52 protein-coding genes (1 of these 52 running past the window's edge) are annotated in these 52,625 nt (G+C 36.1%); 44 read left to right on the top strand and 8 right to left on the bottom strand.

Annotated elements, in window-relative coordinates:
• Nucleotides 1-423: 423 nt before the first annotated feature.
• Nucleotides 424-1,986, bottom strand: coding sequence for a RagB/SusD family nutrient uptake outer membrane protein (locus tag GON26_RS06035; RefSeq protein WP_160373829.1), 1,563 nt, complete (start codon nucleotides 1,984-1,986; stop codon nucleotides 424-426).
• Nucleotides 1,987-2,016: 30 nt separating this feature from the next.
• Nucleotides 2,017-4,989: a SusC/RagA family TonB-linked outer membrane protein gene (locus GON26_RS06030; protein WP_160373828.1), complete on the bottom strand. Its 2,973-nt coding sequence runs from the start codon at nucleotides 4,987-4,989 to the stop codon at nucleotides 2,017-2,019.
• Between the two features lie 628 nt (nucleotides 4,990-5,617).
• On the opposite strand from GON26_RS06030, the gene GON26_RS06025 reads away from it, so the two are divergent.
• Nucleotides 5,618-6,307: an NUDIX hydrolase gene (locus tag GON26_RS06025; protein WP_160373827.1), complete on the top strand. Its 690-nt coding sequence runs from the start codon at nucleotides 5,618-5,620 to the stop codon at nucleotides 6,305-6,307.
• A gap of 216 nt (nucleotides 6,308-6,523) precedes the next feature.
• Here GON26_RS06025 and fsa read toward each other — a convergent pair whose 3' ends face one another.
• From fsa to GON26_RS06010, 3 genes are all read right to left on the bottom strand, one after another.
• Nucleotides 6,524-7,180 (bottom strand): fructose-6-phosphate aldolase, encoded by a 657-nt coding sequence (gene fsa / locus GON26_RS06020; protein WP_160373826.1) that lies wholly within the window; start codon nucleotides 7,178-7,180, stop codon nucleotides 6,524-6,526.
• A 7-nt stretch (nucleotides 7,181-7,187) separates the two neighbouring features.
• Nucleotides 7,188-9,242, bottom strand: a complete 2,055-nt coding sequence (locus GON26_RS06015; protein ID WP_160373825.1) for a transketolase family protein — start codon at nucleotides 9,240-9,242, stop codon at nucleotides 7,188-7,190.
• A gap of 278 nt (nucleotides 9,243-9,520) precedes the next feature.
• Nucleotides 9,521-10,519, bottom strand: coding sequence for a GntR family transcriptional regulator (locus GON26_RS06010; RefSeq protein WP_160373824.1), 999 nt, complete (start codon nucleotides 10,517-10,519; stop codon nucleotides 9,521-9,523).
• 103 nt (nucleotides 10,520-10,622) lie between these two features.
• On the opposite strand from GON26_RS06010, the gene GON26_RS06005 reads away from it, so the two are divergent.
• From GON26_RS06005 to GON26_RS05970, 8 genes are all read left to right on the top strand, one after another.
• The gene (locus GON26_RS06005) at nucleotides 10,623-11,675 is read left to right on the top strand and encodes an aldose epimerase family protein (RefSeq protein ID WP_160373823.1); all 1,053 of its coding nucleotides are present in this window, start codon (nucleotides 10,623-10,625) and stop codon (nucleotides 11,673-11,675) included.
• A gap of 24 nt (nucleotides 11,676-11,699) precedes the next feature.
• Nucleotides 11,700-12,866 (top strand): galactokinase, encoded by a 1,167-nt coding sequence (gene galK / locus GON26_RS06000; RefSeq protein WP_160373822.1) that lies wholly within the window; start codon nucleotides 11,700-11,702, stop codon nucleotides 12,864-12,866.
• A 6-nt stretch (nucleotides 12,867-12,872) separates the two neighbouring features.
• Nucleotides 12,873-13,928: a UDP-glucose--hexose-1-phosphate uridylyltransferase gene (locus tag GON26_RS05995; protein WP_160373821.1), complete on the top strand. Its 1,056-nt coding sequence runs from the start codon at nucleotides 12,873-12,875 to the stop codon at nucleotides 13,926-13,928.
• 36 nt (nucleotides 13,929-13,964) lie between these two features.
• Nucleotides 13,965-15,650: a sodium/sugar symporter gene (locus tag GON26_RS05990; protein WP_160373820.1), complete on the top strand. Its 1,686-nt coding sequence runs from the start codon at nucleotides 13,965-13,967 to the stop codon at nucleotides 15,648-15,650.
• A 111-nt stretch (nucleotides 15,651-15,761) separates the two neighbouring features.
• Complete coding sequence (locus GON26_RS05985; RefSeq protein ID WP_160373819.1) at nucleotides 15,762-16,544, top strand: L-fucose dehydrogenase; 783 nt, start codon at nucleotides 15,762-15,764, stop codon at nucleotides 16,542-16,544.
• A gap of 191 nt (nucleotides 16,545-16,735) precedes the next feature.
• On the top strand, nucleotides 16,736-17,551 hold the full coding sequence (locus GON26_RS05980) for a hypothetical protein (RefSeq protein WP_160373818.1): 816 nt from the start codon (nucleotides 16,736-16,738) through the stop codon (nucleotides 17,549-17,551).
• Nucleotides 17,552-17,575: 24 nt separating this feature from the next.
• Nucleotides 17,576-17,953, top strand: coding sequence for a hypothetical protein (locus GON26_RS05975; RefSeq protein ID WP_160373817.1), 378 nt, complete (start codon nucleotides 17,576-17,578; stop codon nucleotides 17,951-17,953).
• A 2-nt stretch (nucleotides 17,954-17,955) separates the two neighbouring features.
• Nucleotides 17,956-19,209 carry a hypothetical protein gene (locus GON26_RS05970; protein WP_160373816.1) on the top strand — a complete coding sequence of 418 codons (1,254 nt, stop codon included), beginning with the start codon at nucleotides 17,956-17,958 and terminating at the stop codon, nucleotides 19,207-19,209.
• A 34-nt stretch (nucleotides 19,210-19,243) separates the two neighbouring features.
• On the opposite strand, the gene GON26_RS05965 is transcribed toward GON26_RS05970, so the two are convergent.
• The gene (locus GON26_RS05965; RefSeq protein ID WP_160373815.1) at nucleotides 19,244-20,110 is read right to left on the bottom strand and encodes an AraC family transcriptional regulator; all 867 of its coding nucleotides are present in this window, start codon (nucleotides 20,108-20,110) and stop codon (nucleotides 19,244-19,246) included.
• A gap of 110 nt (nucleotides 20,111-20,220) precedes the next feature.
• On the opposite strand from GON26_RS05965, the gene fucP reads away from it, so the two are divergent.
• From fucP to GON26_RS05915, 10 genes are all read left to right on the top strand, one after another.
• Nucleotides 20,221-21,504 carry an L-fucose:H+ symporter permease gene (fucP, locus tag GON26_RS05960; protein ID WP_160373814.1) on the top strand — a complete coding sequence of 428 codons (1,284 nt, stop codon included), beginning with the start codon at nucleotides 20,221-20,223 and terminating at the stop codon, nucleotides 21,502-21,504.
• Nucleotides 21,505-21,513: 9 nt separating this feature from the next.
• Nucleotides 21,514-23,169: a UxaA family hydrolase gene (locus GON26_RS05955; protein WP_160373813.1), complete on the top strand. Its 1,656-nt coding sequence runs from the start codon at nucleotides 21,514-21,516 to the stop codon at nucleotides 23,167-23,169.
• 34 nt (nucleotides 23,170-23,203) lie between these two features.
• The gene (locus tag GON26_RS05950) at nucleotides 23,204-23,968 is read left to right on the top strand and encodes an SDR family NAD(P)-dependent oxidoreductase (protein WP_160373812.1); all 765 of its coding nucleotides are present in this window, start codon (nucleotides 23,204-23,206) and stop codon (nucleotides 23,966-23,968) included.
• A 3-nt stretch (nucleotides 23,969-23,971) separates the two neighbouring features.
• Complete coding sequence (locus tag GON26_RS05945) at nucleotides 23,972-24,709, top strand: (Fe-S)-binding protein (protein WP_160373811.1); 738 nt, start codon at nucleotides 23,972-23,974, stop codon at nucleotides 24,707-24,709.
• 3 nt (nucleotides 24,710-24,712) lie between these two features.
• The gene (locus GON26_RS05940) at nucleotides 24,713-26,077 is read left to right on the top strand and encodes a LutB/LldF family L-lactate oxidation iron-sulfur protein (RefSeq protein ID WP_160373810.1); all 1,365 of its coding nucleotides are present in this window, start codon (nucleotides 24,713-24,715) and stop codon (nucleotides 26,075-26,077) included.
• An 18-nt stretch (nucleotides 26,078-26,095) separates the two neighbouring features.
• The gene (locus GON26_RS05935) at nucleotides 26,096-26,680 is read left to right on the top strand and encodes a LutC/YkgG family protein (RefSeq protein ID WP_160373809.1); all 585 of its coding nucleotides are present in this window, start codon (nucleotides 26,096-26,098) and stop codon (nucleotides 26,678-26,680) included.
• An 18-nt stretch (nucleotides 26,681-26,698) separates the two neighbouring features.
• Complete coding sequence (locus tag GON26_RS05930; protein WP_160373808.1) at nucleotides 26,699-27,550, top strand: fumarylacetoacetate hydrolase family protein; 852 nt, start codon at nucleotides 26,699-26,701, stop codon at nucleotides 27,548-27,550.
• Nucleotides 27,551-27,569: 19 nt separating this feature from the next.
• Nucleotides 27,570-27,908 carry an L-rhamnose mutarotase gene (locus GON26_RS05925; protein WP_160373807.1) on the top strand — a complete coding sequence of 113 codons (339 nt, stop codon included), beginning with the start codon at nucleotides 27,570-27,572 and terminating at the stop codon, nucleotides 27,906-27,908.
• 8 nt (nucleotides 27,909-27,916) lie between these two features.
• Entirely contained in the window at nucleotides 27,917-28,744 is an 828-nt protein-coding gene (locus tag GON26_RS05920; RefSeq protein WP_160373806.1) for an amidohydrolase family protein, read from the top strand.
• 107 nt (nucleotides 28,745-28,851) lie between these two features.
• On the top strand, nucleotides 28,852-29,457 hold the full coding sequence (locus GON26_RS05915; RefSeq protein WP_160373805.1) for a hypothetical protein: 606 nt from the start codon (nucleotides 28,852-28,854) through the stop codon (nucleotides 29,455-29,457).
• A gap of 37 nt (nucleotides 29,458-29,494) precedes the next feature.
• Here the strand turns inward: GON26_RS05915 and GON26_RS05910 are convergent, their stop codons facing one another.
• Nucleotides 29,495-30,760 (bottom strand): NAD(P)/FAD-dependent oxidoreductase, encoded by a 1,266-nt coding sequence (locus GON26_RS05910; protein ID WP_160373804.1) that lies wholly within the window; start codon nucleotides 30,758-30,760, stop codon nucleotides 29,495-29,497.
• Nucleotides 30,761-30,861: 101 nt separating this feature from the next.
• Here GON26_RS05910 and GON26_RS05905 point away from each other — a divergent pair, with 101 nt between their 5' ends.
• The 17 genes from GON26_RS05905 (at nucleotide 30,862) to GON26_RS05825 (ending at nucleotide 46,734) form a co-directional block, all read left to right on the top strand.
• On the top strand, nucleotides 30,862-32,382 hold the full coding sequence (locus tag GON26_RS05905) for an HAL/PAL/TAL family ammonia-lyase (protein ID WP_160373803.1): 1,521 nt from the start codon (nucleotides 30,862-30,864) through the stop codon (nucleotides 32,380-32,382).
• Between the two features lie 11 nt (nucleotides 32,383-32,393).
• The gene (locus GON26_RS05900; protein ID WP_160373802.1) at nucleotides 32,394-33,506 is read left to right on the top strand and encodes a WG repeat-containing protein; all 1,113 of its coding nucleotides are present in this window, start codon (nucleotides 32,394-32,396) and stop codon (nucleotides 33,504-33,506) included.
• A 71-nt stretch (nucleotides 33,507-33,577) separates the two neighbouring features.
• Nucleotides 33,578-34,309 (top strand): 3-oxoacyl-ACP reductase FabG, encoded by a 732-nt coding sequence (fabG, locus tag GON26_RS05895; protein WP_160373801.1) that lies wholly within the window; start codon nucleotides 33,578-33,580, stop codon nucleotides 34,307-34,309.
• Nucleotides 34,310-34,328: 19 nt separating this feature from the next.
• Nucleotides 34,329-35,564, top strand: a complete 1,236-nt coding sequence (locus tag GON26_RS05890) for a beta-ketoacyl-[acyl-carrier-protein] synthase family protein (RefSeq protein ID WP_160373800.1) — start codon at nucleotides 34,329-34,331, stop codon at nucleotides 35,562-35,564.
• The gene (locus tag GON26_RS05885) at nucleotides 35,557-35,811 is read left to right on the top strand and encodes an acyl carrier protein (protein ID WP_160373799.1); all 255 of its coding nucleotides are present in this window, start codon (nucleotides 35,557-35,559) and stop codon (nucleotides 35,809-35,811) included. Before GON26_RS05890 ends, GON26_RS05885 begins: the two co-directional genes overlap by 8 nt.
• Nucleotides 35,811-36,695 carry an LpxL/LpxP family acyltransferase gene (locus GON26_RS05880; RefSeq protein WP_160373798.1) on the top strand — a complete coding sequence of 295 codons (885 nt, stop codon included), beginning with the start codon at nucleotides 35,811-35,813 and terminating at the stop codon, nucleotides 36,693-36,695. Before GON26_RS05885 ends, GON26_RS05880 begins: the two co-directional genes overlap by 1 nt.
• Before the next feature lie 55 nt (nucleotides 36,696-36,750).
• A complete protein-coding gene (locus GON26_RS05875; RefSeq protein ID WP_160373797.1) occupies nucleotides 36,751-38,391 on the top strand; it encodes a phytoene desaturase family protein in 1,641 nt (546 codons plus the stop codon).
• 44 nt (nucleotides 38,392-38,435) lie between these two features.
• Nucleotides 38,436-39,338 carry an NADPH-dependent FMN reductase family protein gene (locus tag GON26_RS05870; RefSeq protein WP_160373796.1) on the top strand — a complete coding sequence of 301 codons (903 nt, stop codon included), beginning with the start codon at nucleotides 38,436-38,438 and terminating at the stop codon, nucleotides 39,336-39,338.
• Nucleotides 39,339-39,354: 16 nt separating this feature from the next.
• Nucleotides 39,355-40,488, top strand: a complete 1,134-nt coding sequence (locus tag GON26_RS05865) for a beta-ketoacyl-ACP synthase III (protein ID WP_160373795.1) — start codon at nucleotides 39,355-39,357, stop codon at nucleotides 40,486-40,488.
• Nucleotides 40,488-40,919, top strand: a complete 432-nt coding sequence (locus GON26_RS05860) for a hypothetical protein (protein ID WP_160373794.1) — start codon at nucleotides 40,488-40,490, stop codon at nucleotides 40,917-40,919. The genes GON26_RS05865 and GON26_RS05860 overlap by 1 nt, the downstream gene beginning before the upstream one ends.
• An 8-nt stretch (nucleotides 40,920-40,927) precedes the next feature.
• Nucleotides 40,928-41,392: an ABC transporter permease gene (locus GON26_RS05855; RefSeq protein WP_160373793.1), complete on the top strand. Its 465-nt coding sequence runs from the start codon at nucleotides 40,928-40,930 to the stop codon at nucleotides 41,390-41,392.
• A gap of 24 nt (nucleotides 41,393-41,416) precedes the next feature.
• Complete coding sequence (locus tag GON26_RS05850) at nucleotides 41,417-41,821, top strand: hypothetical protein (protein WP_160373792.1); 405 nt, start codon at nucleotides 41,417-41,419, stop codon at nucleotides 41,819-41,821.
• Complete coding sequence (locus tag GON26_RS05845; protein WP_160373791.1) at nucleotides 41,821-42,819, top strand: BtrH N-terminal domain-containing protein; 999 nt, start codon at nucleotides 41,821-41,823, stop codon at nucleotides 42,817-42,819. The genes GON26_RS05850 and GON26_RS05845 overlap by 1 nt, the downstream gene beginning before the upstream one ends.
• A 7-nt stretch (nucleotides 42,820-42,826) precedes the next feature.
• On the top strand, nucleotides 42,827-43,579 hold the full coding sequence (locus tag GON26_RS05840) for an ABC transporter ATP-binding protein (RefSeq protein WP_202110837.1): 753 nt from the start codon (nucleotides 42,827-42,829) through the stop codon (nucleotides 43,577-43,579).
• Nucleotides 43,569-44,852: an ABC transporter permease gene (locus GON26_RS05835; RefSeq protein ID WP_160373790.1), complete on the top strand. Its 1,284-nt coding sequence runs from the start codon at nucleotides 43,569-43,571 to the stop codon at nucleotides 44,850-44,852. The genes GON26_RS05840 and GON26_RS05835 overlap by 11 nt, the downstream gene beginning before the upstream one ends.
• Complete coding sequence (locus GON26_RS05830) at nucleotides 44,827-45,276, top strand: acyl-CoA thioesterase (protein ID WP_160373789.1); 450 nt, start codon at nucleotides 44,827-44,829, stop codon at nucleotides 45,274-45,276. The genes GON26_RS05835 and GON26_RS05830 overlap by 26 nt, the downstream gene beginning before the upstream one ends.
• Before the next feature lie 318 nt (nucleotides 45,277-45,594).
• The gene (locus GON26_RS05825) at nucleotides 45,595-46,734 is read left to right on the top strand and encodes a beta-ketoacyl synthase N-terminal-like domain-containing protein (protein ID WP_160373788.1); all 1,140 of its coding nucleotides are present in this window, start codon (nucleotides 45,595-45,597) and stop codon (nucleotides 46,732-46,734) included.
• Between the two features lie 7 nt (nucleotides 46,735-46,741).
• Here the strand turns inward: GON26_RS05825 and GON26_RS05820 are convergent, their stop codons facing one another.
• Complete coding sequence (locus GON26_RS05820) at nucleotides 46,742-46,930, bottom strand: hypothetical protein (RefSeq protein WP_160373787.1); 189 nt, start codon at nucleotides 46,928-46,930, stop codon at nucleotides 46,742-46,744.
• Between the two features lie 132 nt (nucleotides 46,931-47,062).
• Between GON26_RS05820 and GON26_RS05815 the strand changes: the two genes are divergently transcribed.
• From GON26_RS05815 to GON26_RS05780, 8 genes are all read left to right on the top strand, one after another.
• Nucleotides 47,063-47,545, top strand: a complete 483-nt coding sequence (locus tag GON26_RS05815; protein WP_160373786.1) for a hypothetical protein — start codon at nucleotides 47,063-47,065, stop codon at nucleotides 47,543-47,545.
• Nucleotide 47,546: 1 nt separating this feature from the next.
• On the top strand, nucleotides 47,547-48,161 hold the full coding sequence (locus tag GON26_RS05810) for a 3-oxoacyl-ACP synthase (RefSeq protein WP_160373785.1): 615 nt from the start codon (nucleotides 47,547-47,549) through the stop codon (nucleotides 48,159-48,161).
• Nucleotide 48,162: 1 nt separating this feature from the next.
• Complete coding sequence (locus GON26_RS05805; protein ID WP_160373784.1) at nucleotides 48,163-48,420, top strand: phosphopantetheine-binding protein; 258 nt, start codon at nucleotides 48,163-48,165, stop codon at nucleotides 48,418-48,420.
• Nucleotides 48,421-48,519: 99 nt separating this feature from the next.
• On the top strand, nucleotides 48,520-49,716 hold the full coding sequence (locus GON26_RS05800; protein WP_160373783.1) for a beta-ketoacyl-[acyl-carrier-protein] synthase family protein: 1,197 nt from the start codon (nucleotides 48,520-48,522) through the stop codon (nucleotides 49,714-49,716).
• A complete protein-coding gene (locus GON26_RS05795; protein ID WP_160373782.1) occupies nucleotides 49,716-50,780 on the top strand; it encodes a beta-ketoacyl synthase N-terminal-like domain-containing protein in 1,065 nt (354 codons plus the stop codon). Before GON26_RS05800 ends, GON26_RS05795 begins: the two co-directional genes overlap by 1 nt.
• Nucleotides 50,777-51,559, top strand: coding sequence for a polysaccharide deacetylase family protein (locus GON26_RS05790; RefSeq protein WP_160373781.1), 783 nt, complete (start codon nucleotides 50,777-50,779; stop codon nucleotides 51,557-51,559). Before GON26_RS05795 ends, GON26_RS05790 begins: the two co-directional genes overlap by 4 nt.
• A 145-nt stretch (nucleotides 51,560-51,704) precedes the next feature.
• The gene (locus tag GON26_RS05785; protein WP_160373780.1) at nucleotides 51,705-52,331 is read left to right on the top strand and encodes an outer membrane lipoprotein carrier protein LolA; all 627 of its coding nucleotides are present in this window, start codon (nucleotides 51,705-51,707) and stop codon (nucleotides 52,329-52,331) included.
• Nucleotides 52,297-52,625: the 5' portion of a hypothetical protein gene (locus GON26_RS05780; RefSeq protein WP_160373779.1), read on the top strand. 322 nt of this gene lie beyond the right edge of the window; only the first 329 of its 651 coding nucleotides appear in the window; the start codon lies at nucleotides 52,297-52,299; its stop codon lies beyond the right edge, outside the window. The genes GON26_RS05785 and GON26_RS05780 overlap by 35 nt, the downstream gene beginning before the upstream one ends.

The raw sequence follows: 52,625 nt of genomic DNA, 5'->3' as shown, positions 1-52,625 counted from the left end.
CCCCGTCGTTGACGTTGTAATCCCCATCGTTGACGTTCCAGACGTCATCGTTGAGGTTCCGAACCCCGTCGTTGACGTTCCAGACGTCAAATTTTACCTTCAGAACGTCAACGATGGATGAAATAACCTCAACAACGGGGTTCGGAACCTCAACGGAGCATGAAAAGACACGACTGCTTTAGTTATATCATCCAACGTTGGGGTAAACATCCCAAAAATGGCATGATAAAACCAAAATGGTTCTTGCCGAAGCCTACATATTTTGTCTAAGAACGTACTTGTTTGCTAAATGCTTTCTGAGCTTATTTAAAAAAAAATAAAATTCCCTAAAACGTCATTTCTCTTTTTATGATATAATATCAAATGGCAGCTTATAAAAGCTACCAAATGATATTACTAATCTTAACTAACTCAAAATAAATCTTAATAACTGTCGTTTTGTATTGTTCCCGGATTGTTATCCATTTCTAATTGTGGAATTGGGAAATATTCTCTTCCCGGTACATACGAATTAAACTCAACATCTCTGGATTTCAACCAGGCTAATTTCGTAGCATCCTGCAACCATCCCCAACGACGAATATCATCAAAGCGGTGTCCTTCAAGCGGGAATTCTAAGAATCTTTCGTGCGCAATCTGGTCTCTCATTGCTGTCTGTGACAATCCCGGTTTTGCTGTTGCTAAGTTTGGCAAACCTACTCTGTTTCTTACCATTTGGATATAAGTGTAAGCTCCTGGAGTATCACCAGTTTCGTTTAAACATTCCGCATACATCAAAAGGATATCAGCATATCTTAGCAAACGCTCGTTGATTCCGGAACGCCAATCGAATTCGTCAGCATAATTACCATCCGAGTTTTGGTATTTTCTACAGAATAAATCATTTAAGTCTCCAGGGTTTGCAGCATACGTAGTCGCAAAATCTTTACCGTACAATTGCATTCCGCCTGGTTTGTTATAGAATACTGTAGCATCTAAACGAGGATCTACTGCTCCTGAAGTTGTTTTTTCTATCTGATAATCATTAAACAAAGCCCATGTTGGCTGAACATCTGTAAATCCAAATCCTCTTGCTCCATAGGTAATAGCTCTTGCTGAAGTTTTTCCCCAACCTGTTGCCGGAGCTCCACCCCAGCCTAAATCGACACCACCTGCATCTCTGCTAAATTGTACTTCGAATAAGGACTCTGAATTATTTTCATTAGTATCTGTAAAATTATCTCTATAGTTTGACACTAAAGAATATATGCCTAAGTCTATAACTTGTTTAAAAGTAGTTCTGGCATTATCAAAATCTTTAGTAAACAAATACGCTTTTCCTAAATATCCTAAAGCAGCACCTTTTGTAGCACGTCCTTTTTCGCCTGCATCAAGTCCCGAAACACTGGTATAAGATGTCGGTAATAAATCAGCCGCTGCTTTAAAGTCAGCAATTACCTGAGCCCAACCTTCAGCCTCTGATTTTTGAGGATAGAAAGTCGCTATTTCTGTTGGCAGCGGTACATTCTTGAACATGTTTACAGCATGAAACAAATACAATCCTCTCAAGAAATAAGCCTGTCCTAAGATTCTGTTTTTAAGGGCTTCGTCCTGCATTCCGATACCTGGCACATTCGTAAGCACCTGATTGGCACGGTAAATTCCCTGATAATAGGTTTCGTAAGCCCAGCCATAAATAGCAGCATCGGTAACATTCGAGTTAAAACGCCCTACATTGGCCATTGACCCCCACGGACTGTTACTACGGGTATCGTCTGCTTTTAAATCTAATAAAAGCGGCGTACTACGCATATAAGTACCATCTGTCAATAAACTGCCATAAGCTGCATTTACGCCTCTTAATGCGTCATCATCTGTTTTCCAGAAGGATTCAGCAGTTTCAACGTTAGGATCTGCCTGTAATAAATCTTCATCACTCACACAGCTTGTCATTACGACAGAAAGTGAGAAGAAGATGGTGATATAAGTATATATATTATATTTCATTTTGATTCTTTTTAATTGTTTGGACTTTGATTAAAACTGTATTTCAACTCCTAAAGAAATTGTTCTCGGATTTGGGAAAGAACCTGCGTCGTATCCTCTTGAAAACAATCCGTCGTTACTATTAAAATCAGGATCATATCCTCTATAGTCACTAAGTATTAACAAGTTTTGCCCGTTAACATACACATTGGCACTATTGATAAATTTATTGTCTTTAAGCGGAATCGTATAGCCTATTTGCATGGTTTGCAGTTTTAGGTAATCCCCTTTTTCGATAAATCTGTTTGAATCTCTTGCATTTCCGTTTGGATCTCCAATAATAGGGCGTGGAACGTTAGTATCTGTATTGGTTGGTGTCCAGTAATCTAACATATCTGTATGATGATTTCCATAATCTCCAATCATTAAGTTACGATACATTCCGTTGAAAACATTATGTCCTCCTGCACCTTGCCAAAACATCGAGAAATCAAAGTTTTTATATTCTGCACTAAAATTAAAACCGTAGCTGTATTTAGGAATCGTTACTCCCTGATACGTTCTGTCGGCATCTGTAATAGCACCATCACCGTTAATATCCTTAAATTTCTGATCTCCAATTCCTGCATTAGTCTGCGTTGGTGAATTTGCTAAATCATCAGCGTTTTGAAAAATACCATTCGTTTCATAAGCAAAAATTTCACCTATTGATCGGCCTACTTCTGTTTTTGAAGCTGCTCCGTATATTGGATTACCATCAATACCTATTTGTAGTACTTCATTTTTTAGTGTACCTAAATTTGCCGAAATATTATATTTGAATGCGTGGTGGCGATTGTTATACGTTGCTGTAAACTCTAAACCTGTATTCTTAACGGCTCCTGCATTTGTAGTAACATTTGCCGGGAATGCTCCAGTTGAAAAAGGTAATGGAACACCAATCAATAAATCAGTAGATTTTTTCTCATAATATTCTCCTGTAAACTGAAGATCATTATTTAGGAAACCTAATTCAAGAGCAACATTGGTTGTACTTGTGTTTTCCCAGGACACATTAGGATCAATTGCGCTAACTACAGTTGTTCCGGGAGCAAGATTATTATTAAAATCATATCCTGCAAACTTGTTTATGGTTGTAGTATAAGCGTATGGTGCAATCGTGTTGTTACCTAATTCACCATAACCTCCTCTAATTTTGATAGTATTAAACCATTCCGGTAAATGAATAAACTTTTCGTTACTTAGTTTCCATGCTCCTGAGAAAGAGTAAAAATTACCCGTATTATTTTCCTCAGCAAAAAGCGATGTTTTATCCTGTCTGAAGTTTGCTGTAACAAAATAACGGTCATCAAAAGAGTAATTTAATCTGCTTAAGTATGAAATACCTGTAATGGTTCTGTTGTATTCTCCCGCACTAATATCTACAGTAGCGTATTCAATCTGACTGATACTACCGTATTTATACCCTGTACCTTTAGACCAATGGTTGTAATTATCTGTTTTTTCCTGAATCCAACCTGCTAAAGCCTCTATTTTATGTTTTCCAAGCGTAGTTTCATAAGTCAGTAAGTTATTCAGGAATGTTCTCGATTCATGACCCGTACTTACATCTAAAGTAGATTCATCTGCTTTAGTAACATAATACCATCCTAAATCGCTTTCCGGAATATATCTTCTGTTTTGCCAGTCCACGCGGTCAAAACTTGCATCTAGTTTGTATTTTAATCCTTTTACAATTTCCAATTCTCCCCAGATATCACCTATGAAACGATTTCTTTTTCCGTTATTGGTAATTAAATTATTAAACCCAATTGCATTCATTGAGATCGCTTTCTGAGTCAAAACATCTGTACCTCCATAACCTCCTAATCGGTTAGGGTCATAAACCGGCATTGTTGGAATTGCGCCTAATAAATCAGCAATTGCAGATTGTCCTGCATTGTATTCGTTGAAATTTTCTTTATCCGATTGTGTGTATCCTAATTTAGCACCGTATTTTAACTTGCCTTTTTTACCGTATAAATTCAGGTTAGTAGAAAGTCTTTCATACTCCTGTGGTGATTTTACATAACTGCTGTTGTTAAAATAATCTACATTCATATTGTAGCCTAAACTTTCAGCTCCACCATTAAAAGTTAAAGAGTGGTTTTGAACAATACCGGTCTCAAAAGCTTCTTTTTGCCAATCGGTATTTACATTATTGATATAATAAGGACTGGTAGGGTCATTTCCAGGAGCTATTGTAAGACCTTTATTTTTTTCCGCTTCGGTTGTAATTTTTTGGTAACCTAGTCTATCAGTCAGAGACCATTCCCTAGCCACACTCTGAAGCCCTACAAGTGATTTGTATTTAATGTCTAACTTACCTGCTTTTCCTTTTTTAGTAGTAATAATTACAACTCCATTAGCTCCACGAACACCATAAATAGCAGCCGAAGATGCATCTTTTAATACCTGCATCGATTCGATATCGCCAGGTGCAAAATCATAAGGAGAGTCAACAATCATCCCATCAATTACAAAAAGAGGGTTGTTGTTACTAAACGAATTGATACCTCTAATTTTAATATTTACAAAGCCTCCCGGCTCTCCTGATGACTGTACCGTTACTCCGGCAACCTGCCCCTGAAGCATTTTAGCAGGGTCATATGTTACTGTTTTTTTGGCATTCTCCATATTAACAACACTTACAGAACCTGTAAGGTCAGATTTCTTTTGAGTACCGTACCCGATAACGACTACTTCGTTTAGTTTATTAGTGTCTTCGCCTAAAGCAACATTTACTTTTGATTGCGTTCCTACCGCTACTTCTTTGTTCTGAAATCCTATAAACGAGAAAACTAAAATATCGTTTGGCGATGCTTTAATCGAATATTCTCCATCAAATCCAGTTGTGGTTACTGTCTTTGTTCCTTTTATCATAATATTAACTCCCGGCAAAGGCAATTGGTCCTGAGCCGAAGTAACAACTCCGCTAATCTGTTTGTCCTGAGCCGACAGCTGATTAACAGAAAATAATAGCATAATGAGTGCTATAAGCCATTCTTTTTTTGGCAATAAAAAATTGCAATAAAAAAATAATCTCTGGTTTGTTATCATATTGGTTTAATTAAGTTGGTTAGTTAATAATTATAAGTGTTGATTTTACATTTGTAAATTTAACTAAAAAAAAACCTCAAAAACAAATTAATATGGCAAAAAAAACGATGAAAAAAAATACATATCATAAATTAAGTGTGAAAACAACATTTAAAAATTGATGGTTTTTTCAATAAAACGGCTTTTTTGTTGTGTAATTTGTGTAAAATCAACACTTTTAGGAAAAAAGCCAACATTTACTCAAAAAAAGAACTTCTTAAAAAAAACCAAAAAAAGAGCAAAAAAGACGAATTGAAAGGTTTACAAAGGGCTGAAATAAACTTGTGTTGTAAAAAAAATCTTGTTTATTACGATAATGTTTTTCACTTTTGCAATATGATTTTATAAAAAAACGTCTTTACGGCTCTCGAAAACGATTGAGAAATGAAAATTTTATTAAAATTTAGTTCAAAAAGACTTCTTTTGCTTTACGTATTATTTAAGTGTAAAAACTACATTAATAAATTATAAAACAACTGAGGAAGTTTATTATATTTACCAAAAAAAACAGCGTATGTTAAACAGTTATAGCTCTGCAGATAAGGTTTTATTAGCAGTAGATTGTATCATTTTCGGTTTTGATAATCAGGGTTTGAAAATACTATTGATTAAAAGAGATTTTGAACCTGAAAAAGGCAAATGGTCATTAATTGGAGGTTTTTTAAAAAGAGATGAAGTACTTGATAATGCCGCTATCCGAATTTTGAATACCTACACAGGGTTAAACGATATTTATATGGAGCAGTTATATGCTTACAGCGAAATTGACCGTGATCCTGTCGAAAGAACCATTTCGGTTTCGTATTATGCTTTAATCAATATCGAAAATCATAACGCCGAAATGATAAAAAATTACCATGCACAATGGTTTAGCATAGCAGAAGCTCCTGATTTGATTTTTGACCACAACGAAATGTTGCAGCATGCCATTAGAAGACTTCGTTACCGCACTTCTATAAAACCAATTGGTTTTGAATTGCTACCGGAGAAGTTTACGATGCGTCAGTTACTGGAACTATACGAAGCCATTTTGAGTAAAGAATTAGACAAGCGTAATTTTATCAGTAAAATTAATTCGCTTGAGATTCTGAATAAACTCGATGAAAAAGATATGCAATCCTCCCGAAAAGGATCTTATTTATATACTTTCAACAAAGAAAAATACGAAGAGAAATTACTGAACGATTTTGTGCTGAATTTATAAATTTGGACCACGGATTTTACAGATAAGACGGATTTACACTGATTTTATTTTTTGAAACATTCTTAAAAAAACAAACCCTGAAAGCCACAAACTTCCAGGGTTTTTTCTTCAATAAAACTACATTAAAAAACTAAACAAAAATTTAGTATGTTGTTTCGTCAGGACTTCAATAAAGCAAAAATTCCGATATTAATTCCGTGACAGAAATTTGTTTTTTTAACTATTTCCTTTTTGATAATCGGCTAGAAATGTTGCCAGTCCGATATCGGTAAGCGGGTGTTTTAATAATCCTTCGATTGCGCTTAAAGGTCCGGTAATAACATCCGATCCTGTTTTGGCACAATTGATAATGTGCATTACATTACGAACCGATGCTGCCAGAATTTGCGTTTCGAAACCATAATTATCATAAATCAAACGAATCTCTTCGATGAGGTTCATTCCATCAGTCGAAATATCATCTAAACGGCCAATAAAAGGCGATACATAAGTAGCTCCGGCTTTGGCTGCCAATAAAGCCTGACCTGAGGAAAAAACTAAGGTACAGTTTGTTTTAATTCCTTTATTCGAGAAATATTTAATGGCTTTTACGCCTTCTTTTATCATCGGGATTTTTACCACAATCTGCGGATGTAAAGCGGCTAATTTTTCGCCTTCGGCAATCATGCCTTCAAAATCTGTCGAAATTACTTCGGCACTAACATCGCCATCAACCAGCTCGCAAATTTTTACATAATGATCCAGAATATTTTGGGCTCCGGTAATTCCTTCTTTCGCCATCAGCGTTGGGTTAGTCGTAACTCCGTCCAGAACGCCTAAATCATTCGCTTCTTTAATATCTTTTAAGTTGGCTGTATCTATAAAAAACTTCATGTATTCTTTATTTTGTTGAATTAAAATTATTTTCCTGTAAATATTTAATGATTTCCAAACAGGCAATTTTACTCGTAAAGCCCAGTTTTTCATCCAAAACCGAAGCCGGAGCTGAATAAGCAAAATGATCCAGTCCGAACACTTTACCGTTGCTTCCTGCCAAACTTTCCAGGTTAACCGGAAGTCCTGCTGTAAGACCAAAAACCAATTTTCCGGCAGGAATTACGCTTTCCTGATATTCCTTTGATTGTGCTCTAAAAAGCCCTTCTGAAATAACAGAAGCCACATTTATTTTGATGGCCAGTGTTTTTTCAAGTTCAGCTGCGGCTTCGACAAGAGTGGCTACTTCAGAGCCATTTGCTATTAAAGTAATATCCGGATTTTGAGTAGCTTTTACCAAATAACCTCCTTTTTGGGCCTCAAGAGCCTCTTGGAATCGGGAGTTTCCGTTAGTTGGAATGTCTTTGATATCCTGTCTGGACAAAATTAAACCTGTTGGTGTTTTTTTGTTTTCTAAAGCCATTTGCCAGGCTACTGAAGTTTCTACAGCATCGGCAGGGCGTAGGGCTACAAAACTCTGATCGCCCGAATGGTTTTTTATTTTTTCTAATAATCGAATTTGTGCTTCCTGTTCGATTGGCTGGTGCGTTGGACCGTCTTCACCTACGCGGAAAGAATCGTGTGTCCAGATATATTTTACCGGTAATTCCTGAATGGCAGATAAACGAATGGCAGGTTTCATATAATCTGAAAACACAAAAAACGTTGCCACCACCGGAATAACGCCACCATGAAGTGCGATTCCGTTTGCGATTGCTGCCATCGTTAACTCGGCAACTCCAGCTTGTAGAAAACCTCCGCTAAAATTATTTTTCTGCAATACCGATGATTTTTTCAAAAACCCATCTGTTTTATCACTGTTCGATAAATCGGCCGATGAAACAATCATGTTTTCTACATTTTCTGCCAAATATCCTAATACTGCTGCCGAAGCATCACGTGTCGCGGCATTTGGTTTTTGTGTAATGCTGCCAAAATCTAATGCTGGCAATTCTCCGGAAAAAAACTGTTTTATCTTTTGAGCCAAATCAGGATGCTGTTTTTCCCAAGCCGAAAATTTCGTTTTTCTCTCTGCTGCTTCTGCTGTTTTTTTAGCAATTGTATTTTTATAATGTGCTGCGACTTCTTCATAAACAGCAAATGAATCTTCTGGATTGGCTCCTAAATTTAAAAGTGTTTTTACGAAATCCGCTTTTGTTGCTCCAATGGGTTTACCATGCAATTCACATTGACCTTCATACATTTTTCCATCAGCCGTAACACAGCCTTTGCCCATAATGGTTCTTCCGATGATTAATGTTGGCTTTTCTTTTTCGTTATGAGCTTCGTTTAAAGCCTGACGAATTTCGGTATGGTTGTGTGCATTTATCGTAATCACTTTCCAGCCCCATGACTCGTATTTCATGGCGGTATTTTCTGTAGTAACTTCATCAGTCATAGACGATAATTGCACGTCATTTGAATCGTAAAACATGATAAAATTGTTCAGTCCCAAATGTCCTGCGATACGTCCTGCTCCTTGCGAGATCTCTTCCTGAACTCCACCATCGGTAATAAAACCATAAATTTTATGATCGAATAAATCTTCGAATCTGGCTCCTAAAAACTTTGCTGCGATTGCCGCTCCAACTCCCATCGCATGACCCTGACCTAATGGTCCCGAGGTATTCTCGATTCCTCTTTTTACATCAATTTCAGGGTGACCCGGCGTTACAGAACCCCATTGTCTGAAATTCTGAAGGTCGTTTTTTTCGTAATTTCCAAGCAAATAATATTGTGCATACATCAATGCAGAAAGGTGTCCTGCATCCATAAAAAAACGATCCCTAAAAATCCAGTTCATGTCTGACGGATCGTATTTTAAAAACTCAGTATATAAAATGTGCATATAATCAGCTCCTCCCATTGCGCCTCCGGGATGTCCTGAATTTGCTTTTTCGACCATCGAAATGGCTAAAGCTCGTATGTTATCTGCTGCTAATTGATCTATTTTGTTATTCATTTTTAAAGTAAATCTATGGGTTGGGTTAATAGTCTTTTTTTGAATTTGTTTCGACTGAATTTAATAAAAGAAAAATGCTACAAATGAGCATTCCAAACAAATAAAAAATAAGTGTAAAATTTACATTTACAAATGTAAGCAAAATAATTTCACAAAAACAAAAAATTGTTTCCTTATTTTTTTTATTAATAAACTATCGAATCAACAAACAAAAAAGCTTTTAATTATAATATTCCAATAAATAAGAGCTAAACACGGTGCTAAATCATTTTAGTATTTTACAAAGAATTGCGCATAATGAGCGAAGATTTATTTTCGATTTGTTCTTTTTTGCCGGACAAAATCATTTTAGCCATAATTTTCCCCATGTCTTCAAAATGGGTCGAAATGGTAGTAATTCCGTTTTCCACTACTTTTTTAAGCGGTGTTTCGTTGTAGGATATAATGCCAAAATCTTTTCCCAGTTCTAAATGCTGTGATTTGGCTTTTTCGATTACACGTACTAAGTCACGGTCATTCGGAATGATATAAACTTCGCCCTCCTGAATTTCGCGATCTCTAAATTCGGTGATTACTTCATGTTCATATTTAAAATCTTTGCAAAAGTTAAGAAAACCTTCTTTCATTCCCAGAGGCTCTCTAAAACCAGGGAAAATCATGATTAGTTTCTGGTATTTATTCAACTTTGATTTTCCTTTTAGTAAAGCATCGTAAATGTCTTTTACAAAATTTTGATATACCGAAGGGTACGAAAGCAAAGCCGGATTGGTTTGGTCCAGAATAAAAACATCATCGACTGGTAGGGTTTTTATATACTCAGCAGCTTCAGCCAAATTAGTAGGCATAATGATGTATTTTGTATAGGCTCCATTATTATCATTTATCAGCTTTTTGAATACCTGAATATTGAAGTAGTAAAAAAAGATGTCCACCTGCACCTCATCGCCTATGTTTCGAAGGAAGGAAATGTAAATATCTTCCTTAAAATTATTGAGCTCGTCAAACAGTAAAAAAAGCCTCTCTTTAATTGTAATCTCTACACTTTTAACGTAATAACCCTTTCCGGGAATGGCATAAATAATGCCTCTTTTTTTGAGTTCATCATAAGCTAACAAAACAGTATCACGCGACAAAGAAAAGGCCAGACATACTTTATTCACAGAGGGTAAACGGTCCCCTTTTTTCAGATTTTTCTCCTTAATTGCCTTTTCTACAGAAGCAATTATCTGCTTGTATTTGGGTACTCCAAGGTTGTTTTGAATCGAAATTATATTCATAAAAATGATGCTTTTTTTCGCAAGATACAAAAAACTGGTAGGTACTGGTATGAGTGGTCTTAAAATATATATATTTTTGAATTTCATATTTCACAATAAAATTATGGAAATAAAACACATTTCTCATTTTGAGGATAACTCTCTCGCTAAATCGTTTGGTTTTACACCAAATAACGAAGCAGTTTATTTATATGAATTAGTAAATAAAAACGGCATGCGAGTTCAGATTATCAATTATGGTGCAACAGTAACCTCGTTACAGGTGCCTCTTGAAAATGGCGAACTAAAAGATGTTGTTTTAGGCTTTGATACTTTAGAATCTTATATAAAATCTTATGATTTGCCAAGTCCTCCTTATTTTGGAACAACTGTAGGAAGATATGCCGGAAGGATAAATAAAGGCATTTTTTCATTAAATAATAAAACCTATCAGCTTGAAGCTAATAATGGAGAGAATGCACTTCATGGCGGATTAACTGGTTTTGGTAAAAAAATCTGGAACGTTACTCATCTAACCAGTGGCGAAAATCCATCCATTACATTATCGCTTTTAAGTCCGGATAATGATCAGAATTATCCTGGCGAACTGCTTGTTGCTTTAACCTACACTTTATCTGAAGACAACGAATTACAATTAGAATATAAAGCAACCTCCACCGAAGATACTGTTATCAATCTAACGCATCATAGTTATTTTAACCTCAATGGTCATGATTCTAAAGTTACGGATCAGGAGATGATTATTAACTCAGAAAAAATGCTGGAAACTAAAACAGATAATATCCCAACCGGGAATTTCGTTTCGCTTTCCGATCATGCTTTTGATTTTAGAACACCTAAAAACTGTCCGTCGAGCATTGATAATTCTTTTGTAATTGAATCTCATGCTGATGTTGCTGCGGCACTTTATAGCCCCACAACCGGACTTAGAATGACGGTTTACACGGATCAGCCAAGTGTGCATATTTATGTGGGAGGAAATTGTTTTGATATTTTAAAAGGAAAAGAAAATCAAAATTACCATCCTTTAAGTGGAATTTGTTTTGAAACACAAAACTTTCCGGATGCTCCAAATCAGGCACATTTTCCGAGTTCGGTTTTGAAAAAAGGAGAAGAATATCATCAGAAAACCGTTTATAAATTTCAATCTATTTAATCAAAAACATACAATTTTAATCTAATGAATGAGCTTTTAATACAAACCACATCTCAATTCTTTCAGGAAAAATTTGGTCAGGCACCTCAAAAAATAGTGCTTTCTCCAGGACGTATTAACATTATTGGAGAACACGTTGACTATAACGACGGCTATGTTTTGCCTGCAGCTATAGACAAGGTAATTTGTTTTGCATTAGAAAAAAACAATACTAAAAAATCAAGAGTTATTGCCATTGATTTGAATGATGAGTTTGAATTTGATTTGACAAAAGAAATTCAGTTGAGCGAGAATGTGTGGACCAATTATGTTTTGGGAGTAGTTAAACAATTGCAGGATAATGGTTTTTCGTTTGAAGGATTCAACTGTGTTTTTAGCAGTAATATTCCGGTAGGTTCTGGATTGTCATCATCAGCAGCTTTAGAGTGCGGAATGATTTTTGGCATCAAAGAACTTTTTGACTTAAAAATAGAAAAGAAAGATATTGCTTTGTTAGGACAAAAAGCAGAACACTGGGTTGGTATTAATTGTGGTATCATGGATCAGTTTTCAAGCGTTCACGGACTTGAAAATAAAGTTATAAAATTAGATTGCAATACATTAGAGTTTAGTTATCACGATGCCAACTTTAAAGATTATTCTTTGATTTTATTTGATAGTAATGTAAAACATTCTCTTTTCACCTCAGAATACAATACCCGAAGAATTGAATGTGAAACAGGTTTATCGATTATAAAACAAAATTTCCCTGAAATAAAAAGTTTTAGAGATTGTTCAGAAGAGCAGCTTTTAAGCATTCAGGACAAAATAGACCCAACTGTTTTTAAGAGAGTTCATTATGTTGTAAAAGAAATCAAACGTGTAACACAGGCGTGTGAGGCTCTTGACAACGGAAATATCGAATTTTTAGGACAATTACTTTTTGAAACTCACGATGGCTTATCAGCTGAATATGAGGTGAGTTGTGCCGAGCTGGATATGCTCGTAAACGCAGCAAAACAAGAGGATGCGATAGTAGGATCACGCTTAATGGGAGGCGGTTTTGGAGGGTGCACCATTAATTTAATAAAAAAAGGTTACGAAAATGAGTTAAAAAATAAGTTTTCGTCCCATTATTTAGATACTTTTGGAATTGAATTAAAATTTTACGACGTAAAAATCGGAAACGGAACATCAATTTATACCACCTAGAATTACATGAAAAATTTTGACATTAACGAAGATCCTCACAGACGTTACAATCCATTAATTAATGAATGGGTTTTGGTTTCACCGCATCGCGCAAAAAGACCTTGGCAAGGGCAAAACGAGCCTCTGATTACAGAAACATTGCCTAAATATGATCCAACTTGTTATTTGTGTCCTGATAATGTACGGGCAAACGGGGTAAATAACCCTAAATATGACGGTTGTTTTGTTTTCGAAAATGATTTTGCTGCTATGAAGCAGGACGAAATCATGTACGAAGACGATATTAGACAAACTTTTTTTAAAGCAAAACCGGAGAGAGGAATTTCCCGCGTAGTTTGCTTCTCGCCAAGACACGATTTGACTTTGCCGGAAATGAGTATCAGCGGAATTGAAAATATTATTCGTACCTGGCAAAAAGAATACACCGATTTGGGTGCTATAAAATACATCAATCACGTTCAGATTTTTGAAAATAAAGGAAGCGTGATGGGATGCAGTAATCCGCATCCGCATGGGCAAATCTGGGCGCAGTCATCATTGCCAACTCAGGTCGAAAAAACCCAAAAAAGCTTAAAAGATTATTATTCCAGAAACCAGAAATCGCTTTTGGGAGATTATCTTAAAGCTGAATTAAATAAAGAAGACCGTATCGTTATCGAAAACGATCATTTCGTAGCATTGGTTCCGTTTTGGGCAATCTGGCCTTACGAAACGATGATTATCAGTAAAAGACATTTTGGAAGAATTACTGATTTTACTGCTGAAGAAACGACTTCTTTTGCTAAAATATTAAAGCAATTAACGATTAAATACGATAATCTTTTTAATACTTCTTTCCCATATTCGTCAGGAATACATCAGGCTCCTACCGACGGGAATGAACACGAAGAATGGCATTTTCACATGCACTTTTATCCACCATTATTGCGATCCGCAACGATCAAAAAGTTTATGGTTGGATACGAAATGATGGGTGAATCACAACGTGATATTACTCCTGAAAAAAGTGCTGCTATTTTAAGAGAATTACCGGATGTACATTATAAATCAGAAACAAAATAAAAATCACATCTATTAACTTTACAAATACTATTCACAATGAACCAAAACCTTGCTTTCGCAGATTATGCGGTATTTATCATTTATTTCATCGTAGTTTCTGCCTACGGTTTTAGCGTTTATCACAAACGTAAAAAAGACGAACAAGATGCCAAAGCTTACTTTTTAGCAGAAGGAAATTTAACCTGGTGGGCTATTGGAGCATCTTTGATTGCCTCTAATATTTCGGCTGAGCAATTCATCGGAATGAGTGGTGAAGGTTTCTTTTTAGGAATCGCTGTTGCTGCTTACGAGTGGTTAGCTGCTGTAGCTCTTATTATTGTTGCTGTATGGTTTATTCCTGTTTATCTTAAGAACAAGATTTACACCATGCCTCAATTCTTAAAAACACGTTACAACGAATCTACCGCTTTGATTATGGCTGTGTTTTGGTTGTTTTTGTATGTTTTTGTAAACTTAACTTCGATTTTATATCTTGGAGCTGTTGCTATTAATGGTCTTGCCGGTGGAGAATACCTGCACGTAATCATGGTAGGATTGGCTTTATTTGCCCTAATTATTTCTTTAGGAGGAATGAAAGTGGTAGCATACACAGATGTTATTCAGGTTGCTGTATTGATTATTGGAGGTTTAGTTACTTCGTACATCGCCTTGACAACTGTTGGACAATATTTTGGTGTAGGCGAAAATGCTATTGCTGGTTTCAAAGTTTTGATGAGAGAAGCTCCTGAGCATTTCAAAATGATTATCCCAAAACCAACGGCAACTTCTTCTCAATTAGAAATTGATAAATATTTGACATTCCCTGGTTTAATGTCTTACCTTGCTGGTATCTGGATCATCAACCTTAACTACTGGGGTTGTAACCAATACATTACTCAAAGAGCACTTGGTGCTGACTTGCAAACTGCGCGTACAGGAATTTTATTTGCCGGTATGTTGAAATTATTAATGCCGCTTATCGTAATGTTACCTGGTATCGCTGCTTACGTTTTATATACAAACGGACATTTACCACAATTAGTGGGAGGAAAAGACGGTGCTTACTCAGCTGTATTGACTTTCTTACCAACCGGTTTAAAAGGACTTTCAGTAGCGGCACTTACTGCTGCGATTGTAGCTTCATTAGCTGGTAAAGTAAACAGTATCTCAACTATTTATACATTAGACATTCATAAAAAATACATCCAAAAAGAAGCGGGTGAAAAACAACAGGTAAATATTGGTCGTATTGCCGTTTTTGCTGCTATGCTTTTGGCTGTTTTATTTACATGGAATGATATTCTTGGAATTGGTGGTGTTGGTGGATTTACCTATATCCAGAAATACACAGGATTTATCAGCCCTGGAGTTTTTGCTATGTTCTTCCTTGGTATGTTCTGGAAAAGAACGACAGGAACTGCAGCCATCGTGGGTGTAATTTTAGGATTTGTTTTATCTGTATTATTCAACGAATATGCTCCAATGTTATTCGGAAACGAAACGTTGTTGTACACAGCTTATCCTAACGGAAAAGGAGCTTATGAAATTCCGTTCCACATTTGTATGGGATTATCATTCTTCTTTACCATGTTGGCTATGATTGGAATCAGTTTCGCTGGACCAAAAGTAAATCCTAAAGCGTTTGAAATTGACTCTGAAATGTTTAAAGTAAAACCACAAACTACGGTTTTAATCGTAATTACGTTATTAATCATTGTTGCGTTATACGTTAAATTCTGGTAAAATAATTGGCCCAAATCTATTCTTATTTATTTTTTATAGCTGTTGATATGAGTTCGATAGCTATAAAGAATAAAATGCTTAACCTCTTTTTTTAAATAAAACTTCCCTAATATGCAATTATCTCTTTCAGAAAAAATCATTGTGGTCACAGGCGGAGCAAAAGGAATTGGTTTAGGAATTTGCAACGTATTGGCCAACGAAGGCGCCATCCCATTTATAGTGGGGCGAAATGAAGCCGACAACTTACAAGCCGTAAACGAAATTTTAGCTTCAGGAAAAAAAGCATTTCAGGTAAAAGCAGATCTCACTTTACCTGAAGATTGCAAAAAAGCAATTGAAGCGGTTATTGCACAATGTGGACGAATTGATGGTTTGGTAAATAACGCCGGAGTTAATGATGGTGTAGGTCTGGAAAACGGAAACTATGAAGACTTTATCGCTTCGTTACACAAAAATCTGGTACATTATTATTTGATGGCACAACATGCGCTTCCTTTTTTAATAAAATCAAAAGGAGCTATCGTAAACATTGGTTCTAAAACTGCCGAAACCGGACAGGGAGGAACTTCCGCTTATGCAGCTTCTAATGGTGGTCGAAATGCCCTAACGCGAGAATGGGCTGTCGAATTGTTAAAATACAGCATTCGTGTAAATGCGGTTGTGGTAGCCGAATGTTTTACACCGCTTTATCAAACCTGGATTGATACTTTTGAAAATAAAGAAGAAAAACTGGCATCGATAACGCAAAAAATTCCATTAGAAAACAGAATGACAACGGTAGATGAAATTGCCAATATGGTTACGTTTCTTTTATCCGAAAGATCAAGCCATACCACGGGTCAGATTATTTATGTTGATGGCGGTTATACTCACTTAGACCGTTCCATTTCATAAAATGATCGCTGAGGATTAATTTTATTACATCAAAAAAATACTTAAAAGTTTACCGGAGTAACATTCGGTAAACTTTTTTTTGTTTAAAATACTCCCTTGAAATTCAGGTATTTTTCCCCTTGTATTCCATTAAAAAACAAATTACTTTTACAGAAATAACCTACCTAATTATAACCTTAAAAATTTGCATCATGGATACCTTAAGAATTTCATTATGGCTGAATATTGGTTTAATCCTTCTTCTTGTCGTAGGTTGTGTTTACATTATAAAACTGATTAAAAGCAAAACGGTTGACGAAAGCGGTATTGATAAAATAATTGATTTGTATAAAGTAGTTCTCATCACAACGGTTTCGGCCATCATTGCTAATATCGTAGCTGATTATTTTAAAGAGCGCGATTACGACAAAAATGAAATGATGACGTTTAATGAATATATTCCGTATGTAATTGACACCACTGGTGCAATAGACAAAAAAATAAACTTCTGTAAATTTTTTGCTTCTGTAACGCCAAAAGGAGATTTAAGAGACGGCTGGGAAAAATATACGCTGTATCTGGAAACCGAAAAAGGTAAACTGCAAAACATCACCAACAGTTCGAAAGCAAAAACCGAATCCCTGATACAAAAAGATGTTCCTCCAACCAACGAAGAACTTGCCAATCTGGAAACCGAAGAAGCGCAGAAACAAAAAATACTCACCAATATTAATGCTGTTGAAAACACATCCTATCTTGTAATTTTGGGAGCCGATAATAATGTTAAAGACACCGAACCTGAAATAAAGTGGGCAAAAGAGCATATCAATCCTAATGCGATTATTTATAAAAAAAGAAATTGGTACAGGACTGTTATTCCTGTAAATACGACTTATGAAGATGCAAAAGCCATTGCAAAACAAGTAAGAAGCATTGCACCTAAAAGAGGCGCCTATGTCGTTTCGCTTAAAACATGGTGCAGCAGTACCACCTTTTCCCCAGAAGAAAATTGTATTATCTGTAATTAAATTTATTCATTTCAATTTCAAAATATGGCAACCAATACTACGTTAGATACTTTATATATAGTAAATTCGAGTAATCGAAAAGTAACTCTTGAATTGCTTGTTGGTGAAGAAGGACAAACTTCCTTAACCAACATCAAACTGAACAATGGATCTGTCATAACCGATCTTGCAGGAAATTTTGAAAAAGCCGAAATAGGAAAAAATGCAGATCTCAACGGTAAAGTTTTAAGGATTACAACAACGATTGCCGATACCTCAAAAACTACTAATCTGACCTCTTTGACTATCAAACTTTCAGGCGGATTCCTGACCAGAACTTATCCTTTGTTTAAATTAGTTGATAGCGAAGGGGAATCTGTAGATTATATCTGTAACATTGAATTCTTTAATCCAACACTTTAAAAATGGAAAAGAAAATTTATTTACTGCTTATTTTTATCGCCTGTTGTTCGACCATAAAGGCTCAGGAAAGTACGGATCTGGATTTGCTCAGGGCGCCTATATCACCAGCTTCTAACTTACTTGGTTTTGCGCAAAGCGAAATTGACAAACCTACCGATGTTTCTGATTTTATGGCTTCGATACAATCAGCTACAAATGCCTATACTACCCTGCCCTCTAATTATGCTATAGATCTGGCTCCTTTCTGGCTTTTGAGAAATAAGGTAAATATGGGCGACATTTCAACTGTTGGACTCGAAAAATCCTCTGGAAAGAATGTTTTAAAACAAACCCTGGTCCTGTCAATCGCTATAAAAAATCCGGATTCAATTGCTGCCGGATTCAATCACAACAGTACTTATGCCGGTCTTGGATTTCGATTTTCTATCTACAGAGGCGACTATGATTTTACTACCAAACAAAAACTGCATCAGATTGCAGAACTTCAAAAATTAAAATTGAGTTTTATTGATAAAAAAGCAGATTCTATTTATGATAATCTTCCAACAGAAATTAATGAGCTAAAGGAAAAAAGAAAAAGAATATTTACTGATTTTGATTCTAATGATGAATCTGCAGATAATATTGCTCTGGGAGAACTACTGTATAAAAAACAAAGTAAACTCGACTCTATTATCAGTATTAAAATTGAAGAATTGTTTAACTCAGGAGAAAAATCAGAAGATTCAAAAACGATAGACGACAAAATAAAAAAACTGGCTTCAGAATTTCAGCTGGCCCGAGTTGGTTTTAGCTGGGAAGTTTCCGGTGGTGTGAGCAATGAGTTTCGCCAGAAGAATTTCAACAATTCAAAGCTTTACAATGCTGGTCTCTGGACAACTTTAGGATACACCTGGGAAAAATCAGGCGCGCTGCTCGGAATTCTGCGCTATCTATATAATCCCGACAAGATTTTTGCATTAGATGATTTGACGAATGAGATAAAAAACATCTCTACTTTTGATACCGGATTGCGTTATATTGTGGGAGGGCCTCAATCAAAATTCAACGGAAGTTTAGAAGCCGTTTACCGAAGTGTCCTGAACAAAGATACCTATGATTCTTCCTGGAGACTGATGCTTAACTTAGATTATGCAGTTTTAAAAAATCAAAAACTAACGTTCTCTTTTGGTAGAAATTATGACGGAACTACGAACGATGACAACAACTTAATCGCCACATTGGGAACGGTATTTGGTTTTGGAAATAAACGCTAAATTTTTCTTTTTTTTTAAAGCCATTTTAAAGTAGTTAGATTTCCATATTCTTTTTATACTCACTAGGCGTCATTCCGGTAAATTTCCTGAACAATTTATTAAAATTAGAAGCTGTTGTAAAACCACATTCGTAAGCAATCTCTGAGATACTCATATCGGTTTCGATCAAAAATTTACAGGCATTCGAAACCCTTATTTCGTTAAGGTATTCTACAAAATTCTTCTTTGTTTTGGTTTTAAACATTCGGCAAAATGAGGTTGGTGTCATATTCGCAACCTCAGCAATTTCATGAAGTAAAATATCCTTTTGATAATGGTCTTTTACATATTGAAAAACCTCTGTAAGCCTGTCTTTTTTAGACTCCTTATGCAAGGCCGAGTAAATTTCATTATTAATGTAAGTCCTGTCTTCATCCTCAGAAAGAATAGAAAGGATTTCGAAAAGCCCAATAATTATTTCAAAGTCTTTTTTGGCAACAAGTTTCTCCAGCTTCTTCGCAATTCGGGTATTTGTTTTTCCTGTAATTGAAATTCCTTTACCGGCCTGATGAAACAATTCATTTATTTTTTGGGTTTCTTTTAATTCATAAAATGCCGGTCCAAAAATATCCTTACTAAAATAAACCACTATTGCTTTGGCTTTCAAGGTCGAAATTCCTCTGTAATACATTTCATCATTCAACCATACATGCGGAATATCAGACCCCAGGAAAACCATATCACCGGCTTCAAAAGGCATGACCGAATTACCAATGATCCGCTTGCCAAAACTTTCTTTTATATACACCAATTCAAGTTCAGGATGTGAATGAAAAGGCGATTGAAAAAAAGGTTCCTCCCGATTCAAAACTGAAACAGTTGTATTTAAATAAGATGTTATTTTCGTTTGTTCAAGTTTCATGTCCTGCAAAGATAATTAATGATTAAACAAGGATAATATCGAATCACTGTTTAACATTCAAAAATTATAATTTTAAATTTTATTAAATGTAAAAATAAACGCTAAAAATTATGGAACCAACTGTTTTGTCAGAAAACAATTCTGATTCATCGATTTCGACTTCAAAAAAATGGCTTTTCCCTTTTATTTTGGTTACCAGTTTATTTTTCTTTTGGGGATTTGTACACAATCTGGATCCGATTTTAATTCCACACCTTCGTAAAGCATTTAATTTAACCGATCTTGAATCCTCTTTAATTGATTCGTCTGTGTTCATTGCTTATTTTGCTATGGCTTTGCCTGCGGGCTACATCATGCGAAAATACGGTTACAAATCAGGTATTCTCATCGGCTTGCTTTTATTTGGTATTGGTTCGGTTTTGTTTGTTCCTGCTGCTAATTTACTTGAATATAATTACTTTTTAGGTGCCTTGTTTATCATCGCCTGCGGCCTGACCTTTTTAGAAACAGCCGCAAATCCGTATGTCACTATCCTGGGACCTTCAGAAACCGCAACACAAAGACTCAATTTTGCACAATCCTTTAATGGACTTGCCGCTTACATTGCGCCTGCCTATATTGGCCCGCTTATTTTATCAGACAAAGTTTTATCAGACCAGCAGGCAAAAGCAATGTCAGCAACCGAAATGCACACTTATTTGGCAACAGAAGCAGCAAGTGTAAAAATGCCTTACCTAACTTTAGGCATCATTATTTTAGTGATTGCACTGATTTTTTATTTTACACCAATGCCTGACATCAAAGAAAAAACAGATACTCAGGCAGCCAGTTTCAAAGACGCTTTAAAATCCATAAAACTAAAATGGGGCATAGTAGCACAATTTTTCTATGTAGGTGCGCAGGTATGTGTAGGGAGTTTTTTCATCAAAATGGCTACTACAACTGCTGGTATTTCAGAATCTTCAGCGGCCAAATATCTGGGTCTTTTTGGATTGTTTTTCATGCTTGGAAGATTCGCCGGAACTTATTTCATGAAATTTATTCATCCTAAAAAATTACTGCTATTATACGCTCTTATCAACATTATACTTTCTGTTGTAGCCATTACCGGATCAGGAATGCTGGTGGTTTACACCCTGATTGCTATTGCATTTTTTATGAGCATTATGTTTCCTACCATTTTCTCTATGGGAATTGATGGTTTGGAACAAAACACTAAAATTGGATCTTCTTTAATTGTAATGTCAATCGTGGGCGGGGCTTTATTGCCTCCGGTACTCGGACTCATTTCAGATGAAACCGGAAGCATTCAGAACGGTTACATTGTTCCTTTGATTTCTTTTGTGGTCATTGCTCTTTTTGCTTACAAAGGACTCCAAAAAGTTAGATTATAAAATAATTATATGTTAGAAAATAAAACAAAAAAACAAGTGGTTAAACTGCATCCGGACGATAATGTCCTGGTTGCCTTAACCGATTTGCAAAAAGGCGAAATAATTACTTTTGAGTCTGAAGATTACACTTTAGCTGAAACCATAAAAGCCAAACATAAATTTTATATGCAGGATATGCTTCAGGGAGCTGAGGTTATTATGTATGGGGTTTTGGTTGGAAAAGTCCAAAACGATGTAGCGAAAGGAAGTTTTATGACTACCGAAAACTTAAAACATGCCGCCGATCCTTATAGCTATAAAGACTCCACTTTTTCATGGCAGGCTCCTGATGTTACGAAATACAAAAATCAGACTTTTAAAGGATATAAACGAAAAGACGGACGTGTAGGAACCGCCAATTACTGGTTGTTTGTTCCAACTGTTTTTTGCGAAAACCGAAATCTGGATGTTATTAAAGAAGCTTTACATAACGAATTGGGCTATGCTGTAAGTGACAAATATACCCGATATACGCATCAATTACTGCAAAGTTATCAGGACGGAGAAGACATTCAATCTGTAGAAATAGCACTCAGTCCTTCTTCAAAAAATGATCGTGTATTTCAGAATGTTGACGGAATCAAATTCCTGAATCATCAGGGAGGCTGCGGTGGTACGCGTCAGGATGCTGCTACTTTAAGTGCTTTACTGGCTTCTTATGCCAATCATCCTAATGTGGGTGGTATTACTTTATTAAGTTTAGGATGCCAGCATTTGCAGGTACAGGATTTTTTAGACGATATCAAAAAGCAAAACCCGGAATTCGACAAACCTTTATTTGTTTTTGAACAACAACAAACCAAAAGTGAAGAATTCCTAATTACATCTGCCATAAAACAAACGTTCGAAGGTCTGATCGAAATCAACAAATATGAAAGAACTCCAGCACCTTTAAGTGACTTATGTATTGGTGTAAAATGTGGCGGAAGTGACGGTTTTAGCGGTGTTTCGGCCAACCCGGCTGTGGGTTACACTTCGGATTTAGTAGTGGCTTTGGGAGGAAAAATTCTTTTAGCAGAATTCCCGGAATTGTGCGGAGCCGAACAGAATTTAATCGATCGCTGCACATCAGAACCAACCGCTAAAAAGTTTATTGATTTAATGGAATCTTATGATGCTTTGGCTCATAAAGTAGGTTCAGGTTTCCACATGAATCCATCACCGGGAAACATCAAAGACGGTCTGATTACTGACGCTATAAAAAGCGCAGGAGCGGCTAAAAAAGGCGGAACTTCGCCGGTGGTAGATGTTTTGGATTATACCGAATTAGTTACCAAACCCGGATTGAATTTAGTTTGTACACCCGGCAATGATGTAGAAGCCACTACCGGAAAAGCAGCTTCCGGAGCAACTTTAATTTTATTTACTACAGGATTAGGAACGCCAACCGGAAACCCGGTTTGTCCTGTTATTAAAGTAGCTACAAATTCTGTTTTAGCGACGAAAATGAAAGACATTATTGATATTGATTGCGGTCCCATTATCAGCGGAGAAAAATCAATTGAAGAAATGGGCGAAGAAATTCTGGACTATTGCATCAAAGCAGCCAGTGGCGAAATCATACCCAAAGCGGTACAACTTAATCAGGACGATTTTATTCCATGGAAACGTGGCGTATCTTTATAAAACATTACATAAAAAAAACCTTAAATCGTAACAGATGTTTTCATTACAAAATAAAAAAGCAGTCATAACAGGCGGAGGAAGCGGAATCGGAAGAGCCATTTCGGTTTTATTTGCCAAACAGGGAGCCGAAGTTCACATTCTCGAACTTACAGCCGAAAGCGCGAAAGAAACTGTAGAAGAAATAAAAACCAACGGAGGAACTGTTTTTGCACACGCCTGTGATGTTTCGAATCATCAGGAAGTAAAAACTACTTTCGAGAAAATGGGCAATATTCATATTCTGGTAAATAATGCCGGAATTGCACACGTTGGAAAAGTAAATACCACTTCAGAAACCGATTTTGACCGCATCATGAATGTCAATGTAAAAGGTGTTTACAATTGTCTGCACGCTTCTATTGCCGGATTAAAAAGCTCCGGAGGAGGTGTTATTCTAAATCTGGCTTCGATTGCATGCTGGGTTGGAATTCCGGATCGTTTTGCTTATTCTACTGCCAAAGGAGCTGTAATGGCGATGACGTTGTCTGTTGCCAAAGATTATCTAAAAGAAAATATCCGATGTAATTCGATTTCGCCAGCAAGAGTACACACTCCTTTTGTTGATGGATTTATAGCCAAAAATTATCCGGGTAAAGAAGAAGAAATATTCGAAAAATTATCACAATCACAACCCATAGGACGAATGGGTAAACCCGATGAGGTTGCTACGCTGGCTTTATTTCTGTGTAGCGATGAATCATCCTTTATCACCGGTTCTGACTATCCTATAGACGGGGGTTTCATTAAATTAAACAATTAAAAAATGACGGTTGCTTTATTCATCCCGTGTTATATCGATCAGTTGTATCCCAAAGTGGGTATTGCTACGCTCGAATTGCTCGAAAAATTAGGCTGCGACGTTGTCTTTCCGTTAGGACAAACCTGTTGTGGACAGCCTATGGCCAATAGCGGTTTTTCAGGTTTAACGAATGGATGCAATAAAAACTTTATAGCTAATTTCTCAGGTTTTGATTATATTGTTGCGCCTTCGGGAAGTTGTGTTTTGCATTTAAAGGAGCATCTTCAGGACGATAAAAACCCTGAAAAGGCCCATCAGATTAAAAATAGCCTTTTTGAACTCACGGAATTTTTAACCGATATCATAAAAGTAGACACCTTAGATGCCCGTTTTCCTTTTAAAGTCGGCATTCACAACAGCTGTCACGGACAAAGAGGTTTAAACCTGGCTTCGATGACTGAAAAAAACACGCCTTCTTTTTCTAAACCGGAACAGCTTTTAAAAATGGTGGGCGGTATCGAATTGAGTTATCCCAAACGAAAAGATGAATGCTGCGGTTTTGGAGGCACCTTTTGTGTCTTCGAAGAAGCCGTAAGCGTAAAGATGGGGAAAGACAGAATAACGGAACACGAGGCTAATGATATTGATTATATCACAGCAGGTGATTCAAGCTGTCTGATGCATCTGGAAGGAATTTTAAACCGAAAAGGAAGCCCCATCAAAACCATTCATATTGCCGAAATATTAAACAGTAGTTTTTAACAAATGAATTCAAAACACGCTGCATTATCCGAGAAATTCATTGCCGACGAGCCAAGAACCAACTGGCACGACGAGACTTTGTGGTTTGTACGCGAAAAAAGAGATAAAGCCACACACGGTTTGCCCGAGTGGGAACAATTAAGAGAATGGGCGTCTCAGATTAAAAATCACACTTTATCCAATCTGAATGCGTATTTGACTGAATTTGAAGAAAAGGCAAAAGCCAATGGTATAAAAGTACATTGGGCAGCAGATGCACAGGAACATAATGAAATTGTACATAGCATCATTAAAAAAAATAACATTCAGAAAATAGTAAAAAGCAAAAGTATGCTTACTGAAGAATGTCATTTAAATGATTATTTACAGGAAAAAGGTCTTGAAGTTGTCGATACCGATTTGGGTGAACGCATTGTTCAGTTCAGGAAAGAACCTCCCAGTCATATTGTACTGCCTGCCATTCACTTAAAAAAACAAGATGTAAGCGATACTTTTCACGAACATTTGAATACCGAAAAAGGCAATAACGATCCACAATACTTAACCGAAGCTGCCCGACAGCATTTACGCAGCAAATTTATTGAAGCCGATTTGGCTATTACAGGAGTTAATTTTGCGATAGCCGAAACAGGCGGATTTGTAGTTTGCACCAATGAAGGTAATGCTGACATGGGAGCGCATACCGCTAAAGTACATATTGCGTGTATGGGTTTCGAAAAAATTATCCCAAAGGCTGAACATCTTTCCGTATTTTTACGAATATTGGCAAGAAGCGCAACAGGTCAGGCCATTACAACCTATTCCAGTCATTTTCATAAGCCAAGGCCTGACCAGGAAATGCATCTGGTAATTGTAGATAATGGCCGTAGCAGGCAATTAGGCCGAGCAGATTTTAAAAATTCTTTAAAATGTATTCGATGTGCTGCCTGTTTTAATACCTGTCCGGTGTATCGCCGCAGCGGAGGTCACAGTTACCACACTACCACTGCGGGCCCCATTGGTTCTATTCTGAATCCGAATTTAGATATGAAAACCAATGCTGATTTACCTTTTGCGTCAACCTTATGCGGAAGCTGTTCGAATGTTTGTCCGGTAAAAATTGACATTCATGAGCAACTCTGGAAATGGAGACAGGAAATTGTAAAGGAAGGATACGTAAGCTCAGATAAAAAAACAGCCATGAAAGGAATGAGTTATATGTTTTCGAATCCGGCTTTATATCGATTCGTCGGGATCATTGGCCGATGGATGATGCGAAACTTTCCCAATCTTTTAAAAAGCAAACACAATCTTTGGTTTAAACAACGGGAAATGCCTGAAGCACCGAAAAAATCATTCAGAGATTGGTATATTGATCATCAAAAATAATTTTACAGACGAACAAAGATGTCTTCAAGAAATAAAATATTAAATGCAATTGCAGCACATCAGCCTGATCAGGTTGCGATGCCTGTTATACATCACGAGCAAGTCATTACTTTTGAAAATCCATTTCTTCAGTTTAAAACAATTGTAGAAAGTATTGGCGGAAAAGTTGTTTTGGTCCCTACCATACAATTCATACAATCGGAAATACAAAATAATAAGTCCGCTTCAAAATACATCATCAATACGGTATCTGAATTAGGTGATGTTCCTGATAACCTGAACAAACTCACAGCAGCTGCTCTTGAAAAATTAGACACTGTTTACATACGAGCCACTTTAGGCGTAGCCGAAAACGGAGCAGTCTGGGTATCCGAAAGCCAGATGAAAAACAGATTACTGCCCTTTATTTGCGAGCATCTGGTTTTAATTATAAATCAAAAAGATATTGTAGCGACTATGCACCAGGCCTACAATAAAATTGATATTTCAACAGAAGGTTTTGGCGCTTTCATTGCTGGCCCTTCCAAAACAGCAGACATTGAACAATCTTTAGTAATTGGTGCGCATGGCGCAAAAAATGCTACAATTTATATTATCGAATAAAATTTAAATACTAATAACATGAAATTAATACGATTTGGAGAATCTGGCAAAGAAAAACCAGGTGTTTTAATAGACAATAAACGCTATGATGTATCGTCTATTGTTACTGATTACAACGAAGCTTTTTTTGAAAACGACGGTCTTACAAAACTAAAAGAAGCTTTACAAAACAGCACTTCTTTTCCTGAGGTTGAGGATACAATCAGGTTAGGATCTCCTGTGGCGAGACCTTCAAAAATAATTTGCATTGGATTAAATTATGTGGATCATTGCGAAGAAACCAACGCACCGATTCCGGCAGAACCAATTGTCTTTTTTAAATCGACTACTTCTTTATGCGGGCCTAATGACAATCTGATCATTCCGAAAAATAGTGAGAAAACAGACTGGGAAGTAGAGCTTGCATTTGTAGTAAGCAAAAAAGCCAGTTACGTTACCGAAGAAGAGGCGCACAACTACATTGCAGGTTATTGTTTATTGAATGATTACAGCGAAAGAGCTTTTCAGTTAGAGCGCGGCGGACAATGGACAAAAGGAAAAGGATCTGATACTTTTGCTCCACTCGGACCTGTTTTAGCAACTCCTGATGAGGTTAAGGATGTCAATAATTTAGGAATGTGGCTTACTGTTAATGGAAAGAAATTCCAAAACAGTAATACATCTAACCTGATTTTCAAGATTCCGTTTCTAATACATTATTTAAGTCAGTTCATGACACTTTTACCCGGCGATGTCATTAGCACCGGAACCCCTCCTGGAGTAGGTTTAGGCATCAAACCAGATCCAATTTACATTAAAGCAGGAGATGTTATCGAGTTAGGAATTGAAGGCTTAGGCACAAGTAAACAAGTAGCTGTAGCTTATCAATAAAACCATAATTTACATAAAAATGGCCACACAAAAATTCTGTTTAGCTTTAGATTTAAAAGACGATCCAGCCTTAATCGCTGCGTATAAATTACAGCACGAAAAAGTATGGCCTGAGATTATCAAAAGCATTAAAGATTCCGGAATTGAAGTCCTGGATATTTATTGTACCGGTAACCGCTTGTTTATGATTATAGAAGCTGCTGCTGATTTTTCGTTTGAAAAAAAATCAGCAGCAGATAGTCATAATACCAAAGTTCAGGAATGGGAAACTTTGATGTGGAAATTTCAGCAGGCTTTGCCGTGGGCAGCTCCTAACGAAAAATGGATTGTAATGGATAAGATATTTGAATTAAAATAATCCTGAAAATGAGAATCGACAGCCATCAGCATTTCTGGAAATACGACCCCATAAAAGAGTACTGGATTACGCCGGAAATGAGCGTTATTCAAAAAGACTTTTTGCCTCAGGATCTGAAACCACTTTTACAAGAAAACAATATCGAGGGCTGTATTGCGGTTCAGGCTGATCAAAGCGAAAATGAAACTCATTTTTTATTGCAATTAGCAAATGAATATGACTTTATAAAAGGTGTTGTAGGCTGGGTTGATTTTAAAAAACCGGATATTGAAGAACGTCTGGACTATTTTTCTTCTTTTGAAAAATTAAAAGGTTTCCGCCATATTTTTCCGGCTGAAGCAGATATTGATTTTATGTTACGAAAAGATTTTTGCAACGGAATTCAAAAATTAGCAACATTTAATTTTACCTATGATATTATCGTTAATCCGAACCAATGGCCTTTTGTAATGGAATTTATAAACCAATTTCCCGAACAGCGTTTTGTAATCGATCATTTGGCGAAACCTGATTTTAAACAACCTGATTTTGAGCTCTGGGAAAAAATGATACGTAGTGTAGCACAAAATCCGAATATATTTTGCAAAGTCTCCGGATTAGTTACCGAAGCACATTGGAACAATTGGAAAATTAATGATTTTAAATATGCTCTGGAAGTGGTAATAGATGCTTTTGGTATAGAAAGATTAATGTTTGGCAGCGACTGGCCGGTCTGTTTAGTGGCCGGATCTTATTCTGAAGTACATGCTGTGGCTACACATTATTTCAGTACTTTCTCAGCAGAAGAACAAAAAAAATTCTGGGGAGAGAATGCTTTACGTTTTTATAATCTTTAAAAATAGAAAACATTTTTTTGTAGAATTTCTGTTATTAAGTTTTTTCTTTATAATAAATATTCCTGTTAGTTTTCTATATATTTGAGGCCTAATCATTAACCTTTTTTATGAAAAAACTAGCAGTTGCATTATTATTTATTTCCGGTGCCGTATTTGCACAGGACATTGAAGTTGTAAAAGGAAATTTTGACTTTTTAAAAGATCAAAAAGAAATCAACGTTGAATTTGATTATAGTAATTTTACTATGATGAAAGAAAAAAAGTCAGAAGCCCAATATATTGAAGAGAGAGCTGCTGAATTAAACGAAAAATCAAAAGGAAACGGGAACATCTGGAAAAAGAAATGGGACTCGGCTAAAGAGTCAATCTGGAATCCTAAGTTTCTGGAATTAGTGAATATTGTTTTAACTAAAGAAAAAAAGGATGTTAGCTTTCAGGAAGGCTTAAGCACACCTTACACTTTGATTGTACAAACCGTTTGGCTTTATCCGGGTTGGGATGCAGGAATCATGAAACAACCGGCAAAAGTTACAACCAATTTAAAGTTTGTAGAAACTGCTAATAAGTCAAATGTTTTATTAGAAATTTCAAGTTCAGAAGCTCCTGGTGATCAATGGGGTAACAACTACAGCAATGAGTCCAGACTTGGAGAAGGATATGCTAAAACAGCAAAATCACTTGCAAAATTACTTTTAAAGAAAGCTTATAAATAAAATTTCATTACACTGACAAAAAAAGGGGAATCACAAATTATGATTCCCCTTTTTTATTCTCTGACGCTTTTTTTTCCATTTCTAACAGATAAGCCATATTTTTAATCACATTATCGTGTTTCTTCACAAAAGGATTTTCTTCGTTCCAAACGTAACCTGCCAAAACAGCACAGATTTTTTCTTTTACATCCGGATTCTCTGGTCGATGAAAAAATAAAGTCTGCAGATTTCCTGTGTACCATTCTTTCACGTAAGTGGTAAAAACCGCAATCCCGCGTTTCATATATCCTGTAAATTCGGTTTCCCAATCTACTGTAATTCCTTGTGATTCTTTCAGGTATAATTTGGCTGCCAGCATTCCGGATTCTGTAGCAAAAGCAACTCCGGATGAAAAAACAGGATCCAGAAATTCAGAACTGTTTCCGGTCAAGGCAAAACCATCTCCGTACATTCTTTTTACGGCTCTGGAATAATTTTCCAGTTTTACAGGTTCGAATAAAAACTCGGTTCCCTGAAATCTTTTGATATAATAGTCTGATAGCTGAATAGCGTTTTTCAAAGCCTCGGCATTATCTTTATTTTCTGAAAGCGAATTAATAAAATGTGTTGGACCTACTACTCCTAAACTGGTATTTCCGTTAGAAAACGGAATCACCCATAACCAGACTTCAGTTTCCAGAATATCAAACGAAATCATGGTTCCCTCAACACCTTCCGGTCTGTTTATATCTTTTACATGCGTAAAAATAGACGAATGCGGGTCTAATTGCGAGGGCGTATCCAAGTCTAAAAGTCTTGGTAAAACACGTCCGTAACCACTGGAATCGATAATAAATTTTGCGTGAATTTCTTTTAGATTTCCGTCTTTATCTTTTACAATTGTCTTTGAATTTTTTCCTTCAAAAGATACTTCCAGCACTTCCGATTCGAATTCTAAATCTATTCCTTTTCTAATAATTTCCTGAGCCATCGTATTGTCAAAATCAGCTCTTGGTACCTGCCAGGTCCAGTCCCAGCCTTCACCAAATTTCTGACTGAAATCAAAAACACAAATTTCTTCTCCTCTTATAAAACGGGCGCCTAACTTTTTTTCGAAGTTCATGGCATCCAGACTTTCAAACAACTGTGCTTCAGCAAAATGATCCATCACACGCGGAATTAAGCTTTCGCCCACCACTAATCTCGGGAACTTTGTTTTTTCGACCACTTTTATCTTAACATTATTCATGTGAAGATAGGACGCAGAGACACATCCTGACGGTCCCGCACCTATGATTAAAACATCTACAAACTCCTTTAACATATACAAATTGTTATTAATTATTGCATTACATTTGCCATCATCAAAATAACCACATTTATTTTAATAAATAAAATTAAATTAGCACAATCAAAACCGATTTAATGAATACAATTAATGAATATTTAAGTTTAGCAGAATTCGAGTCTATTATTTTTGGAAACAATAAGGTTGTCATCAGTGATGTTGTTTTAGACCGGGTAAATGAAAGCTTTAATTTTCTGAAAGAATTTTCAGGAAACAAAGTAATATATGGTGTTAATACGGGTTTTGGTCCAATGGCTCAGTACCGTATCAAAGAATCAGACCAAATTCAATTACAATATAATTTAATCAGAAGTCACTCTTCCGGAACCGGTAAACCGCTAAGTCCGGTTTGTGCCAAAGCGGCAATCTTAGCGCGACTAAATACCCTTTCGTTAGGAAATTCTGGTGTACATCCTTCTGTAATTCACCTTATGGCGGAGCTTATCAACAAAGATATTACACCTTTAATCTTCGAACATGGTGGTGTTGGAGCAAGTGGCGATTTGGTGCAATTATCGCATTTGGCTTTAGTTTTAATTGGCGAAGGCGAAGTATTTTATAAAGGTGACCGCAGACCCACTCAGGAAGTTTTTGAGATTGAGGGTTTAAAACCAATTCAGGTAGAAATCAGAGAAGGTCTTGCCTTAATCAACGGAACCTCGGTCATGACCGGAATTGGGGTGGTAAATGTGCATCATGCCAATAAATTGCTAGACTGGTCTTTAAAATGTTCTTGTGCCATAAACGAATTGGTTCAGGCTTATGACGATCATTTTTCTGAAGAACTAAACCAAACCAAACGTCATAAAGGACAACAGGAAGTAGCTGCAAAAATGCGCCAAAATCTTGCTGACAGTACATTAATCCGCAAGAGAGAAGATCATTTGTACTCTGGTGACAATACCGAAGAAATTTTTAAGGAAAAAGTTCAGGAATATTATTCACTTCGTTGTGTGCCTCAAATTTTGGGACCAGTGTTAGAAACCATCAACAATGTGGCTTCTATTTTAGAAGATGAATTTAACTCCGCAAATGACAACCCGATTATAGACGTGAAAAACAAACATGTGTATCACGGAGGTAATTTTCACGGTGATTACATTTCACTTGAAATGGATAAACTGAAAATTGTAATTACCAAACTGACCATGCTCGCAGAACGTCAACTGAATTATTTACTGAATTCAAAAATCAACGAAATCCTTCCTCCGTTTGTTAACTTGGGAACTTTAGGATTCAATTTCGGAATGCAGGGCGTTCAGTTTACAGCAACCTCAACTACAGCCGAAAGCCAGATGTTGTCTAACCCGATGTACGTTCACAGCATCCCAAACAACAATGACAATCAGGACATTGTGAGTATGGGAACCAATGCTGCAGTAATTACCTCGAAAGTTATTGAGAATGCTTTTGAAGTACTCAGCATCGAAATGATTACGATTGTTCAGGCGATTGATTATTTAGATCAAAAAAATAAAATTTCATCGGTTACCAAAAAATGGTATAATGATGTACGCCAGATTATTCCTGAATTCAAAGAAGATCAGGTTATGTATCCGTTTGTACAGCAGGTAAAAGATTATTTAATAAACAGTTAATATTACAATAAATGAAAAAAATTGTACTCCTATTAGTATTAGCATTACAGTTTGCCTATTCACAAGAATTGGCATTGGTTAGAAAAGATGGAAAATTTGGTTACATAACAAAAGAGGGAAGCTTTGCCATTGCGCCAAAATTTAGTGCAGCAAAAAATTTCTCTGATGGTCTAGCGGCGGCTGAAGAAAAAGGAAAATGGGGTTTTATTGATACCAAAGGTGAATGGGTAATTGCTCCCACTTTTGACAATGCTAAATATTTTGATAGCGGTATTTGCATTGTTCAAATAAAAATGGCCTGGAAATACATTAACAAAAAAGGTGAAATTCTAAGCGGAGCTCCTTCTTCTGACAAATTATTTGATTTTGAAAATGGCGTTGCTTTTTTCAGACAATCCGATAAAGTGGGACTTATAAACAACAAATTTGAAGTAGTGCTTAATCCTACATACGATGTCATAAGATCGTTTGAAGGTCAATATGCAAGATGTGCAAAAAATGGCAAATGGGGAATTATAGACACCTCCGGAAAAGAAGTTGTTGAATCTATTTACGATGAGGTTGGCACTTTTGCTCGAAATACAACCTGGGCAAAAAAAGGAAAAGTGTATGGCATAATTCATGACGGAAAGTTTATTGAAATTCCGGATGCTGATGAATTATTTAATTTTGGTCCACAAGATTTTGTTCCTGCAAAAAAAGATGGCAAAATAGGGTTTGTAGATTTTGAAGGAAAATGGATTATAAGACCACGTTTTGAAAAAGTAAAAGCATTCTCGAAAGACCTGGCTCCTGCCACTATTAATGGAAAATGGGGTTATATTAATACTATAGGTGCCTTTGTAATTGCTCCTTCTTATAGTGATGCTGAAGTTTTTAGCGAAGAAGGATTAGCTCCGGTAAAAACCGACAGTTGGGGATTTATTGATCAAACCGGCAAAATGGTCATTGCTGAAAGATATGACATTTCAGTAGCCCTTTTTGGGATGTTCAGCAACCAGCAAAAAGGATTTATTGACGGACTTGCAAGAGTAAAACTAAGTGGAAAATGGGGTTTCCTGAAACCTGACGGAAGTGTGCTGGGCGAATGGTTTCAAAACGCTGAACCTTTTCAAAAAATATAAAAACAAAAATAAACACGCATAATTTAAAAAGTCGTAAGACAGATAATTGCGTATTAAAATAGCTGCTACAGATGAAATGTGTATTAGTAACGGGTGGTTCAAGAGGAATTGGAAGCGCTATTTGTAAAAAATTAGCCGTAGAATCTGATTATCATATCTTGATCAATTACCATTCGAATAAAACAGCCGCCGAAGAAACCCTTCAGGAAGTAACCCGATTAGGTGCTACCGGAGAAATTTTAGGTTTTGATGTTTCAAATTTTGAACAAGTCAAAAATATTTTAACCCAATGGCAGGAAGCTAATCCGGAAGCCATTGTCGAAGCTATTGTAAACAACGCCGGGATTACAAAAGACGGTCTTTTTATGTGGATGACACCCGAAGACTGGAACGGTGTTGTTAATACCAGTTTGAATGGTTTTTTTAATGTTACACAGTTTTTTATCCAGAAAATGTTACGCAATAAATATGGCAGAATTGTCAATATGGTTTCGGTTTCAGGGGTAAAAGGAACTGCTGGTCAGACTAATTATTCAGCCGCAAAAGGTGCTGTTGTAGCCGCTACAAAAGCTTTGGCGCAGGAAGTTGCCAAACGTAATATTACCGTAAATGCGGTTGCACCCGGTTTTATCAGAACCGATATGACAAGTCAGCTGGACGAAAAAGAATTATTGAAACTAATTCCGGCCAATCGTTTTGGCGAAGCCGAAGAAGTAGCAGATTTGGTAAGCTTTTTGATTTCAAAAAAAGCAAGTTACATTACGGGCGAAATTATCAATATAAACGGAGGAATATATTCTTAAAAAATTACTACAAAAGAAGATGAATAGGAGAGTTGTAATTACTGGAATGGGAATTTATTCCTGCATCGGAACTTCTTTAGACGAAGTTAAGGATTCGTTATACAACGGAAAATCAGGAATTCAGTTTGATGCCGAAAGAAAAGAATTTGGTTTTCAATCTGCCTTAACCGGTATGGTTCCAAAACCAGATCTAAAGAGTCTGCTAACCCGAAGACAACGCATGAGCATTGGTGAAGAAACCGAATACGCCTACATGGCAACCATTGAAGCCTTAAAAAATGCCCAAATAGACGATGCTTTTTTTGATAATCGCGAAGTAGGTATTATGTACGGTAACGATAGTGTTTCTAAAGCTATTATCGAAGCTACCGATATCATTCGTGACAAAAAAGACACCGCTCTTATTGGTTCAGGTGCTATTTTTAAATCGATGAATTCAACGGTAACGATGAATCTTTCGACAATCTTTAAACTTCGTGGTATCAATCTTACCATAAGTGCTGCCTGTGCCAGTGGATCGCATTCTATTGGTCTGGCTTATTTTTTAATCAAAAGCGGTTTTCAGGACATTATTATATGTGGTGGTGCACAGGAAATTAACAAATATGCCATGAGCAGTTTTGATGGTCTGGGTGTTTTTTCGCCAAGAGAAAACGAACCAACCAAAGCCTCAAGACCTTTTGATTCAGGACGTGACGGATTAATTCCGAGTGGCGGTGGCGCTACCTTAATTTTAGAAAGTTACGAATCAGCTATTGCCAGAGGTGCTACCATTCTGGCTGAGGTTGCCGGTTACGGATTTTCATCAAACGGAGGACATATTTCGACTCCAAATGTCGAAGGACCAGCCACAGCGATGCAAAGAGCACTAGATGATGCCCAGCTAAAAGCTGCCGATATCGAATATATTAATGCGCATGCTACCTCTACTCCTGTAGGAGACGAAAACGAAGCCAAAGCGATCTTTGAAGTTTTTGGTGAGAAAAATCCACATGTAAGTTCTACAAAATCAATGACAGGTCATGAATGCTGGATGGCTGGTGCGAGCGAGGTAATCTACTCTATCCTTATGATGCAGCACGATTTTATTGCACCTAACATCAATTTAGAGAATCCAGACGAAGATGCGGCAAAATTAAATTTGGTTAAAACTACGTTAAACAAAAAATTTGATATATTTTTGTCCAATTCCTTCGGGTTTGGAGGAACCAACTCTGCGTTGGTCGTAAAAAAGTTTAAATTGAGTGATGAATAAAGAAGAGATTATAAAAAAAATTAATGGTTTTTTGGTTGATGAATTTGAAGTGGATAATGACGACATTGAACCAGATGCTAATTTAAAAGACACTCTTGGACTTGATAGTCTGGATTATGTAGATTTAGTAGTTTCTATTGAATCTAATTTTGGTGTAAAACTTGTTGAGGCTGACTTTGTTGGTATTGCAACTTTTCAGAATTTCTATGACCTTATCGAAACGAAACTAAAAGCTAAAACTGCTTAATGAGTCAATGGGATGGCAAATCAAAAGGGACAGTTTTAGGCTATAGAATATTCGTTTTTCTAATACAAAAGGCGGGTGTTACATCCGCCTATTTTTTGCTCTGTTTTGTAGCTTCTTATTACTTTCTTTTTCTCAAAAAAAGCAACCGTGCTATCTTCTATTATTTTAAAGAACGGTTAGGATACTCCTATTTCAAATCTAAAAAAATGGTGTTCAGAAGTTATTATACTTTTGGACAGACTATTATTGATAAAGTCGCCATTTCTGCAGGAATGCGGAATAAATTTACGTATGAATTTGACGGAATTGAAGTGCTGAAAAAATTGTTGGCCGAGAAAAAAGGCGGTGTATTGATTAGCGCCCACGTTGGAAATTTTGAAATTGCAGAACATTTTTTAGGCGACATCGATATTGATTTTCAGATCAATCTGGTTACTACAGATTTAGAACATTCAGCCATTAAAAATTATCTGGAAAGCGTTGCCAAAAAACCAAGTGTGAAATTTATTATTATCAAAGATGATTTATCACATATTTTTGAAATTAACGCTGCATTAGCCCGTAACGAATTGGTTTGTTTTACCGGTGACCGTTATTTTGAAGGCACTAAATCCTTAACAGAAAAAATTCTTGGCGAAGAAGCTCATTTCCCAGCGGGTCCTTTTTTAATCGCATCAAGATTAAAAGTCCCTGTGGTTTTTGTTTATGTAATGAAAGAACCAAAACTGCATTACCACTTATATGCCAGAGAAGCTGAGGTAAAACACCGTGACGAAAAAGGCCTGCTCAAAGCCTATGTTGAAAGTGTCGAAAATATTCTTCAAAAGTATCCGCTTCAATGGTTCAATTATTTTGATTTTTGGAATAATGATAAAGAATCATAACTAAAAAAAGAAAGTCAATTTTCTTTTCCTACTTTAGTAAACACAAAAACAAAGTATGGAAGAATTTGATTCGATTATCATAGGTTCCGGGGTTGGCGGTTTAGCGACTGCAATTTGCCTGGCGAGAGCAGGGCAAAAAGTGGTAGTTCTTGAACAGCATTATGTTCCCGGAGGATGGAGTCATAGCTTCACGCTAAATGGACATCGCTTTAGCCCAGGTGTGCATTATGTTGGACTTTTAGATAACGGTCAATCTACAAACGAACTTTATCGTGGTCTCGGAATTGCCAATGATATGGTGTTCTTCCGGATGAATAAAAACGCTTATGAACACTGCCTAATTGGCGATCAGGCTTTTGATTTGCCGGCAGGTTTCGAAAATCTAAAAAATACACTTTCAACTCATTTCCCCAAAGAAGAAAAAAACATACAGGACTATCTTTCGCTAGTGCAAAAGGTAAACGAAGAATTGCAATTAATGCCTAAACTTAAAGGTCTCTGGCAAAAAATCACAGTGCCTTTCAGAACCAAACACTTTGGTAAATTTGCTTTATTTCCGTTAAAAAAGGTCATTGGCTGGCATGTTAAGGATCCTATGCTGAAAGCTGTTTTAAACATCCAGTGTGGTGATCATGGGCTTTCGCCAAAGAGAGCCTGCTTTCCGGTACATTGTTCGGTAATGGGACATTATTTTGAAGGCGGGTTTTATCCCATGGGTGGTGGCGGTGGCATCGTAAAAGCCATGACCAATGGTATCAAAAAGCACGGTGGCGAAGTTCGGGTGAAACAAAATGTCGAAAAAATACTTATCGAAAACAAAAAAGCTATTGGTGTACAGCTACAAGATGGAACTCAGATTTTTGCTAAAAATATCATCTCAAATGCAGATCCTTCGATTACCTACCTCAATTTAATTGGTAAGGAGCATTTGAGTAATTCGCTCCTTAAAAAGCTTCAAAAAACAAAATATTCGGTTACCTCTCTTATTTTATTTCTGACTCTGGATATGGATGTGACCCTTTACGGAATAGATTCTGGAAACATTTGGATGATGAAAGACGAAAATAACGATGCTAACTTTGATGATTTAATGAGCGACACCATTACCGATGGAGAATCATTTCCGGCCCTGTTCATGAGTTGTACCACACTTAAAGATCCGCCAAGTTTTAACGGTCGCCATCATAATTTTGAAATTGTAACCTACGTTAATTACGATCATGTGCCCAGTTGTGCCAATGAAAATGATTATCATGATGAAGCTTATGTTCTTTTTAAGGAAAAAGTCATTGAAAAATTAATGAATAATGTCGAAAAAGTGATTCCAAATGCCAAAAAACATATTATTCAGGCTGAATTGGGAACGCCAAAAACAAATCAGTTTTACATCAATTCGACCAGAGGAAATGTGTATGGAACGGAAAAAACTTTAAATCAGGTTGGTCCTTTTTCGTTTAAAAATAAAACCGAAATAGAAAACCTGCATCTTTGTGGAGCCTGCACACTTTCGCACGGTGTTACGGGAGCCACTTATTCCGGATTGGCAGCAGCAGCTTCAATCTTGAAATGTACTTCTGATGATTTAGTAATCGAAGATCCCGACCAGAAAATACGGATTTACGATGCCGAAGATCAGTCATCATGGCCAGAGTGGGTGCATACCAAACGATCAGACAAAATCAGAAAATTCGTTTGAAAAAAAATACCTATTTTTGTTCATCATCAAAGCCATCAAATCTAATGAAAAATGTTCTCGTAATTTATTATACCCAATCTGGACAGCTGGAATCGATTGCACAAAACATTGCAAAACCATTCCTGAATAGCTCAGAAATAAATGTAGTTTTTCATCAAATAGCATTAGAAAAGCCATTTCCTTTTCCTTGGGATAAGGCTTCTTTTTTTGATGCTTTTCCGGAATCTTTTTTACAGATTCCAACTGCTTTAAAACCCATTCCGGAAGCTGTTTTAAACACCCAATTCGATCTGATTCTTTTTCATTATCAGGTTTGGTATTTATCGCCTTCCATTCCGATTAACTCGTTTTTGAAAAGTGATGAAGGCAAAAAAATACTCAACGGAACACCGGTTGTAACCATTAGCGGATCCCGCAATATGTGGATTATGGCTCAGGAAAAAATTAAAAAATTGCTACAGGAAGCCAACGCACAATTGGTTGGAAATGTCGCGCTCGTGGATCGTGTGGGTAACTTAATAAGTGTCATTACAATCGTAGAATGGATGTTTTCGGGAGTGAAGAAAAAATACCTCGGCATCTTTCCTTTACCTGGAGTTTCTGAGAAAGACATTCAGGAATCTGATAAATTTGGCGAAGTCATTCTGAATCATTTCAATCAAAATAATTTTACCGGATTACAACCTGAATTAGTAGCTCTTGGTGGCGTTCGCATTAGTCCTTATTTGGTAACTGTTGATAAAACTGCTAACAAAATTTTTAATAAATGGTCTAATTTGATTTATAAAAATCAAAAAAACAGAAAACAGCTTCTTAAAGTATTTAATGTTTATTTATTCCTTGCGATATGGTTAATCTCACCAATAGTGTATATCTTGCACCTTATTACCTATCCTTTTAAGTTAAAAACTATAAAAAAAGAAACTCAATATTATCAAGGAGTTTAGATGACGAAAGTAGATTATGTTTGAAGTATATATTACAAAAGCCGCAAAATATTTGCCCAATGAACCCATTTCGAATGATGAAATGGAAAGCTATTTAGGCCTTATCAATGACGCTGCTTCTAAAGCAAGACGTATTATTTTACGTAACAATAAAATTGTGAGCCGTTATTATGCCGTTGACAAAAACGGAAAAACGACGCATAATAATGCCGAGTTAACGCACAATGCTATCATACAATTATTTGATGAGAATTTCACCTCACAAGATCTGGAAGTACTTTCCTGTGGCACCTCAACACCTGATATTTTCCTGCCTTCTCATGCTGCGATGGTTCATGGTTTGCTTAAAAACAAATCGGTTGAACTTAATTCTTCAACTGGGGTTTGCTGTGCGGGAATGAATTCCTTAAAATATGGTTTTCTTTCGATAAAATCAGGAAACTCGAAAAATGCTATTTGCACCGGATCTGAGAAAGTTTCGTCCTGGCTAAACGCCCAAATGTACAATCATGAAGCCAACAATCTAAAAAACCTTGAAGAACAGCCTATTATTGCCTTCAAAAAAGATTTTTTACGTTGGATGTTGTCTGATGGTGCAGGTGCTTTTTTATTAGAAAACAAACCAAGAGGCCCTATTTCTTTAAAAATTGAATGGATGGAAGCCTTTTCATACGCTTTCGAATTAGAAACCTGTATGTATGCTGGAGGTGATAAATTAGAAAATGGCCAGATAAAATCATGGAGCGATTATGCCCCTGAAGAATGGTTAAACGAATCGGTTTTTGCTATCAAACAAGATGTAAAATTACTGGACGAATTTATTTTGGCCAAGGGAGTAGAAAGCATGAATGATGCTATGGCAAAAAATAAAATTACAGCCGATCAGATTGATTATTTTATCCCGCACGTTTCGTCTAACTTTTTTGTCGAAGGATTAAAAAAAGGACTAAACGAAAAAGGAATCGGAATCGCTGACGAAAAATGGTTTATGAATCTTTCAAGAGTAGGAAATGTGGGTTCTGCCTCTATTTATTTAGCCCTTGAAGAATTAATGAATTCAGGCAATTTGAAAAAAGGAGATCGCATTTTATTATCAGTTCCGGAAAGCGGAAGGTTTTCATTTGCGTATGCTTATTTAACGGTTTATTAATGGAAACTGTACTACTTTTAGAAAAAGAAGCCGTGGGCCATTTACTACCGCAAAAATTTCCTTTTGTGATGGTGGATAAAATGTATTCGTTTACCGAAACTTCATTGGTTTCCGGTTTAACCATTGAAAACGATAATCTTTTTTTTGAAAACAATCATTTCCTGGAAGCTGGTTTAATCGAACACATGGCGCAATCGGTAGCCTTACATACCGGCTATCAGTTTTTTTTAAGAAACGAACCGGCTCCAACGGGTTACATTGGTTCTATCAAGGAAATTGAAATTAAAAAATTACCCCAAATCAAAGATACAATTCAGTCAACGGTAACTATTATACAGGAATTTGCCGGAATCACTTTAGTGAATATTGTAACGACTTTAAACAATGAAGAAATTGCAAACGGACAAATGAAAACGGTTTTGGCTAAATAATACAGCGTATGATTCAGACTATTGACATCCAAAATTATTTGCCACACCGGGCACCAATGCTCATGGTGGATTTGATTTTGAGTTTGGATGCCAATTTTGTAGAAACTTCTTTTTTGATAAAAGAAGACAATATTTTTGTTGCAGATACTGTTTTTACAGAAGCGGGATTAATCGAAAATACGGCACAAACCTGCTCTTCTATTGTGGGTCAGAAATATTTTGTTGGTGCTGACGGAACGGTAGATGAAAACGCAAAAGTGATTGGTTTTATCAGTGCTTTAAAAAATGTAAAAATACATTTGCTCCCAAAAGTGGGCGATACGATTTCGACAAAAGCAACACTGGTTTCAAAATTTGTAGGCGACGATTATACGTTGTGTACAATGAGCTGCCAAAGTTTACTGGACGAAAAAATGCTTTTAGAATGCGAAATTAATTTATTCATTCAAAAAACAATTTCGACGGTAAAATAATTTCAACAGAAAATAAAATACGTCATGGAAAAAGAAAAAGTACCACAGGACAAAGGCAATTTAACTCAGAATAATCTAAAAGAACTGGTTTACGCCACTGATGAAAACGGCAATTATACCACGGCTTTAAGTACAGGCTGGGAGCCAAAAACCATTGCACTTTCGAATTCTATTGAGGAAATAAACGAACGAATTGCCGAAGCCAGACAACAAGTTGAAAATGGTGAGGTAAGTCCAATTTGTTATTTTATGGAAGTTAATAAAATGGATCTTACCATTCTTTCCAGTTATGTTGGTCTTTGGAAATGGCGTGTAAAAAGACACTTTAAACCAGCCGTTTTTGCCAAACTAAACGATAAAACGTTACAAAAATATGCCGATGCTTTCGGGATTTCGATAGCCGAATTAAAAAACAGCAAAACAATCTAATGCAAACGACTTTCACCCACCATCAATCTGCTCATTGCGAAAATGGAGTAGCTTCGAATTTGTTAAAAAACAGCGGACTCAACTTGAGTGAACCGATGGTTTTTGGTATTGGTTCCGGTCTTTTTTTCGTGTATTTGCCTTTTATAAAAGTCAATTATGCTCCGGCAATTAGTTACAGAACTTTACCGGGTCAAATTTTTAATAAAGTCGCGAGTCGTTTACATCTAAAAATAAAAAGACAAAAATTTTCTTCAGTTTCCAATGCAAATAAAGCTTTGGACGAAAATTTAAAAAATAATATTCCGACTGGTTTACAAGTTGGTGTTTATCATTTGAGTTATTTTCCGGATGAATATCGCTTTCATTTCAATGCACACAATTTAGTGGTTTACGGTAAAACCGAAACGGATTATTTGATAAGTGACCCGGTGATGGAAAACGTAACAACGCTTACACACGACGAATTAGATAAAGTACGTTTTGCCAAGGGTGCCTTTGCTCCAAGAGGACAAATGTATTACCCCATCAACATTCCTACAACCGTAGATTTGAAAAGCGCTATTATCAAAGGAATCAAAAATACGTGTCGCGATATGCTCGCGCCAATGCCTATTATTGGTGTTCGCGGAATAAAATTTGTATCCAGACAAATCAGGAAATGGCCTGTGAAACATGGTACCAAAAAAGCAAATCATTACCTGGCGCAAATGGTACGTATGCAGGAAGAAATTGGAACTGGCGGCGGAGGTTTCCGTTTTATATATGCAGCATTTTTACAGGAAGCTTCGGTTATTCTGAATAATGAAGAATTGAAAAATCTTTCGAAAGAAATGACGCAAATTGGAGATTCCTGGCGAGATTTTGCTGTAGAAGCTTCCCGTATTTACAAAAACCGCAGCGCCAAAGAAGACGCCTATAATACTATTGCCGATGAACTTCTGAGCATTGCCAATAGAGAAGAAATCTTTTTCAAAAAACTAAAAAAAGCTATTAGCTAAAGATATTTTGCAATCCATCATTAAAATAGAATCACTATCGAAAAAGTACAAAAATGCAGATCTGTATTCTTTGAACGATATTTCGCTGGAGATAAACGAAGGTCAGATTTTTGGATTATTAGGTCCGAATGGCGCTGGAAAAACCACTTTGATTTCCATGCTCTGCGGATTGATAAAACCAACTTCAGGTCAATTTACCATTGATAATTTAAGTTACAAAAACGACGCTGCTAAAATCAAAAAAATCATTGGTGTTGTGCCGCAGGAATACGCTTTGTATCCAACTTTGACCGCCAGAGAAAATCTGCATTATTTTGGAAGTATGTACGGCTTGAAAGGTTCGGACTTAAAAGACAAAGTAATCGAAACTTTGGATCTTTTGGGTTTATTAAAATTTGCCGATAAACGTATCGAAACCTTCTCGGGCGGAATGAAACGCAGAGTCAATCTGATTGCCGGAATCCTTCATAATCCAAAAGTTTTGTTTTTGGATGAACCAACGGTGGGTGTTGATGTACAATCAAAAAATGCGATTATCGATTATCTGAAAGTTCTCAATCAAAACGGAACTACGATTATTTATACCTCCCATCATTTGGCTGAAGCCGAAGATTTCTGCGACACTATTGCCATTTTAGACCGCGGTAAAATTTACGCTCAGGGCAGCCCATCAGACTTAATTGCTTCTACTGAAGAAGCCCGTAATCTCGAAGAAGTTTTTATTTCATTAACCGGTAAAGATTTAAGAGATGTTATATAAAATCTGGATGTCGGTAGTAAAAGAATTTCTTTTATTAAAAAGAGATTTAGGCGGTTTAATCATTTTGTTTATTATGCCTCTAGTCCTTGTAATCACGGTAACGCTGATTCAGGACAGTAGTTTTAAAACCATCAGCGATAATAAGATTCCGATTTTATTGGTCGATAAAGATAAAGGAGCTGTTTCGAAAACGGTTTTTGACAATTTAGAAAAAAGCAAATTATTTAGCGTTGTTACTCAAATCGACAATCAGCCCATTACGGAAGCAATCGCGCAGGAAGCTGTAAACAAAGGAAAATACCAATTAGCGATTGTAATTCCTGAAAAACTAAGTGTTGATTTACAGGCCAAAATCAATCAGAATGTAGAAAAAATTGTGAGCAGTATGGGTTTTACCGATAGCGTTGCTCCTGCTCCTACACCTAAAATCATTAAGCAAAAAGAAGTCAAACTGTATTTTGACCCGGCGGTACAAATGAGTTTCAAAAATGCGGTCATGAGTTCGATTGACAAAATGATTTCGCAAATCGAAACGCAATCTATTTATACTACTTTTCAAAAGCAATTAGGCGAAGAAAGCACGCAATTTGAACAAAAAAGTTTTATTACTTTCAAAGAAATAATTCCGAAAATTAACAATAAAGAAGTCAAACCCAATTCGGTGCAGCACAACGTTCCGGCCTGGACGCTTTTTGCCATATTTTTTATTGTGATTCCGCTTTCTATTAATATTGTAAAAGAAAAATCACAAGGAACTTTTGTCCGATTGCTGACCAATCCGGTTTCGAACCTGATTGTCATAATCGGCAAAACTATTACGTATTCTGCCATTTGTATGATTCAGTTTTATATGATGGTGGCTGTGGCGATTTTTCTATTCCCGCATATTGGTTTGCCTTCTTTGAATATCGAAGGACATTTGATTTTAATGAGTGTCGTGGCTTTATTTTCAGGATTTGCCGCCATCGGATTTGGAATTTTATTAGGCACTATTGCCAATACACAAGAACAATCAGCTCCTTTTGGCGCGACAAGCGTGATTATTTTAGCGGCCATTGGCGGTATTTGGGTACCTGTTTTTGCCATGCCCACCATCATGCAGATTATCGCCAAATCATCGCCTATGAACTGGGGATTAGAAGCTTTTTACGACGTTTTATTACGCAACGTTTCTTTCCTCGAAATCATTCCAAAAATAAGTTTGTTATTTTTGTTCTTTATAATCACCACATCCATCGCATTATTTTATGACAAAAAGAAAAGAACAGTATGACGAGGCAACCGCGCTGACCGTTTCGCATAAAATCAGAATTCGGTTTAACGAAACTGATCCATTAGGAATCGTGTGGCACGGCAATTATATAACTTATTTTGAAGACGGACGGGAAGCGTTTGGCCGCCAACACGGACTTACATATTTGGACATTGGCAATACCGGTTACACCACACCCATTGTAAAATCAAAATGCGAGCATAAATTATCATTGCGTTACGGCGATGTCGTGACAATAGAAACAACCGTTGTTGACACGCCCGCTGCCAAAATGATTTATCGTTTTAAGATTATTGATGCCAAAGGCGAGGTTGCCTGCACAGGTGAAACGGTTCAGGTTTTTTTAGATAAAGAAGGAAATTTAATGTTGACGAATCCGCCTTTTTATGAAGAATGGAAACGAAAAGTGGGATTATTGAAGTAAAACACAGATTGCACAGATTTTCACAAATCTAAATGTTTCTCTCCTGCAAGGTTTCCAAAACCTTGTAGGTATTACAAAGAAGTGGGATTGCTGAAGTAAAACACAGATTGCACAGATTTTCACAAATCTAAATGTTTCTCTCCTGCAAGGTTTCCAAAACCTTGTAGGTATTACAAAGAATAGAAACACGTAATGCAAAAATAGAAATCAGTGTAAATCTGCTTTAATCTGTAGAATCTGCGTGCCATTTTTTATAGATAAAGCATAAAAAACATACCTACAAGGTTTTGGAAACCTTGCAGGAATAAAAAATATAAAATGACAAAAGAAATATACATCACGCAAACCAATTGTATCACGCCTTTAGGTTTTGATGTTCAATCGAACATCGATGCTATTTTGCGTGGTGAGTCTGGTATTCAATTGCATGAAAATACTTCTTTGATGCCCGCTCCTTTTTACGCGGCAATCATTTCTGAAGAAAAAATAGATAATGCTTTCGCGAAAATTAGCACTGCAACAAAATATTCAAGATTAGAAAAAATGATGATTTTGGCTTTAGAGCCGATTATCAAAAAAGCTGAAATTGATTTAGATTCGAAAGTGGCTTTTATACTTTCGACCACCAAAGGAAATGTTACCGCTTTACAAAACGATTCTGAAGAAAGTTTCAAGACCGCACATTTGGATGTTTTGGCAAAAAATGTTGCCGATTTCTTCGGATTTAAAACACAGCCAATCGTAGTTTCGAATGCTTGTGTTTCGGGAATTTTAGCTGTTTCAATAGCCAAAAGAATCATTCAGTCAGAACTGTATGACCATGCTTTTGTGATTGCCGGCGATGAAGTATCCGAATTTGTCCTGTCTGGTTTTAATGCCTTTCAGGCCATGAGCGACTCACCCTGCAAACCGTATTCTAAAAACAGAACGGGTGTAAGTTTGGGCGAAGCAACAGCCGCTGTTTTGGTTTCGGCGAATCCTGCAACTGCTAAAATAAAAGTGATTGGCGACAGTTCTATAAACGATGCCAATCATATTTCGGGACCTTCAAGAACTGGCGAAGGTTTGTTCAGAAGTATTCAGAATGCGTTGAAAGAAGCCCAAATTGACGGACAAAAACTCGATTATATTTCGGCTCACGGAACCGCAACTCCGTTTAACGACGAAATGGAAGCCATTGCTTTGAGTCGTTTAGGTTTGCAAAATATTCCGGTAAATAGTCTGAAAGGTTTTTACGGCCACACATTAGGCGCTTCAGGATTGTTGGAGACCGTAATTGCCATTGAATCAGCGAATAAAAATATACTTTTTGAATCGAAAGGTTTTGATGAAATTGGCGTAAGCGAATCCATCAATGTCATTCAGAAAAATGAAGAAGTTTTTATTGAATATTTTTTGAAGACTGCTTCTGGATTTGGCGGTTGTAATACGGCTGTGGTTTTTGAGAAAGTGAAGTAATATGGAATTATTCTTTTGTAAAAAAAGCAGTTCCTTTTAGTTCTTTTTCCTTTAAAACAGCATCGACAATTTTAATAATCCTTATTTTTGGAACTTGTTGATTTTCTAAAGACATTGTAGAAAATACTGTATTAACAAGAACTTTTGATAAAAAATCTTTTTGTTTTAATTGCGGATATTTTTCATAGAATTTCATACAATAACAAATCTATAAAAATTAAAGAATTGTTTGATTTAAAATTTTATAATCAACTGTTCGGAAATTCCGAACAGTTCAAATTAAAATTCAACTTGTAAATAATCTTTACAAGTTCAAAACATAAGATAAATGAGTTTAGACGAATCTCTTTTTAAAGAAGCATTAAAAATTCAAAAATTTAATAACTCAACTGAAGTAACTAAATTAACCGATAAAACAATTGAGTTTTTAGAAAGTATAAATCTATCTTCTGAAGTAATCGCGTTTTTCAAAACGTTTTCATTTACAGAAGAAATTAAATTTGGAAATATCTACTTTAATTGTATTAATGAAATCGGAGTTGAAAATCTTGAAGAAGAGAATAAAGAAATCTATAAAAAAGATTTAGTAATAATTGGTTCTGGCGCAAATGGCGATCCAATTGTTTTAAATACCAAAACAATGAATGTTGGATATATTTTTCACGACATTCTTTGGGAAGAGGAAAATATTGAAGATTTAAATAAAATTTACATTGATCTAAAAATGAGTATTGGAACTTTTTTTTATAAATCAGTAACTGAGGAAGATTTTCCTATTGATGCATATGATGCAAAAGATTATATAAAATAAAATGACTCAAAAAACATACATACAATCCTATTGCACCATCCAAAACAACGAAATTGTTTTGAACGGAACTTCTGTTTTCAAAACAGAGCCTACCGAATTTGCAGATTTCTCCAAACAAGCGTATCGTAATTTTGAAATGCAATATCCAAAGTTTTTCAAAATGGACGCTTTGAGCAAACTGGCTTTTTTAGGTGCTGAGTTGCTTTTGAGTCCGATTACTTCAACCGAGCTAGAGAATAATATTGCCTTGGTTTTGGCCAATAAATCTTCGAGTTTAGACACCGATGTGAAATATCAGGAATCCATTTCGGACAAAGAAAACTATTATCCGAGTCCGGCGGTTTTTGTTTATACGCTGCCAAATATTTGTCTGGGCGAAATAAGTATCCGCCATCAGCTGAAAAGTGAAAATTCTTTCTTTATATTTGATGTCTTTAACACCGAATTTATGTCGAATTATTCAAACATTCTGCTCCATTCAGGTAAAGCCGAAACTGTGCTTTGTGGCTGGGTCGAATTTTTTAATGACAATTACAAAGCGTTTCTTTGCACGATAAGCGCACAGGAAAACGAAAAATACACAAACGAAACTATCAATACTTTATACAATAAATAACATGGAAGCATTAAAACTAGAATTAAAAAATAAAATCATCACCACTTTAAACCTTGAAGATATTGCTATAGAAGATATTGCAGATAACGATCCGTTATTTGGTGACGGTTTAGGTTTAGATTCCATTGATGCACTGGAATTGATTGTCATTTTGGATAAAGATTACGGAATTAAACTGGTGGACCCAAAAGAAGGAAAAGTGATTTTTCAGTCTATCGAAAGCATGGCGGCTTACATTAGCGCTAACAGAACAAAATAAATTTTAGAGTTTAGATTTTAGATTTCTTTTACAGATATTTTAAAATCTAATTTAAATGTGCTACAAATCTAAATTCATAAATCTAAATTCTAAAATAGAATGAAAGGTGTTGCAATAACAGGAATGGGAATACTGTCTTCGATTGGAAATTCCGTCGAAGAAAATTTCGATTCATTACGTAATGAAAAGCTTGCTATAACACGCATCGAAAATATTACAACCGTTCATGCAGATGTTATTAAGGTAGGCGAAATCAAGAAAACCAATCAGGAACTGATTGACGAATTGCAACTTACTGCTGACAACAATTTTTCGAGAACAGCACTTATAGGGACTTTGGCTGCTAAACAAGCAGTTGAAAATGCCGGAATTTCTTCGATAAACGAATTCAGAACAGGACTTATTTCGGCCACCAGTGTGGGCGGAATGGACATGACCGAAAAACATTATTACGATTATTTTACAAATCCCGAGCTTATCAAATACATTGGTTGTCACGATGGTGGCGATGTTGCTGAAAAAATTGCCAATGAATTAGGCCTGAAAGGAATGGTAACCACTATAAGCACCGCTTGCTCATCAGCAGCAAACGCCATTATGCTGGGTGCGCGACTGATTAAAAACGGAAAACTGGACCGCGTAATTGTAGGCGGAACCGATGCTTTGGCAAAATTTACCATCAACGGATTTAAAACTTTGATGATTTTATCAGACGGTTATAACAAACCTTTTGACAACAATCGTAAAGGTTTGAACTTAGGGGAAGCAGCCGCTTTTTTGGTTTTGGAATCTGATGAAATCGTAAAAAAACAAAACAAAAAAGTGCTGGCAAGAGTTTCAGGTTACGGAAATGCCAATGATGCGTTTCACCAAACGGCTTCTTCAGAAAATGGCGATGGTGCTTTTCTGGCGATGAAAAAAGCTTTTGAAATCTCTGGTTTAAAGCCTTCTGAAATTGACTATATCAATGTACACGGAACCGCAACTCCCAATAATGATTTGTCTGAAGGAAGAGCAATTCTTCGGATTTACCAGGATGAAAAAGTGCCTGATTTCAGTTCTACAAAACCTTTTACAGGACATACTCTGGCTGCTGCTGCAGCAATCGAGGCGGTTTACAGCGTTTTGGCAATTCAGAACGGAATTGTTTACCCCAATTTGAATTTTGAAACTCCAATGGAAGAATTCGATTTGCAGCCGCAAACCACATTAAAAAACAAAAATATTGAACACGTTCTCTCCAACTCATTTGGTTTTGGAGGAAATTGTTCCACTCTTATATTTTCAAAAGACTGATGAAGAAAAAAACATATATAAATGGAGTAGGCTGCATTTCGACTCAAAAAACATTTGATACTGTTTTTTTGGAAGAAGCCGCATACAATCAGAATGACACGGTACTTTCGATCATCAAGCCGGATTACAAGGATTTTATTTCACCTGCTTCCAGCCGAAGAATGGCAAAAGGGGTAAAAAACGGAATCGTAGCTTCGGCATTGGCGATGAAAGATGCGAATACTGAAAATGTTGACATGATTATCTCAGGAACCGGGATGGGCTGCATCGAAGATTCTGAAAAATTCCTGAAAAATATTCTGGATAATAACGAAGAGTTTCTAACGCCTACATCGTTTATACAATCCACTCACAATACAGTGGGTGCACAAATCGCGCTTACGTTGCAATGTAAAGGCTATAATTTCACTTACGTGAATGGAGCAATTTCGTTTGAATCGGCGCTTTTGGATGCTAAAATGCAAATCGAAGAAGACGAAGCCAACACGGTTTTGGTGGGCGGAATCGATGAAAATGCCGATTATACCCTGTCACTTTTTAAATTGGCGGGATTTATTAAAAAAGAACAGGATCAGCCTTTTAACCTTTTAACCGAAACATCGCCTGGCGTTGTTTATGGTGAAGGTGCCAGTTTTTTTATTTTAGAAAATGAAAAAAAAGAAAACACGTATGCCGAAATATTAGATGTTGAAATCATTAATACTTTAGAGGAAAACGAAGTTGAAACTCAAATCGTTAGTTTTCTAAAAGCAAATCAGCTTCAGATTTCAGATGTTGATGCTGTAGTTTTAGGTTTTAATGGTGATGCAACATTTGATGGTTATTATAAAAATTTAGCCGAAAACACTTTTGCCCAAACACCTCAATTGTATTACAAACATTTGAGTGGTGAATACAATACAGCTTCTGCTTTTGCTTTATGGATGGCTTCTAAAATCATCAAAACCCAGGAAATTCCTGAAATCGTAAAAGTAAATCAGGTAGAAAAACCAGTGTACAAAACCATTTTATTGTACAATCAGTACAACGGGAAAAATCATAGTTTTACTTTACTTTCAAAATGATAACGCATAAAAAAATAGCTTTATTTTTTATATTTTTATTGCTTTTACTGCTTCTTCTGAATTTTTATTTAGCAATAAATTTTTGGTGGTTTGCAGTAACTATTTTAATCTGGTTGGGAATAAATGCAATAGGTTCTGCCCGAATTTCATCTAATTATCATGTAAAAGCATACTGCCATAATCCGTTAGAAACCGAAAAAAAAATAGCGCTTACTTTTGATGACGGACCCAGTATTCTTACTTTAGAAATTTTAGAAATCCTGAAAAAATACCATGCAAAAGCTACTTTTTTTTGTATTGGAAAAAACGTTGAAACTCATCCGGAAATCATCAAACAAATCATTGCCGAAGGACATTTGGTGGGAAATCATTCGTATCATCATTCAAAGTTTTTTGATTTTTATAATGCCCGACAAATCGAAAGCGAAATCACTCAAACAGATTTGGTTTTAGAAAAATTTACTTCAAAAAAAATCAACTTCTTCAGACCACCTTATGGCGTAACCACACCGTCAATCAGAAGAGCTTTGAAAATTACAGGTCATAAAGTCATCGGATGGAACATTCGCTCACTGGATGGCGGTACCACCAATCAAAATTTAATTTACAATAGAATTATAAAACGAATTTCTCCCGGCGGAATTGTACTTTTGCACGACACTGCGCCACACTCCGTTTTAGTATTGGAACAGTTTTTGCAATTTCTGCAACAGGAAAATTATCAGGTCGTTTCGATTGAAGAACTATTGAATCTTAAAGCGTATAAAATGGAACGCTGATGAAACAGATTCGCTAAAGTGAAAACGCTGATGAAAACGGATTTTTATTAACGATTAGATTCATTAAAAAATAATCTGTGAGAATCATTTATCCCGATAGCTATCGGGAGTGACCAAAAATTTAAGGTACAAATTTTAACAAAATATGAAAACTAAAATAGCTCTACTCATTCTATTCATTTCGGGAAGTTTATTGGCTCAGGAACAAAAAATGTCGGCAGCCGAAATTGCTGCTTTCAAAGAAGACGTGAATGTGGTTTCTAAAAAAATAAAAACCTTATCGACCGATTTTGTGCAATACAAACATCTGGATTTTTTATCAAAAGATATTGAAACTTCTGGGAAAATGAATTTTAAAGAACCTAATTTGCTGCAATGGCAATACAAAAAACCATACAATTATAGTATCGTTTTCAAGAACGGAAAAATACTGATTAACGACGAAGGAAAAAAAAGTGCGGTTGATATTGGCAACAGCAAAATTTTTGCCCGAATCAATAAACTGATTATTGGCAGTGTGAGCGGCAATATGTTTGATGACAAGGAATTTACGATTTCCTATTTTAAATTAAAAGGGCAAAATCTGGCTAAATTCATCCCGAAAGATGCTACGCTGAAAAAATACATCAAACAAATCGAACTGACTTTTGATAAAGAAGAAGCAACTGTTGTTCAGGTAAAACTCCTGGAATCATCAGAAGATTATACCCGAATTGTACTTAAAAACAAAGTGATCAATGCAAAAATCGACGATTCCGTTTTTTCTAATTAATTGCTTTTTGGCATTGATTTTAGTTTCTTGTGGCTCCGTCTCCAAAAATTATACTCCAAAAAAATTAGACAAAACCACTTACGAAGCACCCTACTTTTCAGATTCTAAAACCGATTATGTTTACAAAGCAAACATCACGGTTTACGGGAATGAATTGTCTGGAATTTTTATTGCCAAAAAAATAAATGACACGACACATCGTGTGGTTTTTACAACCGAATTTGGTAACAAATTATTAGATTTTGAAATTTCTGAAACGAGTTTTAAAATCAATTCTATTGTTTCTGAGTTAGA

Source organism: Flavobacterium hydrocarbonoxydans, from assembly GCF_009789235.1.
GTDB classification, from domain to species: Bacteria; Bacteroidota; Bacteroidia; order Flavobacteriales; family Flavobacteriaceae; genus Flavobacterium; species Flavobacterium hydrocarbonoxydans.
The sequence above is the reverse complement of the archived record's forward strand: the minus strand, read 5'-3'. Positions and strand labels throughout refer to the sequence as shown.

Coding starts and splice junctions, on each gene's coding strand:
- GON26_RS06025 (WP_160373827.1), top strand. CDS start 5,618: ATGTTAAACAGTTATAGCTCTGCAGATAAGGTTTTATTAGCAGTAGAT.
- GON26_RS05950 (WP_160373812.1), top strand. CDS start 23,204: ATGTTTTCATTACAAAATAAAAAAGCAGTCATAACAGGCGGAGGAAGC.
- GON26_RS05930 (WP_160373808.1), top strand. CDS start 26,699: ATGAAATTAATACGATTTGGAGAATCTGGCAAAGAAAAACCAGGTGTT.
- fabG (WP_160373801.1), top strand. CDS start 33,578: ATGAAATGTGTATTAGTAACGGGTGGTTCAAGAGGAATTGGAAGCGCT.
- GON26_RS05825 (WP_160373788.1), top strand. CDS start 45,595: ATGACAAAAGAAATATACATCACGCAAACCAATTGTATCACGCCTTTA.
- GON26_RS05810 (WP_160373785.1), top strand. CDS start 47,547: ATGACTCAAAAAACATACATACAATCCTATTGCACCATCCAAAACAAC.
- GON26_RS05985 (WP_160373819.1), top strand. CDS start 15,762: ATGCAATTATCTCTTTCAGAAAAAATCATTGTGGTCACAGGCGGAGCA.
- GON26_RS05920 (WP_160373806.1), top strand. CDS start 27,917: ATGAGAATCGACAGCCATCAGCATTTCTGGAAATACGACCCCATAAAA.
- GON26_RS05800 (WP_160373783.1), top strand. CDS start 48,520: ATGAAAGGTGTTGCAATAACAGGAATGGGAATACTGTCTTCGATTGGA.
- fucP (WP_160373814.1), top strand. CDS start 20,221: ATGGAACCAACTGTTTTGTCAGAAAACAATTCTGATTCATCGATTTCG.
- GON26_RS05870 (WP_160373796.1), top strand. CDS start 38,436: ATGAAAAATGTTCTCGTAATTTATTATACCCAATCTGGACAGCTGGAA.
- GON26_RS05795 (WP_160373782.1), top strand. CDS start 49,716: ATGAAGAAAAAAACATATATAAATGGAGTAGGCTGCATTTCGACTCAA.
- GON26_RS05860 (WP_160373794.1), top strand. CDS start 40,488: ATGGAAACTGTACTACTTTTAGAAAAAGAAGCCGTGGGCCATTTACTA.
- GON26_RS05855 (WP_160373793.1), top strand. CDS start 40,928: ATGATTCAGACTATTGACATCCAAAATTATTTGCCACACCGGGCACCA.
- GON26_RS05785 (WP_160373780.1), top strand. CDS start 51,705: ATGAAAACTAAAATAGCTCTACTCATTCTATTCATTTCGGGAAGTTTA.
- GON26_RS05915 (WP_160373805.1), top strand. CDS start 28,852: ATGAAAAAACTAGCAGTTGCATTATTATTTATTTCCGGTGCCGTATTT.
- GON26_RS06010 (WP_160373824.1), bottom strand. CDS start 10,519: ATGAATATAATTTCGATTCAAAACAACCTTGGAGTACCCAAATACAAG.
- GON26_RS05830 (WP_160373789.1), top strand. CDS start 44,827: ATGACAAAAAGAAAAGAACAGTATGACGAGGCAACCGCGCTGACCGTT.
- GON26_RS05900 (WP_160373802.1), top strand. CDS start 32,394: ATGAAAAAAATTGTACTCCTATTAGTATTAGCATTACAGTTTGCCTAT.
- GON26_RS05990 (WP_160373820.1), top strand. CDS start 13,965: ATGAACCAAAACCTTGCTTTCGCAGATTATGCGGTATTTATCATTTAT.
- GON26_RS05905 (WP_160373803.1), top strand. CDS start 30,862: ATGAATACAATTAATGAATATTTAAGTTTAGCAGAATTCGAGTCTATT.
- GON26_RS05940 (WP_160373810.1), top strand. CDS start 24,713: ATGAATTCAAAACACGCTGCATTATCCGAGAAATTCATTGCCGACGAG.
- GON26_RS05975 (WP_160373817.1), top strand. CDS start 17,576: ATGGCAACCAATACTACGTTAGATACTTTATATATAGTAAATTCGAGT.
- GON26_RS05945 (WP_160373811.1), top strand. CDS start 23,972: ATGACGGTTGCTTTATTCATCCCGTGTTATATCGATCAGTTGTATCCC.
- GON26_RS05835 (WP_160373790.1), top strand. CDS start 43,569: ATGTTATATAAAATCTGGATGTCGGTAGTAAAAGAATTTCTTTTATTA.
- GON26_RS05845 (WP_160373791.1), top strand. CDS start 41,821: ATGCAAACGACTTTCACCCACCATCAATCTGCTCATTGCGAAAATGGA.
- GON26_RS06005 (WP_160373823.1), top strand. CDS start 10,623: ATGGAAATAAAACACATTTCTCATTTTGAGGATAACTCTCTCGCTAAA.
- GON26_RS05995 (WP_160373821.1), top strand. CDS start 12,873: ATGAAAAATTTTGACATTAACGAAGATCCTCACAGACGTTACAATCCA.
- GON26_RS05815 (WP_160373786.1), top strand. CDS start 47,063: ATGAGTTTAGACGAATCTCTTTTTAAAGAAGCATTAAAAATTCAAAAA.
- GON26_RS05980 (WP_160373818.1), top strand. CDS start 16,736: ATGGATACCTTAAGAATTTCATTATGGCTGAATATTGGTTTAATCCTT.
- GON26_RS06035 (WP_160373829.1), bottom strand. CDS start 1,986: ATGAAATATAATATATATACTTATATCACCATCTTCTTCTCACTTTCT.
- GON26_RS05805 (WP_160373784.1), top strand. CDS start 48,163: ATGGAAGCATTAAAACTAGAATTAAAAAATAAAATCATCACCACTTTA.
- GON26_RS06015 (WP_160373825.1), bottom strand. CDS start 9,242: ATGAATAACAAAATAGATCAATTAGCAGCAGATAACATACGAGCTTTA.
- GON26_RS06030 (WP_160373828.1), bottom strand. CDS start 4,989: ATGCTATTATTTTCTGTTAATCAGCTGTCGGCTCAGGACAAACAGATT.
- GON26_RS05970 (WP_160373816.1), top strand. CDS start 17,956: ATGGAAAAGAAAATTTATTTACTGCTTATTTTTATCGCCTGTTGTTCG.
- GON26_RS05790 (WP_160373781.1), top strand. CDS start 50,777: ATGATAACGCATAAAAAAATAGCTTTATTTTTTATATTTTTATTGCTT.
- GON26_RS05875 (WP_160373797.1), top strand. CDS start 36,751: ATGGAAGAATTTGATTCGATTATCATAGGTTCCGGGGTTGGCGGTTTA.
- GON26_RS05935 (WP_160373809.1), top strand. CDS start 26,096: ATGTCTTCAAGAAATAAAATATTAAATGCAATTGCAGCACATCAGCCT.
- fsa (WP_160373826.1), bottom strand. CDS start 7,180: ATGAAGTTTTTTATAGATACAGCCAACTTAAAAGATATTAAAGAAGCG.
- GON26_RS05850 (WP_160373792.1), top strand. CDS start 41,417: ATGGAAAAAGAAAAAGTACCACAGGACAAAGGCAATTTAACTCAGAAT.
- galK (WP_160373822.1), top strand. CDS start 11,700: ATGAATGAGCTTTTAATACAAACCACATCTCAATTCTTTCAGGAAAAA.
- GON26_RS05890 (WP_160373800.1), top strand. CDS start 34,329: ATGAATAGGAGAGTTGTAATTACTGGAATGGGAATTTATTCCTGCATC.
- GON26_RS05865 (WP_160373795.1), top strand. CDS start 39,355: ATGTTTGAAGTATATATTACAAAAGCCGCAAAATATTTGCCCAATGAA.
- GON26_RS05910 (WP_160373804.1), bottom strand. CDS start 30,760: ATGTTAAAGGAGTTTGTAGATGTTTTAATCATAGGTGCGGGACCGTCA.
- GON26_RS05955 (WP_160373813.1), top strand. CDS start 21,514: ATGTTAGAAAATAAAACAAAAAAACAAGTGGTTAAACTGCATCCGGAC.
- GON26_RS05880 (WP_160373798.1), top strand. CDS start 35,811: ATGAGTCAATGGGATGGCAAATCAAAAGGGACAGTTTTAGGCTATAGA.
- GON26_RS05965 (WP_160373815.1), bottom strand. CDS start 20,110: ATGAAACTTGAACAAACGAAAATAACATCTTATTTAAATACAACTGTT.
- GON26_RS05820 (WP_160373787.1), bottom strand. CDS start 46,930: ATGAAATTCTATGAAAAATATCCGCAATTAAAACAAAAAGATTTTTTA.
- GON26_RS05925 (WP_160373807.1), top strand. CDS start 27,570: ATGGCCACACAAAAATTCTGTTTAGCTTTAGATTTAAAAGACGATCCA.
- GON26_RS05885 (WP_160373799.1), top strand. CDS start 35,557: ATGAATAAAGAAGAGATTATAAAAAAAATTAATGGTTTTTTGGTTGAT.